At 62.8% G+C, this 57054-nt stretch carries 53 protein-coding genes and 2 tRNA genes (1 of these 55 running past the window's edge); 20 read left to right on the top strand and 35 right to left on the bottom strand.

The window, feature by feature from the left end; translation table 11 throughout:
* The 5 genes from D3M59_RS04295 to D3M59_RS04275 form a co-directional block, all read right to left on the bottom strand.
* Positions 1–338, bottom strand: partial view of a Cap15 family cyclic dinucleotide receptor domain-containing protein gene (locus D3M59_RS04295; protein ID WP_147416695.1) — the 5' portion only. Its footprint begins 229 nt before the window's first position; 338 of the gene's 567 nt are visible here — the first part of the coding sequence; the start codon lies at positions 336–338; the stop codon falls past the left edge of the window.
* Between the two features lie 43 nt (positions 339–381).
* Positions 382–1353 (bottom strand): nucleotidyltransferase family protein, encoded by a 972-nt coding sequence (locus tag D3M59_RS04290; protein ID WP_119531893.1) that lies wholly within the window; start codon positions 1351–1353, stop codon positions 382–384.
* Positions 1354–1593: 240 nt separating this feature from the next.
* Positions 1594–3807 carry a phage/plasmid primase, P4 family gene (locus tag D3M59_RS04285; protein ID WP_158581944.1) on the bottom strand — a complete coding sequence of 738 codons (2214 nt, stop codon included), beginning with the start codon at positions 3805–3807 and terminating at the stop codon, positions 1594–1596.
* A gap of 35 nt (positions 3808–3842) precedes the next feature.
* Positions 3843–4034 carry a helix-turn-helix domain-containing protein gene (locus tag D3M59_RS04280; protein ID WP_119531889.1) on the bottom strand — a complete coding sequence of 64 codons (192 nt, stop codon included), beginning with the start codon at positions 4032–4034 and terminating at the stop codon, positions 3843–3845.
* Between the two features lie 92 nt (positions 4035–4126).
* Complete coding sequence (locus D3M59_RS04275) at positions 4127–4747, bottom strand: hypothetical protein (protein WP_119531887.1); 621 nt, start codon at positions 4745–4747, stop codon at positions 4127–4129.
* A gap of 114 nt (positions 4748–4861) precedes the next feature.
* On the opposite strand from D3M59_RS04275, the gene D3M59_RS04270 reads away from it, so the two are divergent.
* Both D3M59_RS04270 and D3M59_RS04265 read left to right on the top strand, forming a co-directional pair.
* The gene (locus D3M59_RS04270; RefSeq protein WP_119531885.1) at positions 4862–6682 is read left to right on the top strand and encodes a site-specific DNA-methyltransferase; all 1821 of its coding nucleotides are present in this window, start codon (positions 4862–4864) and stop codon (positions 6680–6682) included.
* Positions 6683–6684: 2 nt separating this feature from the next.
* Positions 6685–9336 carry a DEAD/DEAH box helicase gene (locus D3M59_RS04265; RefSeq protein ID WP_119531883.1) on the top strand — a complete coding sequence of 884 codons (2652 nt, stop codon included), beginning with the start codon at positions 6685–6687 and terminating at the stop codon, positions 9334–9336.
* Between the two features lie 169 nt (positions 9337–9505).
* Here D3M59_RS04265 and D3M59_RS04260 read toward each other — a convergent pair whose 3' ends face one another.
* The 5 genes from D3M59_RS04260 to D3M59_RS04240 all read right to left on the bottom strand — a co-directional run bounded on the left by D3M59_RS04260 (position 9506) and on the right by D3M59_RS04240 (position 15818).
* Positions 9506–10714: an efflux RND transporter periplasmic adaptor subunit gene (locus D3M59_RS04260; protein ID WP_147416694.1), complete on the bottom strand. Its 1209-nt coding sequence runs from the start codon at positions 10712–10714 to the stop codon at positions 9506–9508.
* A complete protein-coding gene (locus D3M59_RS04255; RefSeq protein WP_119531879.1) occupies positions 10711–13074 on the bottom strand; it encodes an ABC transporter permease in 2364 nt (787 codons plus the stop codon). Before D3M59_RS04255 ends, D3M59_RS04260 begins: the two co-directional genes overlap by 4 nt.
* Positions 13071–13817: an ABC transporter ATP-binding protein gene (locus tag D3M59_RS04250; protein ID WP_233543127.1), complete on the bottom strand. Its 747-nt coding sequence runs from the start codon at positions 13815–13817 to the stop codon at positions 13071–13073. Before D3M59_RS04250 ends, D3M59_RS04255 begins: the two co-directional genes overlap by 4 nt.
* 232 nt (positions 13818–14049) lie before the next feature.
* Positions 14050–15516 carry an FGGY family carbohydrate kinase gene (locus tag D3M59_RS04245; RefSeq protein WP_119531875.1) on the bottom strand — a complete coding sequence of 489 codons (1467 nt, stop codon included), beginning with the start codon at positions 15514–15516 and terminating at the stop codon, positions 14050–14052.
* The gene (locus D3M59_RS04240) at positions 15513–15818 is read right to left on the bottom strand and encodes a PilZ domain-containing protein (protein WP_119531873.1); all 306 of its coding nucleotides are present in this window, start codon (positions 15816–15818) and stop codon (positions 15513–15515) included. The genes D3M59_RS04245 and D3M59_RS04240 overlap by 4 nt, the downstream gene beginning before the upstream one ends.
* A gap of 106 nt (positions 15819–15924) precedes the next feature.
* On the opposite strand from D3M59_RS04240, the gene D3M59_RS04235 reads away from it, so the two are divergent.
* The 3 genes from D3M59_RS04235 (at position 15925) to D3M59_RS04225 (ending at position 18572) form a co-directional block, all read left to right on the top strand.
* The gene (locus D3M59_RS04235) at positions 15925–16449 is read left to right on the top strand and encodes a gamma carbonic anhydrase family protein (protein ID WP_119531871.1); all 525 of its coding nucleotides are present in this window, start codon (positions 15925–15927) and stop codon (positions 16447–16449) included.
* Between the two features lie 39 nt (positions 16450–16488).
* On the top strand, positions 16489–17181 hold the full coding sequence (locus D3M59_RS04230; RefSeq protein WP_119532866.1) for a pirin family protein: 693 nt from the start codon (positions 16489–16491) through the stop codon (positions 17179–17181).
* Positions 17182–17288: 107 nt separating this feature from the next.
* The gene (locus tag D3M59_RS04225) at positions 17289–18572 is read left to right on the top strand and encodes a hypothetical protein (protein WP_147416693.1); all 1284 of its coding nucleotides are present in this window, start codon (positions 17289–17291) and stop codon (positions 18570–18572) included.
* Here D3M59_RS04225 and D3M59_RS04220 read toward each other — a convergent pair.
* From D3M59_RS04220 to D3M59_RS04145, 16 genes are all read right to left on the bottom strand, one after another.
* Positions 18569–19189, bottom strand: coding sequence for a DNA-3-methyladenine glycosylase family protein (locus tag D3M59_RS04220; RefSeq protein WP_119531867.1), 621 nt, complete (start codon positions 19187–19189; stop codon positions 18569–18571). The two genes, D3M59_RS04225 and D3M59_RS04220, sit on opposite strands and share 4 nt — an antisense overlap.
* Positions 19189–19929: a 23S rRNA (guanosine(2251)-2'-O)-methyltransferase RlmB gene (gene rlmB / locus D3M59_RS04215; RefSeq protein WP_119531865.1), complete on the bottom strand. Its 741-nt coding sequence runs from the start codon at positions 19927–19929 to the stop codon at positions 19189–19191. Before rlmB ends, D3M59_RS04220 begins: the two co-directional genes overlap by 1 nt.
* Positions 19930–20048: 119 nt before the next feature.
* Positions 20049–20738, bottom strand: a complete 690-nt coding sequence (phoB, locus tag D3M59_RS04210; RefSeq protein ID WP_119531863.1) for a phosphate regulon transcriptional regulator PhoB — start codon at positions 20736–20738, stop codon at positions 20049–20051.
* 5 nt (positions 20739–20743) lie between these two features.
* Positions 20744–21442: a phosphate signaling complex protein PhoU gene (phoU, locus tag D3M59_RS04205; protein WP_119531861.1), complete on the bottom strand. Its 699-nt coding sequence runs from the start codon at positions 21440–21442 to the stop codon at positions 20744–20746.
* A 14-nt stretch (positions 21443–21456) separates the two neighbouring features.
* Positions 21457–22203, bottom strand: a complete 747-nt coding sequence (gene pstB / locus D3M59_RS04200; protein WP_233543174.1) for a phosphate ABC transporter ATP-binding protein PstB — start codon at positions 22201–22203, stop codon at positions 21457–21459.
* A 79-nt stretch (positions 22204–22282) separates the two neighbouring features.
* Positions 22283–23140: a phosphate ABC transporter permease PstA gene (gene pstA / locus D3M59_RS04195; protein WP_456114932.1), complete on the bottom strand. Its 858-nt coding sequence runs from the start codon at positions 23138–23140 to the stop codon at positions 22283–22285.
* Positions 23141–23171: 31 nt separating this feature from the next.
* Positions 23172–24527 carry a phosphate ABC transporter permease subunit PstC gene (gene pstC, locus D3M59_RS04190; protein WP_407695434.1) on the bottom strand — a complete coding sequence of 452 codons (1356 nt, stop codon included), beginning with the start codon at positions 24525–24527 and terminating at the stop codon, positions 23172–23174.
* A gap of 45 nt (positions 24528–24572) precedes the next feature.
* Complete coding sequence (locus tag D3M59_RS04185; protein WP_119531855.1) at positions 24573–25607, bottom strand: substrate-binding domain-containing protein; 1035 nt, start codon at positions 25605–25607, stop codon at positions 24573–24575.
* Positions 25608–25716: 109 nt separating this feature from the next.
* The gene (locus D3M59_RS04180; protein WP_119531853.1) at positions 25717–26721 is read right to left on the bottom strand and encodes an ATP-binding protein; all 1005 of its coding nucleotides are present in this window, start codon (positions 26719–26721) and stop codon (positions 25717–25719) included.
* A 30-nt stretch (positions 26722–26751) separates the two neighbouring features.
* Positions 26752–27192 carry a hypothetical protein gene (locus tag D3M59_RS04175; RefSeq protein ID WP_119531851.1) on the bottom strand — a complete coding sequence of 147 codons (441 nt, stop codon included), beginning with the start codon at positions 27190–27192 and terminating at the stop codon, positions 26752–26754.
* 43 nt (positions 27193–27235) lie between these two features.
* Complete coding sequence (locus D3M59_RS04170) at positions 27236–27580, bottom strand: hypothetical protein (RefSeq protein WP_119531849.1); 345 nt, start codon at positions 27578–27580, stop codon at positions 27236–27238.
* Positions 27581–27645: 65 nt separating this feature from the next.
* A complete protein-coding gene (locus tag D3M59_RS04165; protein WP_119531847.1) occupies positions 27646–28272 on the bottom strand; it encodes a helix-turn-helix domain-containing protein in 627 nt (208 codons plus the stop codon).
* 109 nt (positions 28273–28381) lie between these two features.
* On the bottom strand, positions 28382–28756 hold the full coding sequence (locus D3M59_RS04160) for a UrcA family protein (RefSeq protein WP_158581943.1): 375 nt from the start codon (positions 28754–28756) through the stop codon (positions 28382–28384).
* 130 nt (positions 28757–28886) lie between these two features.
* Positions 28887–28972, bottom strand: a tRNA-Tyr gene (locus D3M59_RS04155).
* Positions 28973–29122: 150 nt separating this feature from the next.
* Positions 29123–29196 (bottom strand) — tRNA-Gly (locus D3M59_RS04150).
* Between the two features lie 54 nt (positions 29197–29250).
* A complete protein-coding gene (locus D3M59_RS04145) occupies positions 29251–29568 on the bottom strand; it encodes a hypothetical protein (RefSeq protein WP_119531843.1) in 318 nt (105 codons plus the stop codon).
* A 110-nt stretch (positions 29569–29678) separates the two neighbouring features.
* Here D3M59_RS04145 and ku point away from each other — a divergent pair, with 110 nt between their 5' ends.
* Both ku and ligD read left to right on the top strand, forming a co-directional pair.
* Positions 29679–30560 carry a non-homologous end joining protein Ku gene (gene ku, locus D3M59_RS04140; protein ID WP_119531841.1) on the top strand — a complete coding sequence of 294 codons (882 nt, stop codon included), beginning with the start codon at positions 29679–29681 and terminating at the stop codon, positions 30558–30560.
* 1 nt (position 30561) lies between these two features.
* A complete protein-coding gene (gene ligD, locus D3M59_RS04135; RefSeq protein WP_119531839.1) occupies positions 30562–33036 on the top strand; it encodes a DNA ligase D in 2475 nt (824 codons plus the stop codon).
* Positions 33037–33143: 107 nt separating this feature from the next.
* Here ligD and pip read toward each other — a convergent pair whose 3' ends face one another.
* The 5 genes from pip to D3M59_RS04105 all read right to left on the bottom strand — a co-directional run bounded on the left by pip (position 33144) and on the right by D3M59_RS04105 (position 39889).
* Positions 33144–34097 carry a prolyl aminopeptidase gene (gene pip / locus D3M59_RS04130; RefSeq protein ID WP_119531837.1) on the bottom strand — a complete coding sequence of 318 codons (954 nt, stop codon included), beginning with the start codon at positions 34095–34097 and terminating at the stop codon, positions 33144–33146.
* A 14-nt stretch (positions 34098–34111) separates the two neighbouring features.
* On the bottom strand, positions 34112–35140 hold the full coding sequence (locus D3M59_RS04125; RefSeq protein WP_119531835.1) for an ATP-grasp domain-containing protein: 1029 nt from the start codon (positions 35138–35140) through the stop codon (positions 34112–34114).
* Positions 35141–35213: 73 nt separating this feature from the next.
* Positions 35214–37493, bottom strand: coding sequence for a TonB-dependent receptor (locus tag D3M59_RS04120; protein ID WP_119531833.1), 2280 nt, complete (start codon positions 37491–37493; stop codon positions 35214–35216).
* A gap of 173 nt (positions 37494–37666) precedes the next feature.
* Positions 37667–39037 (bottom strand): glutamate--cysteine ligase, encoded by a 1371-nt coding sequence (locus D3M59_RS04110; protein ID WP_119531831.1) that lies wholly within the window; start codon positions 39035–39037, stop codon positions 37667–37669.
* A gap of 60 nt (positions 39038–39097) precedes the next feature.
* A complete protein-coding gene (locus D3M59_RS04105; RefSeq protein WP_325048599.1) occupies positions 39098–39889 on the bottom strand; it encodes a 16S rRNA (uracil(1498)-N(3))-methyltransferase in 792 nt (263 codons plus the stop codon).
* Positions 39890–39921: 32 nt separating this feature from the next.
* Here D3M59_RS04105 and D3M59_RS04100 point away from each other — a divergent pair, with 32 nt between their 5' ends.
* From D3M59_RS04100 to D3M59_RS04085, 4 genes are read left to right on the top strand one after another with little or no spacing between them, the layout of a single operon-like run.
* Positions 39922–41412 (top strand): phospholipase D-like domain-containing protein, encoded by a 1491-nt coding sequence (locus D3M59_RS04100; protein WP_119531829.1) that lies wholly within the window; start codon positions 39922–39924, stop codon positions 41410–41412.
* 17 nt (positions 41413–41429) lie between these two features.
* Positions 41430–42134 (top strand): HAD family hydrolase, encoded by a 705-nt coding sequence (locus D3M59_RS04095; protein WP_119531827.1) that lies wholly within the window; start codon positions 41430–41432, stop codon positions 42132–42134.
* On the top strand, positions 42131–43039 hold the full coding sequence (gene ubiA / locus D3M59_RS04090; RefSeq protein WP_119531825.1) for a 4-hydroxybenzoate octaprenyltransferase: 909 nt from the start codon (positions 42131–42133) through the stop codon (positions 43037–43039). The genes D3M59_RS04095 and ubiA overlap by 4 nt, the downstream gene beginning before the upstream one ends.
* Before the next feature lie 18 nt (positions 43040–43057).
* Complete coding sequence (locus tag D3M59_RS04085) at positions 43058–44404, top strand: TldD/PmbA family protein (RefSeq protein WP_119531823.1); 1347 nt, start codon at positions 43058–43060, stop codon at positions 44402–44404.
* Here the strand turns inward: D3M59_RS04085 and D3M59_RS04080 are convergent.
* Both D3M59_RS04080 and D3M59_RS04075 read right to left on the bottom strand, forming a co-directional pair.
* Positions 44401–44838 carry a CoA-binding protein gene (locus D3M59_RS04080; RefSeq protein WP_119531821.1) on the bottom strand — a complete coding sequence of 146 codons (438 nt, stop codon included), beginning with the start codon at positions 44836–44838 and terminating at the stop codon, positions 44401–44403. The two genes, D3M59_RS04085 and D3M59_RS04080, sit on opposite strands and share 4 nt — an antisense overlap.
* Positions 44839–44867: 29 nt before the next feature.
* On the bottom strand, positions 44868–45833 hold the full coding sequence (locus D3M59_RS04075; protein WP_119531819.1) for an Mrp/NBP35 family ATP-binding protein: 966 nt from the start codon (positions 45831–45833) through the stop codon (positions 44868–44870).
* A gap of 70 nt (positions 45834–45903) precedes the next feature.
* Between D3M59_RS04075 and hflK the strand changes: the two genes are divergently transcribed.
* The 8 genes from hflK to D3M59_RS04035 all read left to right on the top strand — a co-directional run bounded on the left by hflK (position 45904) and on the right by D3M59_RS04035 (position 55283).
* The gene (gene hflK / locus D3M59_RS04070) at positions 45904–47001 is read left to right on the top strand and encodes an FtsH protease activity modulator HflK (RefSeq protein WP_119531817.1); all 1098 of its coding nucleotides are present in this window, start codon (positions 45904–45906) and stop codon (positions 46999–47001) included.
* Positions 47002–47024: 23 nt separating this feature from the next.
* Positions 47025–47855, top strand: coding sequence for a protease modulator HflC (hflC, locus tag D3M59_RS04065; protein ID WP_119532863.1), 831 nt, complete (start codon positions 47025–47027; stop codon positions 47853–47855).
* A gap of 81 nt (positions 47856–47936) precedes the next feature.
* Positions 47937–49496 carry a Do family serine endopeptidase gene (locus tag D3M59_RS04060; RefSeq protein ID WP_233543126.1) on the top strand — a complete coding sequence of 520 codons (1560 nt, stop codon included), beginning with the start codon at positions 47937–47939 and terminating at the stop codon, positions 49494–49496.
* Between the two features lie 106 nt (positions 49497–49602).
* A complete protein-coding gene (locus tag D3M59_RS04055) occupies positions 49603–51243 on the top strand; it encodes a helicase HerA-like domain-containing protein (RefSeq protein ID WP_119531815.1) in 1641 nt (546 codons plus the stop codon).
* Positions 51233–51631 (top strand): nuclear transport factor 2 family protein, encoded by a 399-nt coding sequence (locus tag D3M59_RS04050; protein ID WP_119531813.1) that lies wholly within the window; start codon positions 51233–51235, stop codon positions 51629–51631. Before D3M59_RS04055 ends, D3M59_RS04050 begins: the two co-directional genes overlap by 11 nt.
* Positions 51632–51695: 64 nt before the next feature.
* On the top strand, positions 51696–52010 hold the full coding sequence (locus tag D3M59_RS04045) for a hypothetical protein (protein ID WP_119531811.1): 315 nt from the start codon (positions 51696–51698) through the stop codon (positions 52008–52010).
* Positions 52011–52050: 40 nt separating this feature from the next.
* Positions 52051–53244, top strand: a complete 1194-nt coding sequence (locus D3M59_RS04040) for a M20 metallopeptidase family protein (RefSeq protein ID WP_119531809.1) — start codon at positions 52051–52053, stop codon at positions 53242–53244.
* Positions 53245–53312: 68 nt separating this feature from the next.
* Complete coding sequence (locus D3M59_RS04035; RefSeq protein WP_233543125.1) at positions 53313–55283, top strand: OPT family oligopeptide transporter; 1971 nt, start codon at positions 53313–53315, stop codon at positions 55281–55283.
* Here D3M59_RS04035 and queF read toward each other — a convergent pair.
* Complete coding sequence (gene queF / locus D3M59_RS04030; protein WP_119531805.1) at positions 55280–55732, bottom strand: preQ(1) synthase; 453 nt, start codon at positions 55730–55732, stop codon at positions 55280–55282. The two genes, D3M59_RS04035 and queF, sit on opposite strands and share 4 nt — an antisense overlap.
* 63 nt (positions 55733–55795) lie before the next feature.
* Between queF and D3M59_RS04025 the strand changes: the two genes are divergently transcribed.
* A complete protein-coding gene (locus tag D3M59_RS04025) occupies positions 55796–56635 on the top strand; it encodes a sulfurtransferase (RefSeq protein WP_119532861.1) in 840 nt (279 codons plus the stop codon).
* Here D3M59_RS04025 and D3M59_RS04020 read toward each other — a convergent pair.
* Positions 56625–57005: a hypothetical protein gene (locus tag D3M59_RS04020; RefSeq protein ID WP_119531803.1), complete on the bottom strand. Its 381-nt coding sequence runs from the start codon at positions 57003–57005 to the stop codon at positions 56625–56627. The genes D3M59_RS04025 and D3M59_RS04020 overlap by 11 nt on opposite strands.
* Positions 57006–57054 lie beyond the last annotated feature (49 nt).

Below are 57054 nucleotides of genomic sequence, written 5' to 3'. Positions count from 1 at the left end.
CAGGACTCGCCAGTCTTCATTTTCACGCTCACATCAAACAGAGTTTGTCGAACCGTCACCTCTGTCGATATCGGGCCAGGGGAGCTACCGGTTGCCGGATCAGCCCATGTGGATTGAAGCGTTCCTATCCACCGGCCGTTTAGGTCAGGAAATAGCCATTTGTTTAGGATCGGAAAGCGCCGCCAGAACCAACGCCACACTAGATTTGCGATCATCGCGAAGACGGTGCCCACAACGAACGCAACAAGTGACACTGTTTTGTAGAGCGGCGGCGTTTGGCTACCCCACAGATCAGCGGCAGCTTGCATCGCCAAGATCACGATGACTGTGAGCGCCACCAGTATAGTTACTTGTTTCGGCCGAGATATGAGTTGCCACACGTTAGGCCTCCAGTCGGGCGATCGCAGCGGCAATGAAAGTGCGCGCGTCGCTTAACGTCCACGCTTGCGTCACATGAAATAGGAACTTGATCTCGTTGATCTCGGTTGCGGTTGTGTGCCACTCGGGGTCGAGTAATAGGTCGCGCGCTCGGCGAAGGACGCGTAACAACCGATCATAGCGATCATCGTCTGGTTGAAGGAAATAAACGTCTTCGACGCAGTAGATCAGACATTCAATCAAGAATGACGGCAGCCTCTTTGGCGTCTCATTATTATCAGCGAGTTCGCAGTTTAGCCGCTTCGCCATGCGAACAATTTTTTTGAACCGGTGGGCCGTCCTCGTTCGTTTGGCCTTACCGTTTGTGTGATGTTGATCGGGAAAATTCTCCGTCACCGCGCCGTTCGCAGCGATGATGGCGACGCCCTTTGTGACATGATAGCCGCCAAGGCCATTGTTTTCGATCCAATGCAGGTGAAATGCCGGCACCAGGTCAACGTCCGCGCGACTGCCGCTGAGTCCTTCAACCGTCACAGCTTTGCCGCCCACGGAAACCTTGTCCGCTCCAAACTTCGCCCGGCACTTGGCTGCTAGCTCGTCTCGAACGATCGTGCTGATCTCGGTGAAGGTCCGGCCAGTGGCCGAATACCCTTCTGCGCTATATGCGGCCGCTTGATCTACGCTTGATGCATAGTCGACATAAATGCCAGGAAGTTGCACCCGAAGGTCCATGTCCGCTTCCAGACGAACATTTGTATTGTTGAAGTAACTTCCTTGCGGCCGGATCGTGACGCCCTCGGCAGTCAGTATCGGGCTGGCGCTAACTAATGCGGTTGCGGCATTCGCCGCTCGTTGAATCTGTGCTTCTTCATTGTCGCTCGGCGGGCGTTCCCAATGACTCAGGCGATCGTTCCAAGACGAGCGCGTTCGCGCTTTCGCCAATGCCTCAAGAATATAGTTTCGATGGTCTGACATGAGCCGACGTAAGCCGGAATCAAGTCCGCTCGCAACAGGCTCCGGGTCCCTTCCTCAACATCAAGGTAGAAGGCGGGGGCGCTGAGCCGCTTTGTCATATTTTGTGCCGGAGTCCGCTTAGCCCCGCCTCGAAAGTGCGCGAAGGGCGCCATGAACATCGAAATCCAAAACCTTGCTCTATTCTCGCTTAGCTAGAAAGCTCTGGAAAATTCCAATCAACGCGCCCTTCACGCACTCGCTTCAGAGGGTAAGGCGAATCCCTTCCAGATAGGCTTTGCCGTTGCTGGACTTTCGTCGGAAGCCCCGCGTCCCCATCATTCGCGTGAACGCGACTTGGGACTTGGGCGACATGCCCGCTTCGTGGAAATAATTTCGATACGAGTCATATATCGTCGCGACCTTTGATCGGTGCTCCGGCCCCTGTTCGCATTCGGCCTCGATCCATTCACCGACAACATCGGTTTCGTCGCGATATCGCGCGGTTTCGCGCCTGATAGATGGCGGAACGCTCAGGCCGGACTTTCGCCATTCCAGGCAGCCGGCGATGCACCAATTCAAAATGCCGCTGCCTTCGTCTTCCAGTAGCTTCCGATCGAGGCCGCGGACGCGCTCTTCCAGGCTGAATTGCCTGTTGAACGCCAGAAGATTGATCCGCCGCCACATGCCATCGCCCGAATCGAGCACGGCCGGGCGATGATTGGCGCGCACCCAAAACTTGTGCGTCGGGATGAAGTTGAACGCTTCACCGTAGAGAAAACGGCCGGATATCACTTCACGCGAGACAAGTTCCTTCACGCGCTGATCGTTGAACGTGTCGTTTTGTCCAACTTCGTTGACCAAGGCCATGCGAGCCCCGCGCAAAAGGACTTTCAGGCGCGAAGCCTCAGATTCGTGCTTGGTAACAGCCAGCAATTCCGAACCGACTGTCACAGCATAATCGCCAAGGACTCCTGACAGGATATTGGCGAGAACGCTCTTACCGTTTGCGCCCTGGCCCTGCATGAAAAGCAGCGCCTCTTCATCTACGGACCCGGTGAGCGTGTAGCCGGCAAAACGTTGAACGAATGCAATCTCCTCTTGGCTGCCCAGAATGTCAGACAGGAAGCTAAGGAAGCGAGGACAGCGAGCCTTCGGATCGTAAGAGACGCCGGCACATTTGCTGATCCGATGATTAGGCGACGGGGCGATCCACTCACCTGTCCGAAGGTCGATTACACCCCCCTCGATCCCGAGCAAATCGGGATTGGCGTCAAACGCCGAAGGATCGGCAACGCTCATCCCCGGTTCGGCCGCTGCCAACTCGATCATGGCGTGCACCCGCTGCGCCGAGCGATGGACACGAAGCGCCTGGCCATGAGCGGCCTTGTTGGCGTCGGTTGGATTAGCGGCAAACCTTTCGCCGGTTTCCCTCAGGATTGTATCTGCAATGTCCTTAGCGGCGGCGATATGCTCCCCTCGATCGCACTCACGCCAAATGCCCTCGATATATTGGCGCCAAAGCCGGCTGGCACGATCGAAAATCAACTTCCCGCGATAGCGCTCGGCAAAGCGCCGCCCATTATCGATATCGCCTAAAGTTTCCAGGCGCGATCCGGCCGAAGGATCAACCCAACCGTTTCGCTTCGCAAAATGATAGATGCTACCAATCGTCCGACCGCCCGGCCGGGACGGATCGGCGCTTTCCCATAGCTCAGCGAACGCATCTTCCGACCAACGGTGCGGCGCCGTCATGCTCCATTCGCGCGCAAGCTCCTCGGCGGATCGCCAGCCGGTCGCGTTGATCGCGAATAGATGGTCGCGCCATTCGTCGCGGGGGCAATCAGCGGAGATGAATTCCAATGCCGATCGAAGCCGCGCAATTTCCTCTTCCGTTTCCTCGATCGGCTGGATCGGGATTGCGTCCTCTTCGTCATCTTCGCGGAAGCGATCGAGCACGGAATCTCGCAAGTGCGTCAGTAAGAAGCGGGCGCCGATCGGATCGCAGCCCTCGCGCCATCGATAGTCTGTGCCAGACTTATGGCGGCTTGGCGGAATGATCGGATACTTTGACCCGCTCAGCACATCTACGCCTGGCCCTAGGCTAGCGGGATAGGTGACGCCTTCGCTGGCGAGGAAGTAGCGATGCTCGCCCCCGCCCCCGGTTTCGGCGACGACGGCCGATTCCAACGATCCTAATTCAACTTCCAACCTCTCGATCGTTTCAGAGCCGCCGTTGCGCGGATCGATATCCAGGACGACAAGATTGGCTAGGCCACAATGCAGGGCAACATTGGCCCAGCCGGATCGCGTTTCGCGCTTGATCTGTGCCGGATCGGCCGTCGCGCCGCGATTGGCGCCGGACTTGCGAGGATGCTTGCCGGCGCGTTCGCATCTTGGCTTGCTGCACTCGCAATTGCCGAACTTGTCGATTCCATAGGTCAGGAAGGTCGGAATGCCGATCCGCGCGAGGGCCAATCTCTCGCGGATAAGTCGCCTTAGCCTTTCCTCGCTCATCCGCCGCGCCCGACGCGCGGAAGGCTATCGATGAAGCTGCGTGCGCTTTCGGCTCGGATCAGCGTCCGCCGCCCCAACTTGATCGCTTCAATTTCGCCGCTTTGAATGAGTTCGTAGAGCTTCGTTCGCCCAATTCCGAACAGCCGAACCGTCTCCCCAACGGAGAAGTTTTCCTGCCTGGCATCCATTTGAATTCTCCAATGTTCGCTTGAACCTTGGCAATTATCGATGGACGTGACGGCTCGGACTATTGGCGCAATTCACGAATTTCTGAGCGCCTTTATTCCGGATCGATTCTCCCGAAAATCCTTGCGAGTCTTTTTGCCGCCGATCGCATCTCGATCTTCCTCAACCGGGGCAGCTTGTGTCGCAATGCATCGGGATTGGGGGACGCGAAGTAACTTCGCTTTCCTCTTGGCGCGGCCGGTCTAATGTGGTCAAACGCGGCATCCAGGAAGCGCATCGCCGGACCATTCGGCGTGAAAGCCGCCTGCCTTCCGGACGTTACTTCGTAGAGCGCGAGCAACGCTCCGATTAGCTGCCAATCGCGACTTTCATGCGGACCCCGCTCCCACGGGATGACGCGAAAGCCGTCGATCCATTCGTCCCACGCCGTTGCACCCTCACTCGACGTTGGAATCTTAGGCGGCGGATCGTCATGGTTTCGCAGACTGTGGATGACACGTTGAAAACGCCGATAGGCTCTCGCCACCCGCTCCACGTCCGCCTTAACGATGCGATCTGTGTTTGCTCGTTCTGCGGCCTCTCTCACTCGCGCTTGTAACCAACGCCGCGTAGATTCGATCAGCTCGGGCGATGGCGGAGCGGCAGGCTCAGCCGCGTCCAGGATCGCCTTCGCGCTGGCGGCGGATAGGAAATAGGGCGGCTTCGCGACTGGCATGGTGAATGCCGATACGCGACAAAGCGTTGAAGTTGCGTTGCCGGCCGGCCGGTTTACCTTGTTTTGTCGCGAGCGGAGCCGCTAGACAGTTTCGGCCGAATGAGGGGGTGATGGGTGCCAGAGCTGCAATTCAAGGGCAAAGAGTTCGTCTATAATCATCATCTCACGGTGCCCTTCCGTCCGCTGGAGATGCACGCCGACAAGGGAATTGGCGAAGCGCGGCTGGACGGCAATCTGATCGTTCACGGCGACAATCTTCACGCGCTGAAGGCGCTGCTGCCCATGTATGCCGGCAAGGTGGACTGCATCTTCATCGATCCACCCTACAACACGGGCAACGAAGGCTGGGCTTATAACGATAACGTAAATTCGCCGATGATCCGTGAATGGCTGGATTCCAACCCAATCGGTTTGGAAGACGGCCTACGGCACGACAAGTGGGCTTGCATGATGTGGCCGCGCTTGAAGCTGCTTCACGAACTGCTGGCCGAAACCGGCAGCTTCTGGATGACGTTAGATAATAACGAGTTTCACAATGCTCGTGGCATTCTCGACGAAATCTTTGGCGCTCAGAACTTCATCGCCACGATCGCATGGCAGAACAAAGTATCGCCGGCCAACGATGCAAAGTTCTTTAGTGACGACTTCGATTTTCTTATTTGCTACGCAAAAAATTCCGATCATTTCACGATCAGTGGTCTGGAGCGCTCGGAAGGACAAACAAGTTACTTCACGAATCCGGACAACGATCCGCGCGGACCATGGAATTCGGCCACTTACACCTGCAACAAATCAAGCTCCGAACGACCAGCCCTGTATTACCCGATCGTGAATCCGAACACCGGCGAAGAGGTTTGGCCGAGTGAATCAGCCGTCTGGCGCTTTAGCAGGGACAGGCATGAAGCCCTTGCGGCCGACAACAAACTTTACTGGGGAGCGAACGGAAGAGCTGAACGGCCGCGCCTGAAGCTATTCTTGTCAGAGGCTGGCGATGTCACCCCAAGGTCGGTTTGGTCCTACAAGGAGGTAGGGCATACGCAAGGCGCGATGATGGCTCTCACAGCCATAATGGGAGCGGGAGCATTTCCGACTCCCAAACCGGTGGAGTTGATTGGCCGCATCCTGCGGATTGCTGCAAATAGCCCAGAATCGCTGATACTAGATTCCTTCGCCGGCTCGGGAACAACCGCTCATGCTGTTCTGGCGGCCAATGCTCGTGATAGCGGCAATCGCCGCTTTATCCTCGTCGAAGGCGAAGACTATGCCGACACGCTGACGGCGGAGCGCGTGCGCCGTGTGGTTAACGGCTACAGCTTTACCGGAACGCAGCGCGAGGAATTGCTGCGCGAGCCTCTGACCTATTCCAAGCTCCGCAATGCAGGAGCGCTGCTGGAACGGGTCCAGAGTATCGAGACGCTGGACGGGCCGAACTTCGAGCGGATCGCCAAGACGGTAAGGGACGGTGCTCTGATCGTCACGGGCGAGCGCCCGGTTCAAGAAAGCACGCCGGGTCTTGGAGGCGAATTCACCTATTGCACGTTGGGCGAGCCGATCGAGATGGACGCAATACTGTCCGGCTCCGCGTTGCCCGATGAGGCCGCGATGGCTGGACTGCTGTGGCATACCGCGACGGCAACGCCGCTCGCCCCGGACGCGATGACAGAAGCCCCGGATATCGCCGATGGCGTCGCACGACTGGGCGAGTTTGCCGGCCGGACATATTGGCTGATCTACCGACCCGATCTGGACTGGCTTAAGTCGGCCGACGCGGCGCTTTCTTTGACCAGGGCGCGTGCCATTGCCGCCACGGCGCCTGGCAATCATCTCGTCTTTGCGCCCGCCAAGTTCGTGTCGCGCGAGCTGCTTTCGCGCGAACGGTTAGACGTGGATTATGCGCCGTTGCCGTTCGCGCTGTATCGCCTTGAAACCGCCTGAGCATGGCCTTTCGTGAACTCGCCTATCAGACGAAGGCGCTGGCGGCGCTGGACGACTGGCTAGAACGGCTGGTCGAAGAGCGGGTCGAAGCCGACGACTATATAGCGTTTCAGCGAAGCCGGGGGCGGCCGGCCAGCAACGTCCCGGACTTTCCGGCGAAGGCATGGGAGCGGTTAGCGGCGGAAAAGGGCGTGCCTGGCGGCCGGGCCTATTCGCCGCGCCAGTCCGGCGATGGCCAGCCGGTCCCGAATGTCACGCTGAAGGTGCCGACTGGTGGCGGCAAAACCTATCTGGCGTGCGCCGCCCTTTCGCGCATCTTCGGTCGCTACATTGGCGCAAATACCGGCATGGTCCTTTGGATCGTGCCCAATGAGGCGATCTACAGTCAGACGCTGAAGGCGCTTCGTGACCGCGATCACGCCTATCGCCAAACGCTCGATCGCGCGTCGGCCAACCGAACGATCATTCTGGAAAAGGGCGATCCGCTCAATCACGCCGATCTGGCGGCGAACCTTTGCGTCATGGTTCTGATGCTCCAGTCGTCGAATCGCGAAAATCAGGACAGCTTGCGCCTATTCCGCGATCGGGGCGACGTGCATGGCTTCGTGCCGCCCGACGGCGAACAGGCGGCGCACGCTGCGTTGCGCGAAGCCATTCCCAATCTCTCGATCTATGATCTTGGCGACGGCACGGCGGCCTGGCCGATGGTCAAGGCGAGCATGGGCAACGCCATGCGGATCGTGCGTCCCGTCGTCGTTATGGACGAAGGGCAGCGGGCGGTTTCCGATTTGGCATTCTCGACGCTCTACGGATTCAATCCGTCACTCGTTCTGGAGCTTTCGGCGACGCCAAAGGATGTTGTCGCACGTCCGAACCGGCCGGGGCGGACGGCCAATATCATTTGCGAAATCTCCGGCCGCGAATTGGAAAGCGAGGGCATGATTAAAATGCCCATGAACGTCGCGCCGCTCCCGGCCGGGGAGTGGCAAGCGACGTTGCAGGCCGCATGGGACAAGCTGACTGACTTGGAGCGCGTCGCGCGGGAATATGAGGGCGACGGCGGGCGCTACATTCGGCCGATCCTGCTGGTCCAGGTTGAGCGAACGGGAGCGGAACAGGCCGACGCCGGCTATATCCATGCCAATGACGCACGCGATTGGCTCAAGGCCGTCGCCGGGTTGGAAGACGATGAAATCGCCTTCAAGACGGCCGAGCGCAATGATCTGGACAAGCCCGAAAATCGGGACTTGCTGAGTCGTCGGTCGCCGGTTCGCGCGATCATCACGAAGGCGGCCTTGGCGGAAGGGTGGGATTGTCCCTTCGCCTATGTCCTTTGCGCGCTGGCGGCCAGTGGCAACGAATCCGCCATGACTCAGCTTGTCGGTCGCATCCTTCGCCAGCCGCACGCGACGAAGACTGAGTATTTCGCTGGCGAAGGCGTGGCGCCGCTCGACGAATGCTACGTCTTCGCGCATCGCGCCGACACAGCGGCGACGGTCGCGGCGATCAAGCGCGGGTTGGAGAATGACGGGCTGGGCGACCTGGCCCGCGACGTTCATCTGTCCGATCCAGGCGGCGCGACGGCCGGCGCTCCCCGCCCCATCGCACGCCGTGATGAATTCAAGGCCGTTCGGATTGCCTTGCCGCGTGTCTTCGCGATCGAAGGCAGCGGACATAGCCGCGAACTGGACGCGGAAACCGATCTATTCCCCTCGATCGACTGGAGCGCCTTCGACGTGGGAGCATTGGCTGATCGATTGCCCCAAGATGCGCGGCCGCCGGATAGCCAGTTTCTCAGACTGCGCGCGGGCGATCATGGCGTCGAAACGGACACGGCGGCGGTCCTGGCGAGCGAGGCGGCATTCGACACCGCCTATGCCGTGCGCTCGATCGGCGACTTCGTGCCGAATGTCTTTTGCGCGTGGGGCATTGTGGACGGCCTGATCGCCGGCTTGGTTGAACGCGGCTGGAGTGACGAACTGATCGGCCGGCTGTCCGGCTTCATCATCTCCGAACTGCGGACGGACCTAGCAGCGGAGCGCGACCGGCAAGCGGCGTTGCTATTCGCGGCCGGGCTGGACGACGGCACGATCCATTTCGGCTTGCGAGGCGGCGACGAAGACTGGATCGCGCCAACCGAACTGTGGACGACGCTTCCCGTCGATGCGCCGCAACTCAGCGCGTCGAATGGCGGCCCGCTGGAGCGCAGTCTGTTCCTCCCCATCTATGTGGCGGAGTTGAACGATCCGGAGCGCAAGTTTGCCGTCTATCTCGATCGGGATGACGCGGTTCGCTGGTGGCATCGCAACGGTGCAACGCCCAAGAGCTACGCTCTACGCGGCTGGCGCCGTGGCAACGTCTATCCCGACTTCCTGTTCGCCGCATTGCAAGGCAGCGAGCGCGATCGGATCGTCGTCATCGAAACCAAGGGCGAGCAACTGGCCGGCAATCCCGACACGGAATACAAGCGGGCGCTGCTAAAGCTCCTCAGCGACAAATTCGATCGGACGCCTCTACACAGGGGTCAGACGCCGCCACAGGAGGGGTCGCTTGGGTTGGAAGAACAGGCTTTCGACTTCAACGCCGCCGTTGTTTTGTTCGGCGAGATAGATGCTAAACTGCCAGCCGTGATTCGCGGCGAAAGCGCCGTTTGATCCAGAAAAAGTTTCGGCCGGGGGAAGCGGTTGGGGGCCATTTTGGGGGCCAACTTCCAAACGTTGCGGGAAAACAGCAATGCTCTCAACTACTTAGAGAGCGATAGCGAGTCCTCTCCTGGCACCATAACGGCATCTGAGCTAGATCATCGCCGGAAGCGCGACCTGCCTAGTCGCGCTGCTTCACCCGAATGCCGTCCTCGACCTTGTCGCTCGGGTGGAGAATAACCCGCTCACCCGCTGTCAGTCCGCTGACGATCTCCGCGTCCTCGTCGTTCATCCGGCCCGCCTTGATCCCCTTCAGGCGCGCCCTTCCGCCAGCGTCGACGACAAACACGCTCCACTCGCGTCCCGACCGGAACAGCGCGCTGATGGGCACCTTCAGCACATTCCTGGCGGACGAAGTGACAATCCGGACAGTGGCGCGATAGCCGTGCCCAAGCCGTAACCACGCGGCCCGTTTCTCGGCAAAATCGATGATGACGTTTACCCGTTGCTCCTCGACGCCGAGCGCGGAAATCTTAGTGAATCCATAAGGTTCGACAAGGCGCACACGACCGGTCAGCGGGCGATCGCCGCCCCAGTCTTCGATCAGGACATTCGCCCCGGGCCGGACCCGGACTGCATCCGCCGACAAAAGGTCGGTGATGATTTCCAACCGTTCGGGGTCGCCCACTTCGACGAGGGGCGTTCCCGCGACCACCACCCGCTCACTCTCCTGCGGGACGCGCAACACGAATCCCGCAACAGGGGACGTCACTTCGACGGCTCCCGCCCCCTTCGCTTTCGTTCCAGCGACTAGTAGCGACGCGCGGGCGGCCTGAAGGTTCTGGGAGGTCGCGGCGACCATCTGGCTCGCCTCGGCGAAGGCCGCGCGGCTGCGATCGCGCGCCGCGCGCGCCCGGTCGACATTGGCGCGGGAAACGAAACCGCGGTTGGCAAGATCGGATGCCCGGCCGTACTCGCGCTCGGCGAGGACTTGCTCGGCGCGTGCTTCCGACACACGCGATTGCGACGCGGCAAGCTGGGCCTGCAAGGAACGGATTTCCGCCGTGGCCTGCGCGTAAGCCCGGGCGTCGAGCGGACCGGGCTCGACCGGCTGAATCCTGCCGAGCAGAGTCTCCCTCGGAACGACCTGCGCGCCCGGCTTCAGCGGCACCCGCAACAACTGCCCGGTGATTGGCGCCGATACGACGTAAAGGTTGGTGACCCGTGTCTCGCCAAGGTCATCGATCGTGACCATCAGGGTACCGCGTTCGGCCCTCCCCAGTTCCACGCTGACTGCGGGATCGCGAAGGGCCACCGCGATGGCAACCGCGACCGCCATGACGAGCATGGCGAGCAGAACCCTTGGACCGGTGAGCCATCCCCCCATCATTCCCTCGTTTTCAAGGCGCGGACAAGGTCGAGGTGATCGACCTTGCTCCGGATTAGCAATGCCGTCGCGGCCGAAGCGACCAGGACGGCGAGCACACCTTCGGCGGGCGTTTGCGAATTGAAACCCATTGGAATGCTGTAAAGATCGGCGCTAAATTGCGCGGTGACATAGCGGGAAAGGGCAAGCCCGAAGCTGATGCCCACGGGGATCGAGACCAGCACGAGCAGGGCAAGCTCCCCGAGCAGGACGTAAGACACTTCGCCCCGCCGAAAGCCCAGCACCCGCATCGACGCCAGATCGCGAGCTCGCTCGGACAGGCTGATGCGCGCACTGTTGTAGACCACGCCGAGCACGATCAGCGCCGCGAACAGGGTGTTGAACAAGGTTACGATACCCATCTGCTCCGCTACCGTGTCCCGGACGCCCTGCAGGATCGCCTGTTGCGAGGTCACTCCGGCGACCTGCGGCGTTTCCTTGAGCGCCCGGGACACAGCCTCTCCGTAATTGCTGTCGACCGCAAGGTAGGCGCCCGACAACGTCGCGCCCTCCCGCAGCAACCGGTTGAGATAAGCTTTGTCCAGCCGCGCCGACGAACCGAGCGGCGTATCGATGATGGCGGAGACCGGTAGGTCGATCACCGGCCGTTCGCCCTCGGTCACGATGGCCCGGATCGGATCGCCGGCGCGGATATCGAGGCGGCGGGCAAGCCTAGTCGAAATAACGACTCCTGACGGCGGAGGCTCGATGACCCGCCCTTCCATGTTGACCGCTCGGCTGAGGTCGCTTTGCGGGGAGGAGCCGACCAGGCCTTCGCGGACCTCATGATGGCCCGCGGTCAGCCGCGCGCTCGTCGCTCGGTAGGGCTCGACTCGGAGAACGCCGGGCAGGCGGGCTAGTTCATAGAGCGCTCGCGCATCGCGCGGCTCGGCGAAGGTGACGACCATGTCTTCGCGTTCAGCCTTGCCAAAGGCCAGCTCGATCATCCGGTCGACATTGTCCGTCGAGCTTGCTGACGCGATGTAGAGGGCAAGGGCGGAGGACAGGCCAAGAACGGCAAGCAGGCTTCGTAGCGGCCGCCGGAAAAGGCCGCGGAGGATCATCCGGCTCGGCTCATCCGGAACGAGTGCGCGGGCGGCGCTGGCCGTCCATCGCCCCGAAAAATCGGCCGGCGCGGGCGGGCGCATCGCTTCCGCGGGCGTGAGCCGCGCGGCCCGCGTCACGGCGAGGGCGGCGCCGGCAAGGACGGCGATGAGGGTAGCGCCAATGCTGATCAGGTAGCTGTCGGCGCCGGCGCGAAACTCGAGGAACGGAAAGACGAAATATCGCTGGTAAATGCCGGCAAGCCCCCGCCCGAGCCACGCCCCGAGAACAGCGCCGAGGATCAGCCCCGCCACCGACAACAGTGCCGCCAACTGGCCGTAGTGAAGTAAGATCGCCCGGTCGCGATAGCCGAACGCCTTGAGCAAGCCGATTACCTCGCGCTCCGTCTCCACTAGGCGGGCCAGCACGATGTTCAGCAGGAATGCCGCGACGGCTAAGAAGATCGGCGGCAAAATTTCTACCGTGGTCGCCAGCTGTTCGATCTCGTTCGAAACGAACCGGTCGGAAATTTGCAGGTCGCGGCCGTAGGCGCCGACCGCCCCGTAGCGGTCGAGCAAGATGTCGAGCCTCCGGATGACCTCGTCGCGGTTCGCGCCGGGCGCCAGGCGCACAAGGGCCTCGTTGAACGAATCGCGAAGGTCGAGCGCACCGGCCAGCGCATCCTCGTTCATCCAGATCACGCCGTAGCGGCGGTTGTCGGGGAAAATCTGGCCGGGCGCGACGGCATAAACATACTCCGGCGACAGCACCGTCCCGGTCAGCTTGAGCTGGACCCGCTTGCCATAGATCAGTGCCGAGAACCGGTCGCCGGGCGACAGCCGTGCGGCCGTCGCGAACGCCTCGTTGACGACCACGTCCCTCGGCGCGTCCAGGCCCGGCAGACGGCCCGAGCGGAGAACGATCTGGTTCAGTCCCTTCGGGTTCGGCAGCGAGTGGAGGCGGCCCGACACTGGCTCGGCGATCCCGGGGACGTCGAGAATCGCGCTCGCGGTGACACGCCCCTCGGCATAGGCGACGCCGGGCAGCTGGCGGATGGCCCGGATCGCCGACGTTGGCGCGCGCCGGATGGGGGCGAAGACATCCGCGAAGCGATAGATATCGTAGTAAGAGGCCCGCGTCGCCTCGAGCGACCGGATCATTCCGAACGACATAATGACCATCCCGACTCCCGCCGCGATGACCAGCGCGATCGCCGCCGCCTGGGCCCGCAGGCGCCACACGTCGCGGAGCAGCTTGATAGTCAACGGCGACAGTCTCACCAGCGAAGCTCCAGCGGCGGCTTGCGTGTAGCATTGCTTCGCCGGCCGACGATCCGGCCGTCGCCGAACAGCACGACGTCGTCGGCCATCTCCGCGACCACCGCATTGTGCGTGATGATGAACACGGTCGTCCCGATTTCGCGGTTGATCCGGTCGAGCGCGTCGAGCACCCGGACCCCGGTTTCGCTGTCGAGCGCGCCCGTCGGCTCATCACAGAACATTACCCGGGGGCGCTTGGCGATGGCCCGGGCGATCGCGACGCGCTGCTGTTCGCCGCCGCTAAGTTGAGACGGGAAATGTTTGATCCGTTCCTTGAGGCCGACCATGGCCAGCGCTTCGGCGGGATCCATCGGGTCCTTGCTGATCTGCGTGATCAACGAGACATTTTCATGTGCGGTGAGCGACGCGATCAGATTGTAGAACTGGAAGACGAACCCGACGCTCTCGCGGCGATATTCCGTAAGGCCGTCGTCATCCAGGTCCGTCAGGTTCGTATCGAAGAAATGCGCATGACCGGATGTCGCCCGGTCCAGCCCGCCCAGGATGTTCAGGAAGGTTGATTTGCCGGAACCGGAGGGGCCAAGCAGGACGAACATCTCGCCTTCGTCTACATCAAGGTTAACGCCACGCAGGGCATGAACGGCGGCGGGCCCGGTGCCGTAGGTCTTGGTCAGATCCTCGATGTGGTAGATGCGGCGCCGCGCGGGTCGCCCGGTCGACAATGGCTCCGCACTCTCTTGCACCGGCTGCCCCGCGCAATTTCAGGAGCATCTTTATCCCCGCAATTGGCGCAAACGGAAAGTCAGGGAATATCCTGAACAATTGGACCCTCGCGGCGTACGCCGGATCCCCAAGGCTATCGAGTTTCCGAATTGCCGCTAAGCTGTGCTAGTCGGCCCGCCTTTAGCTGATCCTCCTGCTGGGGCTTTGGGGCCCAGAACCCTGAAGAGAGAGCTTGGCTGTCCGGCCGGCCGCTCAAACCAGCGACAGCGCCTCTGCCCAGCCGCTAAGCCGCTCGTCGCGCGATGCCCCGTCCATCGCGGGCGCGAAGGTGATCATGGGGCCGCGCATCACCGCCGCGGCCGTGGCAAGGTCGGGGTGGATGCGTGCGCCGACCGCGGCCAGCATCGCGGCCCCCAGCGCGGTCGTCTCGACGAATTCGGGTCGCTCGACCGGCAGGTCGAGCAAGTCCGCCAAATCTTGCGCCAGCCAGTCGTTGGCCACCATTCCGCCATCGATCTTCAGCCGCGACCAGGTCACTCCGTCGGCGGCGAAGGCGGTCATGATGTCGTGCACCTGGTGCGCCTGCGCTTCCAGCGCGGCGCGGACGATGTGCGCCTTAGTCGATGCAAAGCTCATGCCCCGGATCAGCGCTCGGGCTTCGGGCCGCCAATGCGGCGCACCAAGCCCGGAAAGGGCGGGGACCATGTAAACGCCGCCATTATCGTCGACCGACTGCGCCAGCGTCTCACTTTCCGCGGGGGTGACGATCAGACCGACGGCATCGCGGAGCCACTGCATCAAGCTGCCCGCGACGAACACGCTTCCTTCCAGCGCATAGCTCCGCCGTCCGCCCTGCTGGCAGAGCACCGTAGTCAGCATCCTGCTGCCCGACGCCACCGGTCGTTCGCCGCAATGGGTGAGGATGAAAGCGCCAGTGCCGAAAGTGCCCTTGGTGTCGCCCGCGCTGAGGCATCCTTGCCCGATCGTCGCCGCCTGCTGGTCGCCCGCCGACCCGCAGATCGCGATGCTTTCGCCGAACAGCGTCGGGTCGGTCCGGCCCAACTCGCCCGCGCAGTCTACGACAGTGGGTAGGGACGCTGGATCGATCCCGAATAGCGCGCAAAGCCCCGCGTCCCAACCATGCCCGCTCAGCGCCATCAGCATGGTCCGGCTGGCGTTGCTCGCGTCGGTGGCATGGACCTGCCCGCCGGTCAGCTTCCATATCAGCCAGCTGTCGATCGTGCCGAACGCCAGGTGTCCACCCGCCGCCTCCACCTCCGGCAGGTTTGCGAGCATCCACTCCATCTTCGGGGCGCTAAAATAGGGGTCGAGCAGCAGACCGGTCCGCGCCTGGATATCCGCCTCGCGCCCTTGGGCTTTCAGTGCTTCACAACGGTCCGCCGTTCGCCGGTCCTGCCAGACGATGGCCCGGCCAAGCGGCTCTCCGGTCCGCCTGTCCCACGCGACGACGGTCTCGCGCTGGTTGGCGATGCCGATGGCCGCGATGGCGCCCGCGCCGCCCGCCGCCTCGACCACTTCGCGGCTGACGGCTAGGGTCTTGTCCCAGACTTCGGCCGCGTCATGCTCAACGTGCCCGGGCTGCGGGTAATGCTGGGTCAGCGGCCGCTGCGCCGATTCCTCCAGCCGCCCCCGTTCGTCGAACAGCATTGCCCGGGTAGAGGTCGTGCCTTCGTCGATGACGAGGATTAAACGGCTCACTGTGCCTTGCGCATCCGCTCGTGCATCATGTCGAATACCGATGGATAGAGGGGGCGATCGAACTGGACGCCGACGGCCCACCCCTTGATCCAGCAGACGCGCGCCTGGATGGACTCAAGGCCGGGCAATGAAATCCAGATCGTGTCGCCGATCGCGACCTGCACCGGCGATTCGATTCGACATCCTTCCGGCGAGAAGTCGAGGATGTTGACTCGGTAACGGTGGTCGCCTGCCCGGCGAAAATCGATATCCGCACGAAGCGGTACGCGTTCCGCCCGGCGAGGCACCTTTTCGTCTGCCACCTGATCGTCCCCCGATCATATTAGCTGCGCCCAGCCTACCCCGAAACGATGCCGTTGCGAAGCGCTCGCCATCGACGAGTGCAGCGGAACGGACTAGCCTGCGCCCATGCCTCTCTACACCATCGACGATCACACTCCTTCGATCCACGCAACCGCCTGGGTCGCGCCGTCGGCCGACCTCATTGGTGATGTCCGGCTGGGCGCTCGGGCCAGCGTCTGGTTTGGCGCCGTCATCCGCGCCGACAACACGCCGATCATTTTGGGCGAGGAAAGCAATTTTCAGGACGGCGCCATCGGCCATTCGGATCCGGGCGCGCCCTTGACCATCGGCGCGAGGGTGACCGTCGGCCATCAGGCTATCCTGCACGGTTGCACGGTCGAGGATGAGGCACTGATCGGCATGGGTGCGCGCATTCTCAACGGCGCAGTAATTGGCGCCCAGTGCATCGTCGGCGCCGGAGCGCTAGTTACCGAAGGCAAAATTTTTGAATCGCGCAGCCTGATCGTCGGCTCGCCCGCCCGAGCGATGCGGCAGCTCAGCGATGAGCAGGTCGCGATGCTCCGCCTGTCCTCCGCTCACTATGCCGAGAAGGCCGCGCGCTATGCGGCCGGCCTGCGGTTACATTGCTGACACTTGAAAGCTCGTCCGGCGAATGACCATCTGCCGTTCATGATTAACATCCGACCCTTCGCTTCGCTGGGCCATGCCGATCACGGCTGGCTGGATGCCCGCCACCATTTCAGCTTCGCGAACTATCACGACCCCTCCCGGATGGGCTGGGGCGCGATCCGCGTGTGGAACGACGACCGCATTGCGGCGAAGAGCGGCTTCCCGCCGCATCCCCACCGCGACATGGAAATCGTCACCTATGTCCGGACTGGCGCGATCACCCATCAGGACTCGATGGGCAACAAGGGCCGTACCGGCGCTGGCGACGTGCAGGTAATGAGCGCGGGCACCGGCGTAATGCATGCCGAATATAATCTGGAGGGTGAGGAAACGACCCTATTCCAGATCTGGATCGAGACCGACAGGCGCGGCGCCAAGCCCGGCTGGGGGATGATGCCGTTTCCCAAGGAAGCGCGCGAAGGCAGTTTCCAGTTGCTCGCCAGCGGCAATCCCGATGACGGAGCGCTGACCATCCACGCGGACGCCCGCGTGCTCGGCGCGACCCTGAAGGGCGGGACTAGTCTAACCTATGAGGCGCAGTCGGACCGCCATCTCTACCTCGTCCCATCTGCCACCGTTCGAATCAACGGCGTCGAAGCCAACGCCCGCGACGGAGTCGCGATCAGCGGCGAGGAACGCATCACCATAGAGGCGGAAGCCGACGCGGAATTGGTGCTGGTCGACGCGCGCTAGGCCGGTAAATACTTGTGCTGCCGCGATTTGCAGGCCAATAGCGGCCATCGTCGCGCGCGCGCCGGGGCAGCACGCGTGACTTACCGGACAAACAGCAGGGCGGGGAAATGACGGCAGTGCGCCGCATGACATACAAGGCTTTCGGCGGCGCGCTGTCTGCGCTGGCCCTCATTGCTGCCGTGCCCGCCGTGGCGCAGGATGCCGACGCGCCGGTGGACGTCACTGCCGGACCGCCGCCCTCGACGGAAACTGTCGGGCCGCGCCAGCTCCGCGATTTCCAACTCAATGGCACGGTCACGCGCCCGGCCCAGAACAATGCGCAGCCCGCACCGGTCCAAGCCGCGCCGCCCGCGGCGACCCGCTCCAGCACGCCGACGCCGACCAACAGCGGGCCGACCACGGCCGCCGTCGGATCCATCGAGCGGGGCACGGCCAATATCTCCGCCTCTTCCACCCGGCCGGCGGTGACTGGCGGCACGGCGACGGCCGAGCTACCGGAAGTCACTCCGCCGATCCCGACCGACGTCGCCACAAACATCGACAGCCCGGCTTCGCCCGAATTCGATGATAGCGCAGGTGTCGCCGCGCCAACGCTGGCCGATGAAAGCGGCGGCATGCCCTGGGCATGGATCGCCGCGCTGATCGCCCTAGTCGGTGGCGGCGCGTTCATTGGCTGGAGCCGCCGCAACCGACGCTCGGGATATGGCGATCCGCGCCGGCTGGCTTTTGCTGGGCTCGTGCCGGATGCGGAGCCTGCCGCGCGGCCAGTTCCCCCGGCCCGTCCCCGCGCTGACCCTGTGCCGCCGCGCGCCCAGCAGGCGCCGCAGCCGCAGCCACGGCCGGCCCCGCCCGCCGCGCCGGCTCCGAAGCCGGTCGACGACGGGTTGATCGTTTCTACCCGGCTGAAGCCCGACCTCGCCATTCAATTCCAGCCCGACCGCGCGGTACTGACCGAATCGGACGTGATGATCCAGTTTGACGTGGTGCTGGTGAACAACGGCAGCGCGCCCGCGCGGGGGGTGCTGGTCGAAGCACGCATGGTCTGCGCCCACGCCGGCCAAGACCAGGAAATCGGCGCTTTCTTCCACCAGCCGGTTGGCAAGGGCGATCGCATCGCCATCATCCAGCCCTTGGGAAAGATTGCGCTGAAAAGTGCGGTGCGCATGCCTTTGGCGCAGCTTCGCAGTTTCGAGGTGGAGGGGCGTCAGCTGTTCGTGCCGCTGGTAGCGTTCAACGTCCTATACAACAACAGCCTGCAGACATCGGCCAGCTACCTCGTAGGGCGGGGCACGCCGGCTGATGAGAAGCTTGGCCCCTTCCGGCTCGACCTTGGGCCGCGCATTTTCCGTGGCCTGAGCGCCCGCCCACATAGCATGGGCCTGTCCCGCTAGGTCAGCGGCGGTGCATTATAGCTGTGCCACGCCAGCACCGCCGCCGCGCCGCGATGCGGGCGCCACGCCTCGGCAATCTCGCGCAGCTGTTTTTCGGATGGCCGATCTTCCAAACCCAGCAGCTTGCCGATTTCGATCTGGACGGCCAGGTCGCCGGCCGGCCAGACATCGCCCCGTCCTTCGGCGAACAGCAAATAGATTTCCGCCGACCAGCGGCCGATGCCCTTGATCTTCGTGAGGTGGGCGATGGCTTCCTCGTCATCCGCGGGCAGGTGCGCTAGGTCGAGATCGCCGGATAGGACGAGCCCGGCGAGGCTACGCGCATAACCGGCTTTTTGCCGCGATAGCCCCGCTTCGCGCAGTTCCTCGTCGGTAGCGTCCAGTAGCGCCTGCAGGTCGACCGGCTGACCATATTTGCCGGCCAACTTGTTCCACATTGACCGCGCCGCGTGGACGCTGACCTGCTGGCCGACGATGGTCCGCAGTAACGTCTCCACACCTGGTTCGCTCAACCGTGGCTCGGGCTTACCATGCTGGTCAAGTACGCCCGCGAATGCCGTTTCGCGCCGTGCCAGTTCATCGAGGCTGGCGTGCAGGCTCTCTGTCGTCCGGACCACTAGGCGACGCTTGCGGCGTAAAGCGCGACCGCCGCGGCATTGCTGACATTTAGGCTTTCGACGGCATCCGAAATCGGCAGCTTGGCCAAGGCATCGACATGCTCGCGAATATTGTGGCGCATGCCCGGCCCCTCGGCACCGAGCACCAGCGCGATCCGCTTGTGCCCCAGTGCGTCCTTCAAGTCAGACTTCGCTTCGCCTGCAAGTCCGATCCGCCAGAAGCCGGCCTCGGCGATTTCCTCCAGCGCTCGGGCGAGGTTGACGACGCGCACCCATGGCACGCGTTCCAGTGCGCCTGACGCGGCTTTCGCCAGTGCGCCGCCCTCCGGGGGTGCGTGGCGGTCCTGCGTGACGATGCCGATCGCACCGAACGCCGCCGCGGTGCGCAATATCGCGCCAACATTATGGGGGTCGGTTACCTGGTCCAAGACCAACAGGGTGGCCCGTTCAGGCGCCTCCGCCAACAGGTCGCCCAGCCACATGTCATCCAGCGGCTCTACCTCGATGACGACGCCTTGGTGTGGAGCGTCGTGCGGCACCATCCGGCCGAGGTCCGGCGCCTCGGCCATGACGACCGTGATCTCTGGCGGGAAATTCATGAATGCTGCCGCTTCGCGCGTCGCCCAGGCCTTCAGGACCTTGCGGTCGGGATTGTCGAGAGCTGCCGCGACGGCATGTTTTCCCCAGAATCGGGGGCGGTTGGGGTTGCCGCCATGCTTGCCCTTGTTCTTGCGTGCCATGCGGGCGCGATAGCTTGCCGCCGGGCGCAAGGAAAGTGAGCGACGCGAGCGGGCTTTGCGCGGGGGCCGCGAAGCGCACAGAACCGAAGGTACGGATTTATTCCTTGCTGCCCTTGGAGTCAGGCGAGCCCTTCCGAATCCAGCGCATATCCGGCGGACCGAACCGTGCGGACGATGTCCGGCTCGCCCAGTGCCAAGCGCAGCCGGCGGATGTGCACGTCGACGGTGCGAAGCTCGATGTCTTCGCTATGCGGCCAGACGGTCTCGAGCAATTGTTGCCGCGAGAAGACTCGCCCGGGGTTCTCCAGGAAATGGCGAAGCAGGCGATATTCGGTCGGCCCCAGCTGGATCGGCTGGCCGTCGCGCTTCACTCGATGCGCAACGAGGTCCATCTCGACCCCAGCGTAGGACAGCGCCTCAGCGGCCAGGGCCGGACGGACCCGGCGCAGGACCGCGCCCGCGCGCGCGACCAGTTCCTTCGGCGAGAAGGGCTTTGTCATATAATCGTCGGCGCCAGTTTCCAGCCCGCGGATACGGTCGTCTTCCTCGCCTCTCGCGGTAAGCATGATGATCGGCACATTGGCCGTCGCCTGGCGGCGGCGCAGGCGGCGGCAGACTTCGATGCCGCTGATGCCTTCGATCATCCAGTCGAGCAGGACGAGGTCCGGCTTGACCTCGTCGGCAAGAATGAGCGCTTCCTCACCGTCGCCCGTGCGGGTGACCGCGTAGCCGGCGCGATCGAAATGGAAGGAGACAAGTTCGGCTAGCGACCGGTCATCCTCAACGAGAAGCAGGCGCTTGGGAACCATGGGGATCAGACCTTCAGCGGATCGTCGCCGCGCGGACGGTCAGCGAGGTGCTGACCGGTCGCGGCGTAATAAACCATTTCGGCGATGTTGGTGGCGTGATCGCCCACGCGCTCAACGTTCTTGGCGATGAACAGCAGGTGGGTCGACTGACCGATGTTGTTCGGGTTTTCCATCATGAACGTCAGCAGCGTTCGGAAGATACTGTTGTAGAAATCGTCCACGGCGCGGTCGCGCTCGACGACGCGAATTGCAGCATCGGCATCGCGCTCGACAAAGGCGTTGAGTACGTCATGCACCATCTCCGTAGCGATGCGCGCCATCTCTGGCATCAGGGAGACTGGCTCGATATTGTTCATATTGTCGAGCAGCGGAACGCGCTTGGCGATGTTCTTGGCATAATCGCCGATCCGCTCGACGACGCTCGAAATCTTCATGGCGGCAACGACGTCACGCAGGTCGCCGGCCATCGGCGCTCGAAGTGCAATCAAGCGCACCGCACGCTTTTCGGTCTCGATCTCCAGCGCATCAAGCTTCTTGTCATTCTCGACGATCCGCTCGGCGCCGGCGAGATCGCGCTGGACAAGGCACCGCATTGATTCCCGGATCGCATGTTCGGCAAGTCCGCCCATCTGGCTGATGAGCGCGCGCAGGCGGTCGAGGTCCTCGTCGAACGCCTTGATCGTATGTCCGCTGCTGGTGGCCATTGAAGTGTCTCCGATCAGCCGTAGCGGCCGGTGATGTAATCCTGGGTGCGCTGCTCGCGCGGATTGGTGAAAATGTCGCTGGTCTTGCCGTATTCGACCATCTCTCCGAGGTGGAAGAAGGCGGTGCGCTGCGAAACGCGAGCCGCCTGCTGCATGTTGTGAGTGACAATGGCGATCGCATAGCGACCGCGCAGCTCGTGGATTAGCTCCTCGATCTTGGCGGTCGCAATCGGGTCGAGCGCCGAACAGGGCTCGTCCATCAGTATGACTTCGGGATCGACCGCGATCGCGCGGGCAATGCACAGGCGCTGCTGCTGGCCGCCGGACAATGCTGTGCCGCTTTCGTTCAGCCTGTCCTTGACCTCGTCCCACAGGCCGGCGCGCTTCAGCGACTTTTCGACAATTGCTTCGAGCTCGCTCTTGTTCTCGGCCAGTCCGTGGATGCGGGGCCCATAGGCAACATTTTCGAAGATCGACTTGGGGAAGGGGTTGGGCTTTTGGAACACCATGCCGACCCGGGCGCGCAGCTGCACCACGTCCATCGCCGCCGAGTTGATGTCCTCGCCATCCAGCTCGATTGTCCCTGTTACCCGCGCTGAGGGGATCGTGTCGTTCATGCGGTTTAGGCAGCGCAGGAACGTCGACTTGCCGCAGCCCGACGGCCCGATGAAGGCGGTAACGCGGTCGTCGTGGATGTCGATGCTGACACCTTTCAGCGCTTCTTTGGCGCCATAGAAAACCTTCACGTCGCGCGCGCTCATCTTGGGCGTGCGCTCCTCGACCGCAGGTTCAGCGGTGTCGGTCGGGGTGGGTATAAGTGTGTCGATCATATTCATCAGCCTACCAGCGGCGCTCAAACTTGTTGCGAAGATAAATGGCCAGCCCGTTCATCAGCAGCATGAATATGAGCAGCACGATAATGGCCGCGCTGGTCTTCTCGACAAACGCGCGGTCAACCTCGTCAGACCACAGGAAGATTTGCACCGGCAGCACGCTCGACGGATCGGTAATACCTCGCGGCGGGGTCGCGATGAATGCGCGCATGCCGATCATCAGCAGCGGTGCCGTCTCGCCGAGTGCGCGCGCCATGCCGATGATCGTGCCGGTCAGGATGCCGGGCAGGGCGAGCGGCAGGACATGATGGAAAACAACCTGCATCTTTGACGCGCCCACGCCCAGCGCCGCATCGCGGATCGAAGGCGGCACCGACTTGATCGCGTTGCGACCGGCGATGACGATGACCGGCATGGTCATCAGCGCCAACGTCAGGCCGCCAACCAGCGGCGCGGAGCGCGGCAGGTGCATGAAATTGAGGAACACCGCCAGACCGAGCAGGCCGAAGATGATCGATGGCACAGCTGCCAAATTGTTGATGCTAACCTCGATCAGGTCCGTCCAGCGGTTCCGCGGCGCGAACTCCTCTAGGTAGAGCGCCGAAAGCACCCCAATCGGGAAAGCGATCGCCATGGTAACGAGGATCGTCAGCAAGCTGCCCTTCAGCGCACCCCATACGCCAGCATTCGCAGCCTCAGTGGCGTCGGAATTGCTAAGGAATTCAAGGCTCAAGCCACCGATCCCCTTCATCAACATAGTGATGAGCAGGAAGGCGAGGAAGGCCAGCGATAAACCGACGGCGGCCAGCCCGAACAGTCGGAACCGACGCTCCGCCGCGTAGCGTTTGGCGACGCGTTTGCCCATCGACCCGTCGGTCCAGCGGGAGGCGGCGCGACTACTCATAAGCTTCCCGATACTTGCGAACCACGCGCAGGGCGATGAGGTTGAGGATCAGCGTGATGACGAACAGCGCAAGGCCCAGTGCGAAGGCGGCCAGCGTCTTGGCGCTGTCAAACTCTTGGTCGCCGGTCAAAAGCTGGACGATCTGGGTTGTCACAGTCGTTACGCTGGCGAAGGGGTTGGCGGTCATGTTTGCGGCAAGGCCAGCGGCCATGACGACGATCATCGTCTCGCCGATCGCCCGGCTGACGGCTAGGAGTACACCGCCAACGACCCCAGGCAGCGCGGCCGGCAGAACAACCTTCTTGATCGTTTCCGACTTGGTGGCCCCCAGCGCCAGGCTGCCGTCGCGCATGGCCTGCGGTACGGCAGCGATGCTATCGTCGGCCATGGAGCTGACGAACGGGATAATCATGATGCCCATGACGAGGCCGGCGGCCAGCGCGCTCTCGCTGCTGGCGGACTCGATCCCGATGGCTAGGCCGAAATCGCGCACAAGCGGCGCTACGGTCAGCGCGGCGAAATAGCCGTATACGACAGTCGGAACGCCGGCGAGAATCTCGAGGATCGGCTTCAACCAGGCGCGAGCTCGGGCTGGGGCATATTGGGTCAGGAAGATCGCGCTCATCAGGCCGAGCGGGATGGCAACGATCATCGCGATGATCGCGCCGATGAATGCGGTACCCCAGAAAAGAGGGACCGAGCCGAATGCGCCTGACGACCCGGCCTGGTCGGCGCGGATCGCGGTCTGCGGACTCCAGCTCGTTCCGAAGAGGAACTCGGTCGGGCTGACCTGCTTGAAGAAGCGCAGGGATTCGAACAGCAGCGACAAGACAATGCCCAGCGTCGTCAGGATCGCGATGAGCGACGCACCGACGAGAAGCCCCATCATTAGCCGCTCCACGCCCGAACGTGCGCGGAAGTCCACTTTGACAAGGCGCATCGCCAGCAAGGCGCTGCCCAGCGCGATGAGCACGGCGAGCGCGCTGCCGACCATCGAATATTTGCCGTACGCTGCCGAATAGACAGGCGCGATGGCATTGGATTCAGGATTGAAGCCTGCCGCAATACGGCCCGTCGCAATGTCGCGGGCTTCGGACAGAATGGTGTCTCGCACCATCTGGAAATCGGGCAGTTGTTGGCCCGCCGGTGAAGCAAGAACCGCTTGCTCGACCAGTCCCGATTGCACCGGCGCCCAGATCGCCAGGAAAAGCAGCGCGGGAAGCGCGGTCCACAAGCCGACGAACAGGGCGTGATAATTGGGAAGACTATTCAGGCGAATGCCGCCACCGCGAAGCCCGGTCGCCCGTTTCCGGGCGAACAAGCCTGCGGTGGCGGCGATCACGAGGATCGCGACGAGCGCAAGTTGAAGCGTCACGGCGCTCGTCGGCCCGTCTTACTTCAGCGTTGCCGGGTCGACCGGCTTCAGCGCGGTCGCCTGGGTAGTCGCAGCAGCGGCGTCGGCGTCGTGCAGCGGAACCAGACCGCGCTTGGCGAGCATGCCGCCCTTGCCCCAAGCCTTCGAATAAGCCTCGATGAAGGTCTTGATGGCCGGTTTGGCCGCCATATGCTCGCCCTTTACATAGACGAACAGCTTGCGGCTGCCCGGGTAGCTGAGGTCGCTTATCGTCGACTCAGTTGGCGCGACACCAGCGATCGAGACGGGTGTAACCTTGTCGAGATTCTCTTCAAGAAAGCTGTAGCCGAGTACACCGAGCGCGCCCGGATCGGCCGACACCTTCTGCACCAACAGATTGTCGTTCTCTCCGGCTTCGACATAGACGCCATCTTCGCGGATCTTGGTGCAGGTCGCCTTGTGGGCGTCGCTGTCGCTCTTCTTGAGCTCCTTCATCGCGGGATCGCTGTCACAGCCCTTTTCGAGGATCAGCTCGGCAAGGCTGTCGCGGGTGCCGGATGTCGGCGGTGGGCCAAGGACACGGATCTTCGTCGCAGGAAGCGACGGATCAATGTCCTTCCAGGTCTGGGCGGTCTGCGGCTTGCCGAACGGGTTGGCGGCAAGCGCCTTGTAGATTTGCGCGACCGTGAGGTTGAGCGCCGGCTGGCCCTTCGCCTGGATCAGGGTCAAACCGTCGATGCCGACTGGCAGTTCGATGACATTCTTGACGCCGGCCTTGGCGCAGTCCGCGTATTCGCTGGCCTTCAGCGGACGCGATGCATTGACCATGTCCGGGAATTTCTCACCAACGCCGCCGCAGAACAGCTTGATGCCCGCTCCCGTGCCGGTCGATTCGACAATGACGCTGACGCCTTGGTTGGCACGCTGGAACTCTTCGGCGACTGCGGTCGTGAACGGATAGACGGTCGACGATCCGACGACCTTCAGCTGCTGGGTGGCACCACCGCCGGAGCCGCTTCCACCGCATGCTGCGACCAGCGCCACCAGCGGTAGCGCCACGACAATCTTTTTCATCTTCAAACTCCCCAAGGGGTCGGTCCAACGCCGACGCGATGCGTCAACTAGCGCCGCGTTCGACAGTTACTGTGACATGCGCATTACCGTTTTGTGACAATGAACGAGTTCAAACCGTGGGAAGGCTTACCGCAACCTGCGTCCCCTCCCCGGGCCGTGACCGGATTTCGATGGTTCCGCGATGGCGCTCCACAATATGCTTCACGATGGCCAGCCCAAGGCCGGTGCCGCCCGAATCGCGGCTGCGTGCTGGATCAACACGATAGAATCGCTCGGTCAGCCGCGGCAAATGTTCTGGCGCAACTCCATCGCCTTCGTCGCGCACCGTCAAAACTGTGCGACCCAGCTCGCTGTTCACCGAAACCGTCACGAGCGAATGATGGGCATTGCACCCGTAGCGGATGGCATTGGCGACTAAATTGTCGGTTAGCTGGAGCAACTGGCTGAAGTCCCCGGCTACCTTTGCAACCTTTTGAGCGACCTGAAGCTTGATCTTGCAGCCTCGCCGGTCAGCTAAGGGCGCCACTTGCTCCACCGCGATGCGCGCCACTTCATCCATCGCCACCGGTTCGCCGGGCGCCCGATAGCGATCAGCCTCGATGCGAGAGAGGCTCATAAGATCTTCGACGATTCGGGACATCCGGCGTGCTTCTAGTTCGATCGTCTTGCCGAAACGTGCCCGCATTTCGTCCGGCACGGGACCTTCATCCGCAAGCGTCTCGGCATATCCAATTACAGTTGCAAGCGGGGTTCGAAGCTCGTGGCTGGCATTGGCAACGAAGTCGGTTCGCATGCGCTCCGCCGCCGTGGCCGCGGACCGGTCTTCCAACCGGATTAGTAGCTGATCGGCGCCGATGCTTCGAGCGGTCAGGTGCCAAGGACGGTCGGCACCACCGATGCCCGTCAGTTCAACCTCGCCGGGTCGATTGGACATCAGCAGCGGCACCGCGTCAGGGTGTCGGATCGCGAGACGGACGTCCGCTCCCTCGATGGCTTGGCCGAACAGATTCCGAGCGGCCTGGTTGGCGGCGATTGTTCGCCCGTGTGAGACAATCAGTGCTGGCTCGTCGAGAGCTGAGATCATTTGGCGGGCAATATCGGCTGCAAGGCGCATGGACGCTGCCCTAGCCGATGAACGGCATTGCTAGCTAGGGTAGGCGGGCGTGAGGGAGCCCTGCTGCTCGCGGCGATGATTCCGCCACGTGCCGATGACGATGATAAGGAAAATGGGATAAACCCAGAAACGTGCGGCTGCGGCATAGGCCTGAGGCATTAGCCCGACCTCGATCGCCTTCATGCCGTGCGCCACCATCGTCGTGAGCTGGAGCCCGGCCACCCACAGCGGCCAGAAACGGTCGGTCCGAAGAGCGATGAAAGTGAAGCCCGCAAGCGCGAACAGGTCGACAAGGAAAACGCCGATTTCCACACCCGAATATCGGACGGTCAGCGGCGACAGGGCCAGACGCGTCGCCAGCGTGGCGACAACGCAGACAATGGCAGCAAGTCGCTCGTCGCGCTGGCCATGCAGGAAAGCATAGGCGCAAACGGCGATCAGTAGCGCGTGATAAATGACTGGGCTCAGCATGGCGACGTGGCCGAACTAGGGCTGCTAGCCCGGCCGATCAATCTCAAGCGACCGCGCGGAGGGTGGCCGAGGGCTGCTGCGGCGGGCATTCGTCGCCATCACCGAACGCGATAGTGCGCAGGCCCGGTACGCGCTGTTTGGTTTCCTTCAGCGTTCCATGGCAGCTGGCGATTTCTCCGCGTGCCGCGACCAGGCCCGTCATAACGCCGGCCAAATGCTGAAACGCCTCATGGCCGGTGGCCGTGGCAATCCCGGCGACAGCCCGCGCGCGGATCATGCGTCCCTGAAGCTCGGCCATTTCGGCGAGCGCAGTTTCGATGGCGTCTTCGACCGCGCGCACTTGCGTGGCGACCTCGAAAGCGGCGGCTTCGATGTTTTGCTTGCGCATGACATGTCCTTCCTTGCGCCCGGGTGTCGCCCGGGCGGGGTCAGTGCCAGCAAAGGCGATGCGATCTAGTTGCTGATCATCCGCGAAAGGCTCTCGAGCCCGGCGAGATACATGCCGGCGGAGAATGTTGCGCCAATCGCAATCAGTACGATCCAGAGCAGCCGGAGACCGACGCTCATCTCATTGCTGGGATGACTCCTTGTTGCGAACGGCAATTGCAGGGGAGAACCAAGTCCAACCGATCTCTGCTCGGTTATGACACCGGAAGGACTGGCCTCCCCCGCACGGTCAGCGTGCCGAATCTGATGACTGACCGCGGCCTCTTGGTGTTCCGATGCCGGTTGAACGTCGATGTGCGGCGATTGATGTATCAACCGCTGATATGCCTCGCCGGAGGGCGAAAAGGCGGCCGCGACAATCCGGGCAGCCTCGCCGCGCCGTTCAACGCCTAGTTTTTCTAGGGCGCCGCGGATGCGCTGGTCGACGGTGTGGGAGCTAATCCCCAGCCGGACCGCGATCTCCTTGCTGCTGTGATGCTGGTTGACCAAAAGCAGGCAATCGACCTGTCCCTGGCTCAATCGCGAAACGCGATCCAAGGGGTCGACAGGCTGTCCGTCATTATCAGCTTGGCTCGACGCCACGCGCTGCACCATGATTCCTTCCGAGCAAAAAGGGCCGATGCGCCGACGCATTCAACGCGCCTTGTCTAAAGCAAACTAGCCCAATCCTCAAATCTTCATGGATAACGTAACGTCTAGCGACTTTACTTCACCTCACACGCATCTGCGTTTGAAGAAGCGCTCATTGGCGCACGGCCACCCTGATGAGGGCGCGATCGCTTGCGACGCCGCTGACGGACAACTGGGCATCGACGATCGCCCGCTCGATTTGCGGCTGAGCGGTGCGCCACGCCCGTTTCGTACAGGAAACCTTGGCGAAATAGATGGGTGATGGGCCCAGGGATTCCCGGCAAACTGCACCTACGGCGGAATTGACCCGGCCGTGAAGCCGGACCTGGTCCGATGCGCTCGCCAGGTTCAGGTCGGCAAAGCTGACCGTCCGGACGACGAGGTCGGTGAGCGGGCGCCCGCGGACCACCGCGGTTTCCTGCGCCAAGGCCGGTGCGGCCACCGCAACCACGGTCGCCATTCCCACAAGCAGAAGCCCCGTTTTCATGCTTTCCTCCATCGACCGGCGGTCGCCAGCCCATCCGGCGTCCGGGGGCATGGCTAGACGAGCGTCGTCAGGCGAACGTCAATTCACCGTTAGAGAGGCGTCAATTCTGATGGACAACTTTCGCCAGGATTGGTGGAGAGGGCTGGATTCGAACCAGCGTACGCTTGCGCGGGCAGATTTACAGTCTGCTGCCTTTAACCACTCGGCCACCTCTCCAGGTGTCGGCAGGGGCGCCATGTGGCGGGCGAGGGCGGGCCTGTCAACAGGCCTCGATGAATAGCCACCGCATCATCCGTACTGCATGGACTCCGCAGGCATTACTGCGAGCGCACTCCATTCCATTTCAGTCCCCGTAGGGCATTGGAATGGAGCGGGTAACGGGAATCGAACCCGTGTATTCAGCTTGGAAGGCTGCTGCACTACCATTGTGCTATACCCGCGCCTTGCGAGCCGCGCCTTTGCCACCGGCGCGGGCGGGGCGTCAATGCCCCTCGTTACAGGATGAAGGTCAATGCAAACCCCGCTGCGACGACGGACAGGGTAATCAGGATGATGAGCAGGAGGACAAAGCCCCAGCCCTCGGTACTCGGTTGGGCAGCCTTGTCGAGATAAAGGCGTCCGCTCGGGGTCCGCCGGACAACGCCCGCACCAATAGCATCTTCCAGGTGCTTCGAGCCGTCTTCATCGAGTTCCAGGGGGATCGCCGTTGACGTTGAAAAGGCGTGCGCACCCCGCAGCTTGGCGAGCACGGCCTCCTTACCGTCTTTTTGCTGGGACGCAGCGATTAGCGCCACGGTGATTGCAGGGTTCATTCTCGAGGACCTCCCGGAAGCCACCCTAGCGAACCATTTGCGCCGCGCAACGGAACGACTCTGGGTCCCAATAATTGAATCGGCACCGAACCGATGCGCGGAGACGAAACATGGCGGCGCGACCCAGTTGGCGCGGGCAGATCAGGCTGGCGCTGGTGGCCATTCCGGTAGAAATCTATCCGGCGACCAAGGCCGGCAAATCGATTGCCTTTCATCAGGTGCACGAGCCGTCGGGGCAGCGCGTGCGTTACGAAAAGGTCGTGCCAGGCATCGGCCCGGTCGATCGTGACGAAATCCTGAAGGGCTATGAGGTTGAAAAGGGCGAGTACGTCCTGCTCGAACCGGACGAGATCGAGAAGGTCAAGCTCGAGAGCCGCAAAACGCTGGAACTCACCCAGTTCGTCGACCTCGGCGACATCGACCCCATCTACTATGACAAGCCCTATTATGTCGTCCCGGCCGACGATCTTGCGGAAGAGGCGTTCGTGGTGCTCCGCGAAGCGCTGAAGCGAAGCAGGAAAGTTGGCATAGGCCAACTGGCTATGCGCGGACAGGAATATGTCGTCAGCCTGAAGCCTTGCGGCCGCGGCATGGTGTTGGAAACGCTTCGCTATGCCGACGAGGTGCACCGCGCTGCGAGTTATTTCCGGGAGATTGGCGACACCAAGCCGGATCCCGACCTGCTCGACCTTGCCGAGACCCTGATCGACAAGAAAGCCGGCGACTTCGACGCGGGCGAGTTTCAGAATCGCTACATCGACGCGCTGAAAAAACTTATTGCTGAGAAACAGAAGAAGAAGGGCAAGCGGGTCATCCAGGATGATTCTTCTGACAAGCCCGCCAAGGGCGGCAACGTCGTCGACCTCATGGCTGCTCTGAAGAAGAGCATTGATTCGGGTGAGCGGACGCCGGCGAGGAAAGCTGCGGCCAAGAAGTCCGCCGCGAAGAAGGCACCGGCCAAGAAGACCGCGCCGGCGCGGAAGCGGGCCTGACATGGCGCGCGGCAAGCTCGACATCGAAACCTACAACAAGAAGCGCGATTTCACGAAGACAAAGGAGCCCAAGGGGCGGAAGTTCAAGGGTAAGGGCGACAGCTTCGTTGTGCAGAAGCATGATGCGTCGCGGCTGCATTGGGACTTCCGCCTGGAACTGGACGGCGTGCTGAAAAGCTGGGCGGTACCGAAGGGACCATCGATCGACCCCGGCGACAAACGGCTCGCGGTCCGGACTGAGGATCATCCGCTCGACTATGGAGCCTTCGAAGGGGTCATTCCCGAGGAAGAATATGGCGGCGGCACGGTGATGCTGTGGGATCGCGGGCGATGGACTCCCGAACCGGGCAAGAATCCTAGCAAGACGATCGAGGAAGGCCATCTCCACTTCACGCTGGAAGGCGAGCGGATGAAGGGCGAATGGGTTATGTTCCGCCTGAAGGGGCGGCCGGGCGAGAAGGGCGAAAACTGGATGCTCAAAAAGGTGGACGACGAGTTCACCGGACCTGGCGATGCGCTGGTCGAGGAAGGAGTGAGGAGCGTCACGACCGGCCGAACGATGGCGGAGATAGCCTCCGGCGTCGACGTCTGGAAATCCAACTGCGGCGGAGCGAAAGGGGGGAGGAGTGTACGCAAGGGCGGCACTGCGCCGCCTAAATTCCACAAGCCGCAACTGGCGACGCTGGTCGATGCGGTGCCGGCGGGTAACGACTGGATACATGAGTTTAAATATGACGGCTACCGGCTGCTGATTGCCACGGGCGGCGGCGCCGCGACGGCATGGACACGCAACGGCAAGGACTGGACCGACAAGTTCGGCTCGATCATGAAGGCAGCGGCGGACTTGCCGGGCGGCTATCTGATCGACGGCGAAGCGGTCGCGCTTGGCAAGAACGGCAAGCCGGACTTTCAGCTTCTTCAGGTCAGCCTAAAGGGCGGTGATGCGGATCTGGCCTTCTATGCCTTCGACTTGCTGTTCGAAGACGGGAAGGACATTCGCAAACTGTCCAATCTGGAGCGGAAAGAGCGATTGGCCGCGCTGTTGAAGGGCGTCAGCCCGCCGATCATGTACGGAGACCATGTCGTGGGCAAGGGCGAAGCCTTGTTCGACGCGGTCTGCGCGGAAGGCGGCGAAGGGATTATCTCGAAGAAGGCGAGTGCTTCCTATCGAGGCGAACGGAGCCGCAACTGGCTGAAGATCAAGTGCGTTCAGCGGCAGGAATTCGTGATTGTCGGATGGCAAAAGAGCGACAAGCGCAAGGGCTTCCGCTCGCTCCACCTCGCTGTCCGCGATGGGCGCAAGCTGGTTTATGCAGGCAAGGTCGGGACGGGCTTCAACGGCGCTCTCATCGCGCACCTGAGCGAGCGGATGAAGCTGCTAGCGGTCGACGAGCCGCCGGTCGAAGTGCCGCGCGCGGCGCGGCGCGAGTCGCATTGGATCGTGCCCAAGCTGGTCGGCGAAGTGGCCTTCACCGAATTCACCAGCGACGGCGTCCTTCGCCATCCCAGCTTTATTGCACTTCGAGAGGACAAATCGGCCAAGGAGGTGGTTCGGGAGGAGCCGAAGCATTTGCCGAAGCGTGCGACGAAAGCGAAAGACGCGGATGCCGATTCCTTCGGTGTAAAGATAAGCAACCCGGACCGGGTTATCTTCCCGGGCGAGAATCTAACGAAGGGCGACCTCGCCGACTATTACGCGGCTATCGAAGCACTGATGCTGGTCAACATGAGCGGTCGCCCGATCAGCCTGATCCGCTGCCCACAGGGACGCGGTAAGCATTGCTTCTTCCAAAAGCACGACAGCGGGTCGATGGGGGAAGACGTCAAGCATGTTCCCGTCAAGGAAAGCGACGGAGAAATGCAGGACTATCTCTGCGTCGAAGACGCGAAGGGCATATTGTCCTGCGTCCAGATGGGGACGATCGAATTTCATGGCTGGGGCAGCAGGGCGAAGAAGCTCGAATATCCCGACCGGCTGGTATTCGACCTCGACCCCGACGTCGGCTTGGACTTCGGCAAGGTGAAGGAGGCAGCGGTGCGGCTGCGGGCGCTGCTGGCGGACCTGGGGCTTCAGACTTTTCCGATGCTGACCGGCGGCAAGGGAATCCACGTTATCGCACCGCTCGACCAGTCGGCGGACTGGCAGAAGGTGAAAAGCTTCGCTGAGCGTTTCGCCCGCGCCATCGCCGAGGCCGAGCCGGCAATGTTCACCGCTAACATTCGCAAGAACCAGCGTAAGGGGCGCATCTTCCTCGACTGGCTCCGCAACCAGCGCGGCGCAACGGCGGTGATGCCTTTTTCGGCGAGGGCTCGCGAAGGCGCACCGGTTGCGGCGCCAATCGCGTGGGAGGAATTGAAAAGCTTCAAGGGCGGCAACGCCTTTTCCATCCGCGACGCGAACCAATTGCTGGAGCGCGCCGGGTCGAAGCTGCTCGCCGGATGGGGCGAGGCGAAGCAGAAGTTGCCGAAAGCCTGACCAATTGCTCAATAAGGGGTCGGGTACTTCGGCAACTAAGCCACCCTCGCCAGCGGGCATTCGGCCCCAGTCCCGACTACCCCATGGTCCGGGGTCACAAGAACAGGTTAGCGCGCGAACCGATCCGTTGCGCGGATGAGCCCGTCGAGGACGCCGGGTTCGTTGTAGAGGTGGCCGCCGTCAGGAACGATGTTGAGCTCAACTTCGGGCCAGGCCTTCTTCAGTTCCCAGGCGGCCCGGGGAGGGGTGCAGCAGTCGTGACGGCCCTGGACGATAACGCCGGGAATGCCGCGCAGCTTTTCGGCGCCTTTGAGCAGCTGGCCTTCGTCCAGCCAGCCCTTGTTGGCCATGTAGTGATTTTCGATCCGAGCAATCGCGATGGCATGCTTGTCCTCAGTGAATTCGTCGAGCATCGCCTTGTCAGGGAGCAGGGTGACGGTCAGCCCTTCCCACTTGCTCCATGCCTTGGCGGCGCGAAGTTTCGTCGCCTCCTCGTCGCAGGTCAGCAGGCGGCGGTAGGCGCCGACGAGGTCGCCCCGCTCGTCCTTTGACACGACTGAAACAAAATCGTCCCAGCCATCGGGATAAAGTTCCGACGCGCCATATTTATAGAGCCAGTCGAGTTCGTTCTGCCCGAACAAGAAGATTCCCCGAAGGATGAGTTCGGTGACTCGGCCGGGATGCGCTTGGGCATAGGCCAAACTGAGCGTCGAACCCCAGCTGCCGCCGAACACCAACCATTTTTCGACGCCGCACATCTTACGGAGGCGTTCGATATCGTCGACCAGATGCCACGTGGTGTTGGCGTTGAGGTCGGCGTGCGGGGTCGAGCGGCCTGCGCCGCGCTGGTCGAACAGCAGTACGTCATAGCGCGCCGGATCAAACTGGCCGCGATGATTGTCGCTGATCCCCGCGCCCGGCCCGCCGTGAAGGAAAACCGCCGGCTTCCCGCCCGGCGTGCCGCAGCGCTCCCAGTAAAGAGAATGCCCGTCACCGACGTCGACCACGCCTGACGCATAAGGTTCGACGATTGGATAGAGGGTGCGGCGGTTTTCGGTCATGGCAGGCACACTTTCTAGTCCGGGCGCGGCCGGGCTAGCGCATTAAGTCCCAATTCAAGCGGAACAGGCGCGAGTCCCAACAGTTCGCGGAACGCATTGGTCGCGGGCATGATGCAGGCCCGCAAATAATCGAATTGCGCCGTCTTGGGAAAATAGATGAAGTTCATGGTGGCGTTCGCTTCGAATAAAAGCACTTCGCCGTTGGCCAACAGTGCGAAATCGATGCCGAAATAGTCGAGCTCTATCCGGCCGCGGATGGCGCGAAGCGTGGCCAACACCGCTTCCGGAAATCCACCGTCAGGCTGAGCGAAGCGCGCTTCTTCCTCGTCCACCAGATGCTGGCGGTCCGCCATATAGCCGCTGCGCGTGCTGGCGTGGACGTTCCAGTTTTCGGACACGAGCATGTGCCGGAAGATCATCTGGCCACCAATGAAAAACACCCGAAACTTCCGGTAGAGACCGTCGGCGCTCCGGAAGTCGACGAATTCAGTCGCGATGAACTCTCCGCGAGAGGGTAAGGTGTCCGCCAGTGCGCTGGCATTTTCGACCAGGGAAATGATCTTCCCCGTGTGCGTCCCGCTTTCACGCAAAATCAGCGGGTAAGGCATGCCGGAGCGGTCGAGTGTCCTGGCGGCGGCTTGCGGCGAACCACCACGAAGGCGAGCGACCTTCGGCACGACCAGCCTGTCGATTCCCGCCAGGCGCCGGGCGACTTGGTCGCGCGTGGAACGGAGAACGGCCTCCGGGCGGTTGACGACCTTGCCGTGCTGGCCGCGAAGCAGTTTGCGCAAATTGTCGAGCACCCGGCTGTTATGCTCCGGCTCGGTAATTAGGTTGAGGAAAGTGTCATAGCCGTCAATGTCGGGCCGCCGCGCCTGACGGAAATAGTTCGGTGTCATGTGCAGCCGGTGATAGGGCTGCTGGCCGAGTAGTTTGTACAGGTCGGTCGAGCCCGCAAGCTGGAAGCTGTTGCCGGTAATCTGCAGTTGTTCGGGCCGGTCGGCGCCGACGATATAAAGCAGGGAAGAGTCGCCACGAGCCATTGGGGGGGTGATGCCCAAAGCCGTTGCAGGCCGCAAGCGCGGCGGGCGCCGGAGCACCCGCCGCTTTTTGCCTTTAGAACTTCACGCCGACTTCGACCCCGAATATTCGCGGTTCGTTGACCATCGCCGTCAAGTTGTTGAAGTCGATGCCACTGACCGCGCTTTCGTCATTGGTCAGGTTCCGGACGAAGCCCGCCACATCGTAGCGGTCGGTCTTATACCCGATGCGCAGGCCGCCCTCGAGCAACTGGTCGTCGCTGAATTCAACCGATCGGTAGAGGAAAAACTGCACCTTCGAACGGTGGTACCAGTCGGTGAAGACATAGACTGAACCCGGGCCGACCGGATGCTCGTAGCCGGCGGTGAAGTTGGCGGTCCACTTCGGCGCCTGCGGCAGGGCATTGCCGTCGATCGACGCGATGCCCGGCGCGATGATCGGGTCGAGCACGGTGCAGGGCGCGCCGCATATGGCGACGCCAAGGCCGGGCGAATCGATCTTGGTGTGGTTGTAGCTAAGGCCGGCCGTCAGGGTCAGGCCTGTCGCCGGGCGAGCTTCAAGCTCCGCTTCCAGGCCGTGGCCGCGAACATGGTCGGCGTTCAGCAGCGTCGTGAAGTTAGAAGCTCCACCGACCGCGGTCAGCTGCAGGTCCTTGGTGTTGAAGTGGTAGCCGGTCAAGTTGAAGCGCAGGCGGCGGTCGAGCAGCACCGTTTTGATGCCCGCTTCATAGGACATGGTCGTTTCGCTGTCCGCGATCGACAGCTCGCTGCCGAACAGTAGACGGCCCTGGATCGACGGCGCGCGATAACCCTTGGCGATGCGCGCGTAGACGTTAACGTCGGGGTTCACCTCGTAAATTGCACTGGCGTCCCAGGTAAGGACGCTGTCCTTCACGCTGTCGCTGACTGGATCAACTGTGAAGCCCGGAAAGAAGGGGCGGTCGTCAAGCGGACGGGCCGCCGTCATCTTGCGCTTGTCATGGTTCCAGCGCGCACCAGCCTGAAGGGTGAGGCCATTATCGAACTTGTAGTTGAGCGACCCGAAGATGCCGAGCGCCTTGCTGGTCTGCCGCTGGGTTGCGATAGCCCAGATATCGGTCGAATCCGGCGCCGGAAAGTCGAAGGATTCGATGTTTAGTTTCTCGTTGAAGTAGAAAGCGCCGGCCTGGTAGCCGAGGCCCGTCGAATTGTTCGACGCGATGCGCACTTCCTGAGTGAACTGGTCGAGGCTGGGGACGTCGTCTTGGGTGTGGGCCGAGAAGGGGATCGTGCCCGGACCGCCGCCGGGGCAGAAGGGGCCGACGTTGCAGCCGAAGCCGCCATCGATGTCACCGCGGCTTTCCAGTTTGCCGTGCCAGTAGCTGGTGACGGAATAAAGGGTCGCCGGGCCGAGATCGTATTCGATCGTGCCTGCGACATTCTGGGTTTTCAGTTTCTGGAAGTTGATTCCGTCAGCGCGGACCTCGTCCCGCTCGAAATCGCCGCCGTCCGCGCCGTACAGCTTGTTGCTCCCGGTGCGGAAGCTGTTGGCGCGGAAGATGCGGGCATTGCCGTCCATGTCGCGCAGCTGTCCGGTAAGGCGAAAGGTGAGGTCTTCGGTCGGCTTGAACTGGATCTGGGCGCGAATGGCGATGTCGTCATAGCCCTCGAGGTCGTTCTTGCCCGGCTCGTCGAGGTTGTCGATCCAGTCGTTGCGGTGCTGCCAGAGGCCCGACAGGCGAACGGCGACCGTGTCGCTCAATTCGCCGCCGACCGCGCCTTCGGCGTTTACAGTGCTATAGGTGCCATAGCTTACGCGCGCATAGTTGCGGCCCCGGCCCGGCTTGACGGTGTCGAACTTGACGATGCCCGCCGGCGTGTTGCGGCCGAACAGGGTGCCCTGCGGCCCGCGCAGAACTTCGACCCGGTCGACGTCGAATGCCGGAAAGCCCTTCAGGATGGGGTTTTCGAGGACGACGTCGTCATAGACCAAGCTGACCGGCTGCGACGCGTTTAGGTCGAAGTCGGTATTGCCGAGGCCGCGGATGTAGAAACGGGGGAAGGTGCGGCCAAACGAGCTTTCAATGTTCAGGCTAGGCACGCGGCCCGACAGGCCGCGGACATCGGCGCCCCCGCTGTTGATGGCGGCCAGCGTCTCATCGTTGACGGTCGCGACCGACAGCGGGATGTCCTGCAAATTCTCGCTTCGGCGGGTGGCGGTGACGACAATGTCGGCCACGCCCTGCTGGTCCGCGTCGACCTGCGTCGCATCGGCGGCGGGAGTATCGGTGTCGCCGGTCGATTGGGCAATGGCGGGAGCGGGCAAGGCGCAGGCGATCGCCAGCGCGTAGATTGAAGTCTGGGTGGTCCGGCGCATCGGTCGAGCTTTCTGAAAAAGGCCAGCGGACGGGCCTTTTCTTTGCCCCGCCCCGATGCTTCCGCGCCTCTACCCGCGCTGCCATCGGAGTCAACGCGGCGCACCCTTGCCGGTTAAGATTTCACGCCCAGTGTGTCAGTTTGACGACTCTGGACGTTGGCTGCTTCGGGGCCTCAGAAACTATACTCGCCGTAGACGTGAGAAACGTCGCCGTTCCATTCGCCGTGATAGCGGTCGAGCAGGCGGTCCGCGAAAGTCTTACCAGATGCCACGACATCGCGTAGCGGGTCGAGAAAACCGCCCTCATTGTCGCCGGCCGCGTTGAGTTCCGCGCGCTCAGTCAGGCCGGCTGACGCGATTTCGAGGACTTCGGCAGCCAGGCTGCGGACGTTGCCGCCGCCGGGAACCGCGGCGTCGAGCGCTTCCTTCGGGACTGCATGGCGAAGCGCTTCGCGCTCTTCAATGGTCCAATGCTTGACCCGGTCCCACGCCGCGTCGAGCGCGGCTTGCGAATAGAGCAGGCCAACCCAAAGCGCGGGTAGGGCGCAGATGCGGCCCCAGCGGCCGCCATCGGCGCCGCGCATCTCCAGGAAACTCTTGAGACGCACTTCCGGGAAAGCGGTAGAGAGATGGTCGGTCCAGTCGGCCAGCGTCGGTTTTTCGCCGGGCAGGACAGACAACTTGCCGTCGAGGAAGTCGCGAAAGCTGAGGCCGGCCGCATCGATATATTTGCCGTCGCGGAAGACGAAGTACATCGGAACGTCCAGCGCATAGTCGCAGTAACGCTCGTAGCCGAAGCCGTCATCGAAGACGAACGGCAGCATACCGGTGCGCGCGGGGTCCGTATCTTCCCAAATGTGGCTACGAAAGCTTTTGTAACCGTTAGGCTTGCTCTCAGTGAACGGCGAATTGGCGAACAGCGCGGTGGCAACCGGTTGGAGCGCTAGGCCAACACGGAACTTCTTGACCATATCGGCTTCGGAGCAATAATCCAGATTAACCTGTATGGTGCATGTGCGAAGCATCATGTCGAGACCCAGCGTGCCGACCCGGGGCATATGGCGGAGCATGATATCGTAGCGGCCCTTAGGCATGATCGGCAGATCGGTCCGCGCCTTGTCCGGCCACATGCCGAGGCCGAGGAAGCCGAGGCCGAGCCGGTCGCCGACGGCCTTGACCTGCTGAAGGTGGCGACCGCTTTCCGCGCAGCTCTGGTGCAGGTCGGTGAGAGGCGCGCCAGATAGCTCGAGCTGACCGGCCGGTTCCAGGCTGATCGTGCCATCAGGGCCGGTGAGCGCAATAATTTTGCCGCCTTCCTCGACTGGCTTCCAGCCGAATTCGGTAAGGCCCGTCAGAAGGTCTCGGATGCCGCCGGGCTCGTCCCAAGACGGCGCCCGATGATCCGTAACTCGATAGACGAATTTTTCATGCTCCGTGCCGATGCGCCACCGTTCGCGCGGCTTCTCGCCGCCGGCGAACACGGACAACAGATCGTCGCGGCTTTCGATGAGCGGGCTAGCCGACAGGTCCGTACGCGTGGTCATGAAAAGGCCCCCTACTCGCCGCGCTGCGTGCGTCAACGCGAATATGGTAGCGGTTCGAAACTAACGCCAGTCCCCCACGCGCGACATCCATGCCGCGATTGCCGCCAGTGCCGCGGTTTCGGCGCGAAGGATGCGCGGGCCAAGCGAGATCGGTACCGTATTCGGTGCGGCGCGAATCGCCTGCCGCTCCTCGTCGGTGAACCCGCCCTCGGGCCCGGTCAAAATAGTTGCCGGACCGGCAGTGAAGGCTTCGGCCGCCGCTGTGCCGCCGTTCTCGTCGGCGAAATAGAGTGGCCGGGATGGTTCGCGCATCGTCAGGAAAGCGGCCAGCGAAATTGGTTCCAATATTGCCGGGATGCTCGTCCGGTTGCATTGCTCGGCGGCCTCGATGGCGATCGATTCCAACCGCTCCAGCTTGACCCGCTCGACGATGGTCCGCTGCGTGAAGACGGGTTGCAGCGCGGCAATACCGAGCTCAGTTGCCTTTTCGACCAGCCAGTCGGTTTGCGACCTCTTCACGGGGGCAAACGCGAGCACCAGGTCCGGAACCGCTTCCTGCGGCCGCCCGGGATGTTCGGCGACAAGTGTCACTTGCTTCTTGCTGACATCCGCAATTCGCGCGACCCACTCGCCATGCCGGCCGTCGAACAGCAGCACCTGCGACCCCACTCCTTGGCGCATGACGTTGCCGAGGTAATTGGCCTGAGCGCTGTCGAGATCGACGGTCGCTCCCATCCCAAGTGGAACGGAGACATATAGGCGCGGAAGGCTTTTCAGCGGCCAGGCGGGCGTTGCAGGCATATCCGCATCACTAGCGGGGGCTGGAACGCTCGTCACCGTCGTGCTTTTCATCGGCAAGGCCAAAAGCGCGAAATGGGGGCGGCATGGCGGAAGTGGCGTTGAAACCGATCGTTGTCGAAGGGCGCAACTGCTGGCGCATCGCGCGAGCAGAGCTTGCGACGGTCATCGTCGATGCCGCCGACTATTATCACCACATCCGCAATGCGATGGAGGCCGCCCAGCGGCGCATCTTCATCGTCGGCTGGGACTTTGACACGCGCATTGCGCTTGACCCCGACGAAAATGGGGAAGGGGAAATTCTGGGCGAATTCTTCCTGCGCCTCGCTAAAGAGCGGCCCGACCGCCCGATCGACATCCTCAAGTGGAATTTCGGCGCGCTGAAGCAGTTCTTCAGGCCCTCTGCGGTGCTCTGGCTGGCTCGGTGGTGGAAAACCAAGGCAATCGATTTTCGATTCGACAGCTCGCATCCGGTCGGTTGCAGCCATCACCAGAAGATTGTGGTCATCGACGATTGCCTGGCAGCATGTGGCGGCATTGATATCTCGTCGTGCCGCTGGGACACGAGCAGGCACCAGGACGACGATCCTCGCCGCACCAATCCGAGTGGCAAACATTATATGCCGTGGCACGATGCGACGATGATGATGCGAGGCGAAGTTGCCGGGGCGCTCGGCCAGCTGGGCCGCGAACGCTGGAAAACGGCGACGCGAGAGGCACTGGACCCGGTGGAACCATGCGACGACGATTGGCCCGACGGGCTGCCGATTATGTTTCGCGACGTCGATATTGCGATCGCGCGGACGCGCGCGGCCTATGACGATTTACCCGAAGTGCGGGAAATCGAAGCGCTATACATCGACATGATCGCTGCCGCGAAGCGCTTTATCTACTTGGAAAACCAGTATTTTACTTCGGCCAAGATCGCGGCGGCCATCGCCGACCGCATGGAGGAGGAGCAACCGCCTGAAATCGTACTCGTCATGCCGCGGACGGCCGATGGTTGGCTGGAGCAGAAGGCGATGGATGCGGCCCGGCTGAAGCTCGTTCAAGCCATCGGCAAGAAGGACAAGGCCGATCGGTTCCGGGTCTATATCCCGGTGACAGAGCAGGGGCAGGATATTTATGTCCATGCCAAGATCGCGGTCGTCGACGACCGCTTCCTGAGGGTCGGATCATCGAACCTCAACAACCGAAGCCAGGGACTGGACAGCGAGTGCGACGTGATCGTGGACACGGCCTTGCCGGCAAACGGCGGGGCGGGAGAGGCGGTCGCTGCGCTCCGCCACCGGTTGCTCGCGGAGCATCTGGGCTGCTCCCCCGAACAATTTGCCGAAGCCGAGCGGCAGGGAGAATCGATGGTCAGCGCGATCGAGGCGCTGCGCGGCAAGGGTAAAACGCTGGAGCTTCTCGAGATGGAGGATATCGGCGCCGCCGACGAATTCATCGCAAGCAACGAATTGCTCGATCCCGAAAGCCCCGATGCAATGCTTGACCCGATCGCCAAGAGGGGGCTTGCCAAGAGTTGGGCGCGGGGTCGGCTCGCGCTAGGCCGACGGTTGCACCGGCAGCCCTAGCTGTTAGGCGCGTTTCCATGCCCATCGACCTCATCTGTCTCGATGCCGACGATACGCTCTGGCACAATATGCGGCATTTCCAAGAGACGCAGGATGCGCTCGTATCGATGTTGCAGCCGTTCGCGGACGCAGGGATCACACGCGAAGCGCTGGAGGCCTGCGAGATACGCAACCTCAAGCTGTATGGCTACGGCGCCAAGGCGTTCACCTTGTCAATGGTCGAAACTGCGCTGGAACTGGGCGGCGACGAGGTTCCAGCATCGGTCATTCGCGACATACTGCAGGCGGGCCGCGCACTTCACACCCATCCGGTCGAGTTGTTCTCGGGCATCGACGATACGTTGAATGCGCTGGCGGACCGCGCGCGGCTAGTTCTGGTCACCAAGGGCGATCTGTTCCATCAGGAAGCGAAGCTGGCCGCATCGGGGCTTGGTGACCGGTTTTCGGGCATCGAGATCGTCAGCGACAAGAATCCGCGGACCTTCGTGTCGATCTTCGATCGGTTCGGGGTTAATCCCGTATCGGCGCTGATGGCCGGGGACTCGATGCGGTCGGACATCTTGCCGGCCCTCGAGGCGGGCGCTTGGGCTGCGTACATCCCGCAGCCCCTGGCATGGAGCCATGAGCAGCGTCCTGCGCCGCAGGACCATCCCCGCTTCCGCGAACTGCCGTCGCTCGCATCGCTCGTTCACTGGGTGGACCAGCTACGCGAGGCAGCGTGACCGACCTTGTTCCCGACAGCGAGCGCCACGGCCTAATCAGCGCGCTGCCCCGGTCGTTGCGGCCGTACGCATCGCTGATGCGCCTCGACCGGCCGATCGGGACCTGGCTGCTTTACTGGCCCTGCGCGTGGAGCCTCGCATTGGCTGGGGTGCAGGGACATTGGGCGCTGTTCGGCTGGTTCCTACTCGGCGCGTTCGCGATGCGGGCGGCCGGGTGCACCTATAACGACATCGTCGACAAGGACCTCGATATCCAAGTCGAGCGGACGCGCCTGAGGCCAGTCGCATCTGGGCGGGTAAGCGTGAATGCGGCATGGGCCTTGGTTATCTGTCTGTCGCTGTTGGGCCTGGTCGTACTGCTGCAGTTTGGTCGCGTCGCACAAGGGGTCGCGTTGCTGAGCATCGCCCCCGTCGCTGCCTATCCCTTCATGAAGCGCATCACTTGGTGGCCGCAGGCGTGGTTGGGATTGGTGTTCAGCTGGGGTGCGCTGGTAGGCTGGCCGGCGGTGACAGGTGCGTTCGGCTGGCCGCCACTGCTCCTGTGGCTCGGCAGTATCTTCTGGGTCATCGGCTACGACACACTATACGCCATCCAGGATATTGAGGACGACGCGCTGGTCGGCGTGAAATCGAGCGCGCGCGCTCTAGGCAGCCAGGTGCGAACCGGGATCGCCATTTGCTATGCGCTGGCCGTCCTGGGTTGGGCGGGCGCAATCTGGTCGGTGCGGCCGGACTGGGTTGCGCTGCTGGCACTGGCACCGGCGGCGGCGCACCTCGGCGCGCAGGCGTATCGAGCCGATCCCAAGGACGGATCCGCTGCGCTGGCCCTGTTCCGGTCCAACCGTTTTACGGGGTTTCTACTGTTCCTGGGCATCCTGGCAGTTGGCTTGTCGTCGGCCCAATGACGGCTTACGGCCCGCCCAATGCTTGAACCCGCCGCCGCACGCGATAAGGCCGCCTCGATTGTTGAACTCGCGCTGAAGGGCGGGGCCGACGCGGCCGACGCGGTCTACGCTGGCGAACGGTCCCAAGGGGTCAGCGTTCGCTTGGGCGAACTGGAAGATGTTCATCGCAGCGAAGGCGAGGAAATCGGCCTGCGCGTATTTCGCGGCAAGAAGACCGCGAGCGTGGCTTCTTCGGATCTTTCGGCAGATGCGATGGCCGCGCTGGTAGACCGTGCTCTAGCCATGGCGGCGGAAGCGCCGGAGGACCAATATGCTGGGCTGGCGCCGGAGGAGCTGCTGTTCCGCGGTGAGCCAGCCGACCTCGACATCGATGATGGCGGCGATCCTGAACCGGCCGCGCTGCGCGAGCGAGCGCTGGCAGCGGAAGATGCCGCGCGCGCGGTCGGGGGCATAACGAACAGCAACGGAGGAAGCGCCTCCGCGTCGGCATCGACCTTCGCCATCGCAACCAGTCACGGCTTTGCCGGCGCAACGCGGGCCACTGGCTATAGCTGTTCGGCCAGCGTGGTGGCGGGCGAGGGCAGCGCGATGCAGCGTGACTATGCTTGGCACAGCGCTCGACATCTGTCTGACCTTGAGGCGCCGCAAGACATTGGCGCGCGGGCTGCGAACCGCACAGTCGGGCGCCTGAACCCGGTCAAGATGGCGGCCGGCGTCATGCCGGTCCTGTTCGATCCCCGCGTGGCGACGACGCTGCTTGGCCATTTCGTCGCGGCAATCAGCGGCAGCGCGATCGCTCGACAGTCCAGTTTCCTGCTCGACGCGCTGGGGACGCAGCTATTCGCCAAGGGCATCACCATTCACGACGATCCCTTCCGCAGGCGTGGGCTGCGCAGCCGGGCATTCGATAGCGAGGGGTTATCTGTACGTGCGTCGGAGCTCGTATCCGACGGAATCCTAAACGGCTGGCTGGCCGAAAGCGCGTCGGCGCGCCAGCTTGGGATGGCCCCGACCGGTCATGCGGTTCGCGGCGTGTCTGGGTCGCCCGGGTCAGGTCCGGCGAATCTTTACCTCGCCCCGGGCGGCATCGAGCGCGAAAAGATGGTTCGTGGCGTGAAGCGCGGCGTTCTGGTGACGGAGCTGATCGGGCAGGGCGTCAACGGGGTCACCGGCGATTATTCGCGCGGAGCAGCCGGCTTCCTGATCGAGAATGGCGAGATTGCAGCGCCCGTCGCGGAAATCACCATCGCGTCCAACCTGAAGCAAATGTTTGCGACTCTGATCCCGGCAAGCGACCTGAGGTTCCGGCGCGGCGTCGATAGCCCCACGCTGATGGTCCCGGAGATGACGGTGGCGAGCGCCTAGGCGGGGCGCTCGACCGGCCGCAGGCCCAGCCTGGCGAATTCGATCTTCGGGCAGTGGTCCATGACGACTTTCAGCCCGGCGTCCTCGGCCCGCTTGGCGGCCGCCTCATCCATCACGCCCAGTTGCATCCAGACCGCCTTCGCGCCGACAGCGATGGCCTGGTCAACGATGTCGCCAGCCTCCTCGCTCTTGCGGAAGATGTCGACGATATCGATCGGCTCGCCGATCTGGGACAGATCGCGCCAGACATATTCGCCGTGGACGTGCTCGCCCGTGATACGCGGGTTTACGGGGATGACGCGATAGCCCTGGTCCTGAAGGAACTTCATCACGCCAAAGCTCGGCCGGGACGGATTATCCGACGCACCAACTATGGCGATGGTCCGCGAATTCTGCAGAAGGTCGGCAATGTCCTCGGGTCGGGTTAGCGGCATGTTCTACTCCCTTTAATCCCCACAATGCCTCAGCCGCGGACTTTCTCCAGTTGCGCGAGAATCTGCGCCGCGATCTTCGAGAATGCGTCGGCCGCGGGCCCCTCTTCGGCGGCGGGTGGCCGGCCGGCATCCGATGCTTCGCGAAGGCTGGCGGACAAGGGCAGCCGTCCGAGGAAAGGCACGCCGAGATTGGTTGCGGATGTTTCCGCTCCACCCTGCCCGAATGGGTCGCTGCTCTCGCCGCAGTGGGGGCATGTGTAGCCCGCCATATTCTCGATGATGCCCAGCACAGGGACGCTAACCTTACCGAACAGATCGATGGCGCGCGTCGCGTCGATAAGCGAGAGATCTTGGGGCGTCGACACGATGACGGCGCCATCGGGCCGAGCCTTCTGTATCAGCGAGAGTTGTACGTCGCCCGTGCCCGGCGGCAAGTCGACGAGAATGATTTCGGTGTCGCCCCAATCGGCATCGATCAGTTGGTTCAGCGCGCTGGTCGCCATCGGTCCGCGCCAAGCGAGCGCGGTGCCCGGAGATACCAGCTGGCCGACCGACAGCAGCCGAACGCCTGACGGCGTCGTGACAGGAAACATCTTGCTCCCCTCCGCCTGCGGCTTCTGGTGGGCGTCTAGAAGCGTCGGCTGAGAAGGGCCGTAAATATCGGCATCGATCAGCCCGATGCGCTTGCCCATTCGGGCAAGGGCAACGGCGAGGTTCGCAGTCAGAGTGGACTTGCCGACTCCGCCCTTGCCCGAACCGATCGCAATGACCGTTCGCTCTGGCCGCGATGCGGTTAGCGCGACGCGGACCTCGACGACACCCGGCAAGTCGATTGCCGCGTCCTTGAGCCGTTTTTCGAGATCGGTTCGTTCGGCGGTTGACAGCCCGCTGGCATCAGCGACGATGGTGGCAATGGTTCCAACCAGCCGTTTCGACCGGATTCGTGCTGCATCCGGCGATGAATCAAGGGCGGAAAGGGCCGGATCGTCGCTCATGCGCGGGGCCTTAGTCCGCTTTTCGACGGGCGGCACTGTTTTTCGGCGAAACCCTTCCTATTATGGGCTCATGACAATTTTTTCAGGGTGGGGCGCCCGGGGACGCGCCCTGTTCAGCGACAACAAGGGTCCATGGGGCTCTCCACCAGGGTCGGGAGGCGGGCAAGAACCGCCGCCCGACAACGGACCATCAGGTCCGTGGAGCGAAACGCCGAAACGGCGCGCGGCCGGGTCGCGGCCGGCGGCGAGTTCCCTCGATGATTTCCTCCGCAAGAGCCGCGGCCGGCTGGGCGGAGGGCCCGGCGGCGGCGGAATCAATTTTGGCGGCCGGCCCGACCGGTCGATGCTGATGTGGGCCGTGATCGGGATTGCAGCACTCTGGTTCCTGTTCACGACAATGCATCGCATCGCACCTGAGGAGCGGGGCGTGGTCACCCGCTTCGGCCGGTATAGCCATACGTTGTCGCCCGGCATCGGCCTGACGCTCCCATCGCCGATCGACCGGGTGCAGAAGGTCAATGTGGAGGAAATCCGGCCGATCGATCTGGGCTCGGCGGCCGAAGAAACGCTGATGCTGACGGGCGACCAGAACATCATCGACATCGCTTACCAGATTCGCTGGAATATCCGGGATCCAGAGCAATACCTGTTCGAGCTCGCGACGCCGGAAGACACTATCCGCCAAGTCGCGGAAAGCTCCATGCGCATGATCGTTGGCCAAGTCACTCTCCAGGACGCGATCGGCAACAAGCGCGGCGAGATCGAAGCACGTGTTGCCGAAGAAATGCAGCAGACGCTGGATAGCTATCAGTCCGGGGTCGTGATCCAAGGCGTCGCGATCAAGCAAGCCGATCCGCCCGCTGCCGTGAACGACGCCTTCAAGGACGTGACCGCGGCGCAACAGGACGCCCAGAGCTATATCAACGACGCCAACGCCTATGCCATGCAACTGCGGCAGAAGGCGCAGGGCGAGGCGACGGCGTTCGACAAGGTTTACGAGCAATACAGGTTGGCGCCGGGAGTGACCAAGCGGCGCATGTATTATGAAACGATGGAACGAGTGCTGGGTGGCGTCGACAAGACGATCGTCGAGACGCCGGGCGTAACGCCCTATCTGCCGCTGAACGAGTTGAAGCGAAGCGCGCCGCGCACGGGAGAAGGCCAGTGATCGACATCGTTCGCCGTCACCCGATGGGCGCGGGCTTGCTTGCCTTTGTCCTGTTGCTGATGACCTTCACCACGGTTTCGGTAGTGCCTGAAACCAAGCAGGGCGTTGTCGCGCGCTTCGGCAAGCCGGTCCGTATCATCAATCGATTCAAGGAAGGTGAGCAGTTCGGCGGGCCGGGCGCGGGCCTGGCCTTCCGCATCCCGTTCGCCGAAAACATTGTGTGGATCGACAAGCGTGTGCGCGACATCGACATGGAGCGCCAGCAGGTGCTGTCCACCGACCAGCTTCGCCTGGAGGTCGATGCCTTCGCCCGGTATCGTGTCGTCGATCCATTGCGCATGTATATCGCGGCGCGGTCGGTCGACCGGGTCGAACTCGCGCTTCGCCCGATCCTCGGCTCCCAGCTCCGCAACGAGCTGGGGAAGCGGCCCTTCGCCTCGCTGCTGTCGCCGGAGCGCGAAGGCGCGATGGAGAACATCAAGGCAGGCCTGGGCCGTGTCGCCCGTCAGTACGGCGTCGAGATCGTCGATGTGCGGATTAAGAAGGCTGACCTGCCAGATGGAACGCCGCTGCAATCCGCCTACGCCCGGATGATGACCGCCCGCCGCCAGGAAGCGCGGTCCATCCGTGCGGAAGGCGCCAAGCGAGCACAGATCATCCGTGCCGAAGCCGACGCGGAAGCCGCGCAGACCTATGCGGCGGCATTCGGCAAGGACCCGGAATTCTATGATTTCTACCGGGCCATGCAGTCCTACCAGACGACGTTCCTGGGCGACGGCCAGTCGAAGCCGGCACAGACGAACATCATTCTGTCGCCGAACAACGAATATCTGAAGGAATTCACTGGACGGTGAAGCCGCTCCCTGTTCAATTCGCGTTCATGAGCTTGACCTAGCGTCGAACATGCATCGCCAGAGCCAAGCGAGGGATTTTGAATGAAGCCGACGAAGGAGTCCAAACCAGTGCGCTACGCCTATGGGGTCGCGATGGCCCTGCTTCTGGGGGGTACCGCTTTTTCGGTGGCGACCGGCCAGGCCGGAGCCCAAGTCGCGCAGAACGCGCCGTCCGCGATCGTGCCGAAGCAGGGCGCCCCGACGTCATTCGCTGACCTGGCCGCCCGCCTGCAGCCGGCAGTGGTCAACATTTCTACCAAGCAGCGCGTCCCGGTTCGTCGCCAGGTCGATCCCTTCGAAGAGTTTTTCCGGCGCTTCGGCGGCCAGGCGCCGCAGGGCCAAGGTCAAGGGCAGGATAATAATCCGCAGACTCGCGAGACGGGTTCGCTCGGATCCGGCTTCATCATTTCGCCAGACGGCTACGTTGTTACCAATAATCACCTGATCCAGGGCGCCAACGGTACTGGGACGGTCGACAGCGTGACGGTTATCCTCTCGGACCGGAAGGAATATCCGGCGCGGATCATTGGCCGCGACAGCGCGTCGGACCTTGCGCTGCTGAAAATCGAGGGTTCGAACCTGCCTTACGTCAACTGGGGTGATTCTACCCGGGCGCGAGTGGGCGACTGGGTCGTGGCGATCGGCAATCCCTATGGGCTTGGCGGTACCGTGACGGCGGGCATTATTTCCGCCCTGCACCGCGGAATCACCGGTGCGGGCGCCTATGACCGCTACATTCAGACGGACGCCAGCATTAACATGGGCAACTCCGGCGGCCCGATGTTCGACATGGCGGGCAACGTTATCGGCGTCAACTCGGCGCTGATCTCGCCGACCGGCGCCAGCGTTGGCATCGGACTGGCCATCCCGGCCGAGGCTGCCCGCCCCGTGATCGAAGCGCTGCGTCGCGGCCAGCGGCCGGAGCGCGGCTACCTCGGGGTCGGCCTCCAGCCGCTCGACGAGAATATTGCCGACGCGCTCGGCCTTCCCAAGGATCGTGGCGAACTGGTTCGCTCCGTCGTCCCGGGCGAGGCTGCGGCCAAGTCGGGTATCCGACAGGGCGACGTGATCGTTCGCGTCGGCGGCCGCGAGGTTACGCCAGACGAAACGGTCAGCTATCTAATCGCCAACACAAGTGTAGGCAGCCGCGTCCCGGTTGAGGTCATTCGCGACGGACGTCGGCAGACGCTGCAGGTCCAGGTTGGCCAGCGGCCGACCGAGGAGGAGCTGGCAAAGCAGGTCGGCGGGACCGGCGACGACGACCAGCAGGCGCTGGGCGAGGAAACTCCCGTGGCGCCCGGTACGGCGCTTGGCCTTTCGATGCAGCCGCTGAACCCGCAAATCATCCGGGCGCTCAACTTGCCGACGGATGTACGCGGCGTGGTGATTACCGCGATCGACCCGAACAGTGATGCTGCCTCAAAGGGACTTCGCCGCGGCGACGTGATCATCTCGGTTAACCGGCAGGCGGTGACGGCGCCGGCGCAGGTATTATCTGCCGTCGATGCGGCACGACGTGCGGGCCGTAGCAGCGTCCTGTTGCTGGTGAAACGAGGGCAAGCACCAGAAGCCTTCATCGGCGTCGAAATCGCGCAACGCTAAACGCAGCTTGTTGCAGCCACTCCTTCGGCCTAGGCTTCGCGGCCCGGCCGAGGGAGTGACGCTCCCGTTCGGCGCACGGCAGAAGCCCGAGGAGTGACGCGACTTCATGGCCAGCAATCCCGCGACGAGTATCTTTATCGGCGCAGCCACGGGCGGCGGCAATCCACAGCAGCTAGAGCTCAAGCGCGCTAACCGGCATGGCCTGATCGCCGGGGCAACCGGCACCGGCAAAACGGTCACGCTGCAGGGGATCATTGAAGGATTGAGCGAGGCCGGCGTTCCGACGTTTGTTGCGGACGTCAAGGGGGACCTCGCCGGTCTGGCGATGCCGGGCGCCCCGACGGCCAAGCCTCATCAAGCCTTTGCCGCGCGGGCCGCAGAAATTGGCTATGCTGGCTGGTCGTACGAAGGATTCCCGGTACAGTTCTGGGATTTGTTCGGTGAGCAGGGTCACCCCGTCCGAACGACGGTGAGCGAAATGGGGCCACTACTTCTTGCGCGGCTGATGAACCTCAACGAGGTGCAGGAAGGGGTGATGACCATCGCTTTCCACGTCGCTGACAAGGAAGGGTTGATGCTGCTGGACTTGGACGATCTCCAGGCGATGCTGGTCAATATCGGTGAGCGTGCAGACGAGTTGACCCTTGAATACGGCAATGTCTCGAAGCCGAGCGTCGGGGCGATTCAGCGCTCGCTCCTCCAGCTTCGCGCGCAGGGCGGCGATCATTTCTTCGGCGAGCCCGCCCTCGACCTTGAGGATTTCCTGAAGCTCGATGAAAGCGGCAAGGGCATCGTTAACATTCTTGCCGCCGACAAGCTGATGGCTAGCCCGCGCCTCTACTCGACCTTCCTGCTGTGGCTGCTCAGCGAATTGTGGGAGTTGCTTCCCGAGATCGGTGATGCCGACAAGCCCACGCTCGCCTTCTTCTTCGATGAAGCCCACCTGCTTTTCGAGGACGCGCCGCCGGCTCTGCTCGAGAAAGTAGAGCAGGTTGTCCGGCTGATCCGGTCCAAGGGCGTTGGCGTCTATTTCATCACTCAGAACCCGATCGATATTCCCGACGATGTGGCCGGCCAGTTGGGCAATCGTGTGCAGCATGCGCTCCGGGCGTTCACGCCGCGCGACCAAGCGGCGGTGAAGTCGGCGGCCGATACCTTTCGGCCTAACCCCAACGTCGATGTCGCCTCTGCGATCATCGAACTGAAGGTTGGCGAGGCGCTGGTGTCGCTGCTGCTTCCGGATGGTGCGCCGTCGCCAGTCGAGCGGACGCTGATCAAGCCGCCGGCCAGCCGGGTTGGACCGCTCTCGCCGCAGGAGCGGGCATTACTGGTGCAGACCGACGCGATCGGCGCGAAGTATGACACGCTGCTGGATCGCGACAGCGCTGAGGAGATCCTGAAGGCCAAGGGCGACGAGGCCGCCGCAGCCGCAGCCGCAGCCAAGGCGGAGACAAATGCTCAGAAGGCTGCCGCGCTACAGGCAAAGGAGGATGCGATCGCCGCCAAGGAAGCAGCCCGCGTCAAGGCCGCCGAGGATAGGGCGCGGCTGCAACAAATGCGCGAGGAAGAACGGCGGCAGCGAGAATTGGAGCGCGAGCAAGCGCGAAGGGCACGGGAGGCCGCTAGGCCGACGATGGCCGACAAGATGATCCAATCGGCTGGGCGCTCGATCGCGTCGTCGGTCGGGCGGCAGCTTGGCAATTCGCTGCTGCGCGGCATCTTCGGCGGACTGATCCGTGGCCGCTGACTCGCCCTGCCCCGACGTCCGCGACTTGGAGCGTCAATGGCGCGACGCACTGGTCGCCAAGGACGAGGCGACGCTACGGCGCATCATCCATCCGCTGTTCAAGCTGGTTGGGATCCGGTCGACGGGGTCCGTCGCGGTCAGCCTCGATCAGTGGATCGAGGCGTTGAAGCGCATGGATATCGCCACCTTGGAAGTACGAGTGACCGATTGTGTCGCGCTGGAAAGTACCCTTGTCGCTTCGGTCGATGCGCAATGGCAGGTTCGATACCTAGGCCAATTGATCGATGAGCGTGTCCTGCTGACCGACGTCTGGGTGAAGGACGGCGACAATTGGCAGGTCGTCCGGCGGCACAGTTCCCCCGTGCCGCCCGGAGTCAAAATCGACTGACGATTGATTTTCCTTCCAGATGAGTCATTCTCCCCTCGTTGAATGTCCGTTGAGGGGTACGGGTATGTTCACGCTGATTATGGCGGCCGCGCTTGCCGCGCCCAATCCCGGAAGCATCGATGCTCCGCGGAAGGCCTTTGCAAGCTGCCTAAAAGCATTCGAGTCAAGCCAGATGAAAGCCAAGGTCGACGCCGCGGCGTATGAAACGGCGGTGAAGGCTGCTTGTCCGTCTGAAGCGGCGGCGTTGAGCGCTGCGCTCATCAGCTATGACGTGGCGATGGGCACGAAGCGGGCGAATGCAACGGCTAATGCTGAACGTGATGTCGACGATTATCGAATGACGAGCGTCGACCGCTACAAGGATATCACTTCCCACTGAGGTGATTGAGCCGCCCGTCGTGCGGCGCTAGGCTCGCTGGATGGACGCGACCGCCCTCGCCCGATGGAATGCCGCTGCGGAGGCGGGCCGGGACGAATTGATCGCGCTCCGGCGAGCGATACACGCCGATCCCGAGCTGGGGCTGGACTGCCCTCGCACTCGCGATCGGCTAATTGCATCACTCGAAGGCCTGCCGCTTTCCATTCACATGAGCGAGCGAGCGAGCGGCTTCGTGGCGAAGCTGGAGGGCAGGTCGGCTGGCCGGACCGTCCTGCTGCGCGGCGACATGGACGCCTTGCCGATCAAGGAAGCAACCGGCCTCGATTTCGCCAGCAGAGCGCCTGGCAGGATGCATGCCTGCGGCCATGACAGCCATTCCGCGATGCTCGCGGCCGCGGCGCGCATTCTTTCCACCCGTAGGGATGAAATCGCCGGTCGGATCCTGTTCATGTTCCAGCCGGGCGAGGAGGGACACCACGGTGCGCGGATCATGATGGAGGAGGGATTGTTGGGCGATGTCTTGCCCGACGCCGCGTTTGCACTGCACGTCTGGCCGGTGCTGCCGCACGGCACGGTCGCGTGCCGCGCCGGAGCGATGTTAGCCTCCACCGACACGCTGCGCGCCCGGATTATCGGCAAGGGCGGTCATGCAGCGATGCCCCACGATGCACGGGACCCTATTCCTGTCGCGGCGGAAGTTGTTCTCGCGTTGCAGTCGGAGGTTGCGCGCAGGACCCCGGTCACCGACCCGATCGTGCTGTCGATCACCAAAGTGGAAGCGGGGACGACGCACAACGTCCTTCCCGATGCGGTCGATATGCTGGGAACGCTTCGCACGCTTTCGCCCGCCGCCAGGGCGCGCGGCCAGGAGGCCTTCGAGCGGATATGCACGCATGTCGCGGCGGCGCATGACTGCGAGGCCGAAACGTCAATCGAGCCGGGCTATCCGCCGACTATGAACGATCCGCGCGCGGTATCAATGCTGCGCGAGATTGCCGGCGATGCCTTCACTGAATTTCCCGCCCCGAGCATGGGTGGGGAAGATTTCAGCTATGTTCTGGCCAAGGTGCCCGGAGCGATGGCGTTCTTGGGCGTTGCACCGGCGGGTAGCGATGCCGCCTCGCAGCCCCCTCTCCATAATCCGGGCATGATCGTCGACGAGGACGTGCTGCCGCTGGGTGTTGCGCTGCACTGCGCTTTTGCAACGCGATTCCTGGCGACCGGCTGGGATTGATTTTGCCTCTATCGCCGCAGCGGCAACTGTGATTGTGTCCGCGCCCTGACATGGGGGAGCGATTGACGATGGCGACGGCACCGGTTGTAGGGCTAAGGGAACTGACGATCCGGGGCGTGATCCTCGGCGGCCTAATCACCCTGCTGTTTACCGCGGCCAATGTTTACCTGGGGCTGAAGCTCGGCATCACCTTCGCTACCTCAATTCCCGCAGCGGTCATTTCAATGGCCATCCTTAAATTCTTCCGCGACGCGACAATTCAGGAAAATAACATCGTCCAGACGATCGCATCAGCGGCCGGTACGCTGTCGGCGATCATCTTCGTCCTGCCTGGCCTGATCATGGTCGGCTGGTGGACCGGCTTTCCGTTCTGGCTGTCGGTGGCGATCATCGCGCTCGGCGGTGTGCTGGGCGTCATGTATTCGGTGCCGCTGCGGCGGGCGTTGGTAACGGGTTCAGACCTTCCTTATCCCGAAGGTGTCGCCGCAGCCGAAGTGCTGAAGGTTGGCGCCGGCGTTGGCGGTGCGGAGGAAAATCGTCGCGGCCTGAAGATGATCGTGTGGAGCGCGCTTATTTCGGCGGGCTACGCGATCCTCGCGCAGACAAAGCTGCTTGCGACGGAGGCGGCGCGGACCATCAAGATCGGTGCGGGCGCGACGACAGTGTCGACCAGCCTGTCGATGGCCCTGATCGGCGTCGGCCACTTGGTCGGCATGGCAGTCGGCATTGCTATGCTGACCGGCCTGATCATCAGCTTCTTCATCCTGGTGCCATGGCAGGTCGGCCTGGCGGGCGTGACGCCCGCTTCGGACTTGTCGGAACTTGTCAGCACGGCGTTCCGGGAGAAGGTGCGCTTCATCGGCGCAGGGACAATGGGAGTCGCGGCAGTGTGGACACTGCTGAAAATCATCGGCCCTATCGTCAAGGGCGTCACGTCTGCTATTGCAGCAAACCGCACCCGTCGATCAGGGCAGGGGGAAAGCCTCGCGTTGACCGAGCGGGACTTGCCGATCACGATCGTGTTCGGAACGATCGTTGTGTCGCTCCTGCCAATTGGCTTGCTGCTTTCTGCTTTTGCCGGCAGCGGCGTTATCGCCGGTGCGCCGGTCGCCACGATCGGGTGGAGCTTATTCTACATCTTCGTCGCAGGCGCGATCATCGCCGCGATCACCGGCTATATGGCCGGCCTCATCGGTGCGTCGAACAGCCCCGTGTCCGGCGTCGGTATCCTTACCGTGCTGGGCATCTCGCTGGTGCTGGTTGCAATCTTCGGCCGTGACCTCGACCCTGAAGCATCAAAGAGCCTAGTTGCTTTCGCGTTGTTCGTGACAGCCATCATCTTCGGTGTCGCGACGATCGCCAACGACAACCTCCAGGACCTGAAGACCGGCCAGCTGGTCGGCGCTACGCCTTGGCGCCAGCAGGTCGCGCTGATCCTTGGCGTACTGTTCGGATCAATCGTCATTCCTCCGATCCTGACAATCCTGAACGATGCCTTCGGTTTCCAAGGCGCACCGGGCGCGGGTCCGAACGCGCTTGCAGCGCCGCAGGCCGCGCTGATTTCCGCCATCGCGCAGGGCGTACTGGGCGGGAACCTCGACTGGAACTTGATTGGGCTGGGCGCGGCCATCGGCGTGATGGTCATCGCGGTCGACGAAATCATGCGTGCGACAAAGAAGGGTGCACTTCCGCCGCTCGCGGTCGGCATGGGAATCTACCTGCCGATGTCGCTGACGCTGCTTATCCCGGTTGGTGCGCTGCTCGGCTATCTCTACAACAAGTGGGCCGAGCGTACGGCCGAGCCCGCCTTCGCGGAGCGGCTGGGAGTACTGATGGCGACGGGCCTCATTGTTGGTGAAAGTCTGTTCGGCGTCGCGTTTGCGGCGATCGTGGGGGCAACTGATAACGACACGCCGCTGGCGCTCATTGAAGAGGCCGCTTGGGCAGTTCCGCTGGGCTTGATGGTGTTCGCAGGTGCTTTGGCGTGGCTCTACTATTCCAAGACCCGCAAGGAAGCAGCGGCGCCGCTGACGGCTTAACCGCGGCCTCGGTAAGGAGCGACGCCCTGGTCGGGAAGCCAAAGCCCTTTGGGCGGCTCCCCCGACTGCCAGAAGACATCGATCGGGATGCCGCCGCGCGGGTACCAATAGCCCCCGATGCGCAGCCACGTTGGCTTCATCTCGTCGAATAGCCGCTTGCCGATCCCCACGGTGCAGTCTTCGTGGAAGGCGGCGTGATTGCGGAAGGCGCCGAGAAATAGCTTAAGGCTCTTCGATTCGACGATGGTATCGCCGGGCGCATAATCGATAACAAGGTGCGCGAAGTCCGGTTGGCCGGTCACGGGACAGAGAGAGGTAAATTCCGTTGCTGCGAAGCGCACGAGGTAGAGTTCACCACCGCGCGGGTTGGGCACATAGTCGAGTTCGGCTTTATCCGGCGACGTGGGTAGTGCGCTCGTCTGGCCAAGATGTTTTGGGGTCAAGTTCATGGGGCAGCGCTCCTAGCAGCGGCTGAAGGCAATCGCTATCCTACACTTCGAGGGAGCATGAGCATGGACGACTTGGTTTCCACTGACTGGCTGGCGCGCAACCTCGGCGAGTCCGATGTCGCCGTGATCGACAGCAGCGCTTTCCTGCCCACCGACAACCGCGATCCGGTCGCCGAGTTCGAAGTGGCGCATATCCCCGGAGCGCGATTCCTCGATATTTCCAAGGTCGCGGACAGAAGACATAGCGCGCCTCACATGTTGCCGTCGGCGGCGGAATTCGGTCGGGCGATGGATGAACTCGGGGTCAGCCGGAACGACCGCATTATCGTTTACGACAACAGTCCATTGAGGACGGCCGCGCGCGGTTGGTTCATGTTCCACCATTTTGGGGCGGAGCGAGTCGCGATCCTTGACGGCGGATTCCAGAAGTGGCGTTCGGAAGGGCGTTCCGTCGAAAGCGGAAGCGCCCGGGCGCGCCAGGGGCGTTTCGATGCTCGGGAGCGCGTCGGGGAGGTAGTCGACAAAGCGGCGCTATTGGCGGGCACGGGGCTGCCTGTGGTCGATGCGCGCGCTCAGAGACGCTTCGAAGGGATCGACCCCGATCCCCGCCCCAAAGTCGGCGCAGGCCATATTCCGGGTTCGATGAACCTGCCACTGACCGAACTTTATCGCGACGACGGGACGTTCAAATCCGAAGCGGAGCTTCGCCGCGCCTTTGAAGCAGCCGGGATCGACCCCGAAAAGCCCTTCGTGGCGAGCTGCGGATCGGGGGTTACAGCAAACAGTCTGATCTTCGCCGCGCGCCGCTTGGGAGGGCGAGGCGCAAAGCTTTACGACGGGAGCTGGAGCGAATGGGGCGCCGATCCGGCGACGCCAAAGGAATGTGGCTGTTCTACAGGCTGAACAGCTGGTCGATCGAGTCAACGCCCGCGCTGAGTTCCTGCTTCAGGCGCGCAATCGCCGCAGGGTGTGGAGCCTTACCCTCGTCGGTGCAGCCCGTGATGGCTTCTAGGCCCGCCGCCGCCGCCGCTGCGGTCCGCGCGGAACGGGCGTCGTAGCAGCGCTGGCGGGCGGGGAAGGCAACCGGCCAGGCAGCGGCCAGCTTCGCTTCCACCATGCTGTCAGACGGTACCTCGCCTGCATATTGCTCGACACACGCCAGCGCCTGGCGAATCGATGCGAGGCGGGCAACAGCCTCGGCATAGGGTCCCGCCGTCGTTGAAGCAGTGACCTCAGTCGATTCGTCGAACGATTCGGGCAGGAAATGAATCATGATGCCTCGTTTGCCACGAGACGGTAAATCTTCGGTGAATCAGCTTGGG

Source organism: Sphingomonas edaphi, assembly GCF_003583725.1.
Taxonomy (GTDB): Bacteria; Pseudomonadota; Alphaproteobacteria; order Sphingomonadales; family Sphingomonadaceae; genus Sphingomicrobium; species Sphingomicrobium edaphi.
Note: the sequence above shows the minus strand (reverse complement) of the source record. Positions and strands in the feature narration are given on the sequence as shown.

Excerpts from the sequence above, each read along its gene's own strand:
- D3M59_RS04125 (WP_119531835.1), bottom strand. The coding sequence starts at position 35,140 with ATGGCTCGTGGCGACTCTTCCCTGCTTTATATCGTCGGCGCCGACCGG.
- D3M59_RS04055 (WP_119531815.1), top strand. The coding sequence starts at position 49,603 with ATGGCCAGCAATCCCGCGACGAGTATCTTTATCGGCGCAGCCACGGGC.
- hflC (WP_119532863.1), top strand. The coding sequence starts at position 47,025 with ATGGGCGCGGGCTTGCTTGCCTTTGTCCTGTTGCTGATGACCTTCACC.
- queF (WP_119531805.1), bottom strand. The coding sequence starts at position 55,732 with ATGAACTTGACCCCAAAACATCTTGGCCAGACGAGCGCACTACCCACG.
- phoU (WP_119531861.1), bottom strand. The coding sequence starts at position 21,442 with ATGGCCACCAGCAGCGGACATACGATCAAGGCGTTCGACGAGGACCTC.
- D3M59_RS04040 (WP_119531809.1), top strand. The coding sequence starts at position 52,051 with ATGGACGCGACCGCCCTCGCCCGATGGAATGCCGCTGCGGAGGCGGGC.
- D3M59_RS04185 (WP_119531855.1), bottom strand. The coding sequence starts at position 25,607 with ATGAAAAAGATTGTCGTGGCGCTACCGCTGGTGGCGCTGGTCGCAGCA.
- ligD (WP_119531839.1), top strand. The coding sequence starts at position 30,562 with ATGGCGCGCGGCAAGCTCGACATCGAAACCTACAACAAGAAGCGCGAT.
- D3M59_RS04035 (WP_233543125.1), top strand. The coding sequence starts at position 53,313 with ATGGCGACGGCACCGGTTGTAGGGCTAAGGGAACTGACGATCCGGGGC.
- D3M59_RS04170 (WP_119531849.1), bottom strand. The coding sequence starts at position 27,580 with ATGCGCAAGCAAAACATCGAAGCCGCCGCTTTCGAGGTCGCCACGCAA.
- D3M59_RS04265 (WP_119531883.1), top strand. The coding sequence starts at position 6,685 with ATGGCCTTTCGTGAACTCGCCTATCAGACGAAGGCGCTGGCGGCGCTG.
- phoB (WP_119531863.1), bottom strand. The coding sequence starts at position 20,738 with ATGGTTCCCAAGCGCCTGCTTCTCGTTGAGGATGACCGGTCGCTAGCC.
- D3M59_RS04105 (WP_325048599.1), bottom strand. The coding sequence starts at position 39,889 with ATGAAAAGCACGACGGTGACGAGCGTTCCAGCCCCCGCTAGTGATGCG.
- D3M59_RS04280 (WP_119531889.1), bottom strand. The coding sequence starts at position 4,034 with ATGGATGCCAGGCAGGAAAACTTCTCCGTTGGGGAGACGGTTCGGCTG.
- D3M59_RS04180 (WP_119531853.1), bottom strand. The coding sequence starts at position 26,721 with ATGCGCCTTGCAGCCGATATTGCCCGCCAAATGATCTCAGCTCTCGAC.
- rlmB (WP_119531865.1), bottom strand. The coding sequence starts at position 19,929 with ATGGCACGCAAGAACAAGGGCAAGCATGGCGGCAACCCCAACCGCCCC.
- D3M59_RS04075 (WP_119531819.1), bottom strand. The coding sequence starts at position 45,833 with ATGAGCGACGATCCGGCCCTTTCCGCCCTTGATTCATCGCCGGATGCA.
- hflK (WP_119531817.1), top strand. The coding sequence starts at position 45,904 with ATGACAATTTTTTCAGGGTGGGGCGCCCGGGGACGCGCCCTGTTCAGC.
- D3M59_RS04095 (WP_119531827.1), top strand. The coding sequence starts at position 41,430 with ATGCCCATCGACCTCATCTGTCTCGATGCCGACGATACGCTCTGGCAC.
- D3M59_RS04100 (WP_119531829.1), top strand. The coding sequence starts at position 39,922 with ATGGCGGAAGTGGCGTTGAAACCGATCGTTGTCGAAGGGCGCAACTGC.
- D3M59_RS04110 (WP_119531831.1), bottom strand. The coding sequence starts at position 39,037 with ATGACCACGCGTACGGACCTGTCGGCTAGCCCGCTCATCGAAAGCCGC.
- D3M59_RS04025 (WP_119532861.1), top strand. The coding sequence starts at position 55,796 with ATGGACGACTTGGTTTCCACTGACTGGCTGGCGCGCAACCTCGGCGAG.
- D3M59_RS04060 (WP_233543126.1), top strand. The coding sequence starts at position 47,937 with ATGAAGCCGACGAAGGAGTCCAAACCAGTGCGCTACGCCTATGGGGTC.
- D3M59_RS04080 (WP_119531821.1), bottom strand. The coding sequence starts at position 44,838 with ATGCCGCTAACCCGACCCGAGGACATTGCCGACCTTCTGCAGAATTCG.
- ku (WP_119531841.1), top strand. The coding sequence starts at position 29,679 with ATGGCGGCGCGACCCAGTTGGCGCGGGCAGATCAGGCTGGCGCTGGTG.
- D3M59_RS04085 (WP_119531823.1), top strand. The coding sequence starts at position 43,058 with ATGCTTGAACCCGCCGCCGCACGCGATAAGGCCGCCTCGATTGTTGAA.
- pstA (WP_456114932.1), bottom strand. The coding sequence starts at position 23,140 with ATGGGCAAACGCGTCGCCAAACGCTACGCGGCGGAGCGTCGGTTCCGA.
- D3M59_RS04260 (WP_147416694.1), bottom strand. The coding sequence starts at position 10,714 with ATGATGGGGGGATGGCTCACCGGTCCAAGGGTTCTGCTCGCCATGCTC.
- D3M59_RS04165 (WP_119531847.1), bottom strand. The coding sequence starts at position 28,272 with ATGCGTCGGCGCATCGGCCCTTTTTGCTCGGAAGGAATCATGGTGCAG.
- D3M59_RS04275 (WP_119531887.1), bottom strand. The coding sequence starts at position 4,747 with ATGCCAGTCGCGAAGCCGCCCTATTTCCTATCCGCCGCCAGCGCGAAG.
- D3M59_RS04175 (WP_119531851.1), bottom strand. The coding sequence starts at position 27,192 with ATGCTGAGCCCAGTCATTTATCACGCGCTACTGATCGCCGTTTGCGCC.
- D3M59_RS04145 (WP_119531843.1), bottom strand. The coding sequence starts at position 29,568 with ATGAACCCTGCAATCACCGTGGCGCTAATCGCTGCGTCCCAGCAAAAA.
- pstB (WP_233543174.1), bottom strand. The coding sequence starts at position 22,203 with ATGAGCGCGCGCGACGTGAAGGTTTTCTATGGCGCCAAAGAAGCGCTG.
- D3M59_RS04230 (WP_119532866.1), top strand. The coding sequence starts at position 16,489 with ATGATTAACATCCGACCCTTCGCTTCGCTGGGCCATGCCGATCACGGC.
- D3M59_RS04235 (WP_119531871.1), top strand. The coding sequence starts at position 15,925 with ATGCCTCTCTACACCATCGACGATCACACTCCTTCGATCCACGCAACC.
- D3M59_RS04225 (WP_147416693.1), top strand. The coding sequence starts at position 17,289 with ATGACGGCAGTGCGCCGCATGACATACAAGGCTTTCGGCGGCGCGCTG.
- D3M59_RS04120 (WP_119531833.1), bottom strand. The coding sequence starts at position 37,493 with ATGCGCCGGACCACCCAGACTTCAATCTACGCGCTGGCGATCGCCTGC.
- pip (WP_119531837.1), bottom strand. The coding sequence starts at position 34,097 with ATGACCGAAAACCGCCGCACCCTCTATCCAATCGTCGAACCTTATGCG.
- D3M59_RS04290 (WP_119531893.1), bottom strand. The coding sequence starts at position 1,353 with ATGTCAGACCATCGAAACTATATTCTTGAGGCATTGGCGAAAGCGCGA.
- D3M59_RS04160 (WP_158581943.1), bottom strand. The coding sequence starts at position 28,756 with ATGAAAACGGGGCTTCTGCTTGTGGGAATGGCGACCGTGGTTGCGGTG.
- D3M59_RS04045 (WP_119531811.1), top strand. The coding sequence starts at position 51,696 with ATGTTCACGCTGATTATGGCGGCCGCGCTTGCCGCGCCCAATCCCGGA.
- D3M59_RS04020 (WP_119531803.1), bottom strand. The coding sequence starts at position 57,005 with ATGATTCATTTCCTGCCCGAATCGTTCGACGAATCGACTGAGGTCACT.